Origin of the sequence: Streptomyces sp. NPDC002730, from assembly GCF_042888805.1 — a bacterium.
In the GTDB taxonomy this organism is placed as follows: domain Bacteria; phylum Actinomycetota; class Actinomycetes; order Streptomycetales; family Streptomycetaceae; genus Streptomyces.
On the sequence record NZ_JBIAQG010000003.1, the window covers coordinates 1 to 54418 of the forward strand.

Consider the following 54418-nt stretch of genomic DNA (forward strand, 5'->3'; position numbering starts at 1 on the left):
GTTGATAGGCCAGATGTGGAAGCCGGGCAACCGGTGAAGCTGACTGGTACTAATAGGCCGAGGGCTTGTCCTCAGTTGCTCGCGTCCACTGTGTTAGTTCTGAAGCAACGAACTGTCGAGTCCCCTGTGGGGATTCCGGGTCGTACATCTTCATAGAGTTTCGGTGGTCATAGCGTTAGGGAAACGCCCGGTTACATTCCGAACCCGGAAGCTAAGCCTTTCAGCGCCGATGGTACTGCAGGGGGGACCCTGTGGGAGAGTAGGACGCCGCCGAACAATCATTGTGGGAAAGCCCCGCACCGTCATGGTGCGGGGCTTTTCTGCGTTCAGGACCCATTGCTTGCTCAAGCGCCCGGGCCCGGTCAGTATCAGCAGATGGATCAGATCGACTATGTCATCCGTGCGGTGGGCGCCGAGGAGTGGGCGAAGGCCAGGGAGATCCGGCTCGCCGCTCTGCAGGACCCGGTCGCGCCCCTCGCCTTTCTGGAGACGTATGAGCAGGCCCTGGAGCGGCCCGACGGCTTCTGGCAGGACCGAACCTCCGCGGCGGCGGAGGGGGTCGTCGCGCGCCAGTTCATCGCTGAGCTGGCGGACGGGCGGTGGGTCGGCACACTCACCGTCCTCGTCGAGCGGCCGGCCGGAGAGGTGCGGTTCGGGGAGGCGGCAAAGACCGACCAGACGCATGTGGTCGGGGTGTTCGTACGGCCCGAGGTGCGTGGTGCGGGGCTTGCGGAGGCGCTGTTCGAGGCGGCTCTGGAGTGGTCATGGTCGCTGGTGGGGCCGCCTGTGGAGCGGGTGCGGCTGTATGTGGACGAGCGCAATGCGCATGCCGAGGCGTTCTACCGGCGCATCGGGTTTGTGGCAAGCGGGGACTCCGTACCCGTGCCGGGGGATTCCACGGCACGGGACGTGGAGCTCGAGGTCAAGCGTCAGCTCCCGTGGCCGGCTGCTCGGCTTACTGGGTGAGCGGCTCGGGCCAGCGGGCGCGCGCCTGTTCGGCGGAACGGAGCAGGACCAGGGTCGGCAGTCCCTGGTCCTGACCGGTTGCCAGCAGCTCCGGAAGGCTGGGAAGGGGAGCCACGGCCGCGACGTCGTCCAGGACGAGCGTCATTGGTGGGTCGAGCCGGCCGTCGGATGACCGTGCGGCCATGCGGCGGCCGTGCTCGACCACGTCTGAAGCGAGTGCGGTGAGCAGAGGCATTGCGCCGGGGTGGGTTCTGGGGTCCTCGATCGGTTCACCCACCACATAAAGGGTTCCCCCTTCGTTTATGAATGATTCCAAGGTGAGGGAATCGGTTCGGTTCGGGGTGCAAGCCTCACGGATGTGGATCGAGGAGAGCACGGAGAGAGCGCGCACCACCAACTGCTGGGCGATCTCCCGGCGTTCGGGATGCCCGGTGAGCGCGGACTCGAGCAGCCCGGCGAGTCCGGCGGTGGCCTTGGGGTGCGTACGGAGGATACGTACGGCGTCGTGGGCGCTGCCGCCCTGTGCCCAGCGGTGGAGCTGCTTGAACGGGCGTCCGTCCACCGCGGCGGCATGCAGCCAGCAGCGCAGGAGTGTCTCCGCGGTGTCGGCCATGGCGGCGTCGAGGAGGGCGCGGGGCCTTATGGGCGCGAGGAGGGCGACGGCGCGGGCGGCGGCGGTGTCGGCGTCCTCGCAGTGCGCGGTGGGTGACCAGTGGAGGCGGGCGGGGGTGTCGCAGAGATGCCCGGGGTCGTAGACAAGGACAGGGCCGAGCTTGGCCCGCGCGCCCTTGGTCTCGGCCCACACGGTGGGATCGGAGGTGACGACGAGCGCAGGCCCTTCGGCGTCGAGGACGGCCTGAACGGTGACGGGCCGGCGGGTGGCGGGGTCGCCGTAGAGGATACGGGGGGTGCGGGGTGCGGGCAGGGCGGTGTGCGGGTCCCATCCGCCCGCGCCTTGCCCCGCAAGGAGGTTGGCGCCTGCGGGCCGGGTGTGCGGGCTCGCGGCAGCGCCCCGGCCCGCCGATGGGTGGGCCGGGTGCGGGCTCGCCGCTGCGCCGTCGCCAGGGGCGGCGGCTGATGGGTGGCTGGGCTCGCCGGGCTGGTGCCCGGTTCCCGGGTACGCGTGCGCGTCTTGGCTTGCGTCTGCGGCGTACGGGCCTGTGGGAACGCCGGAGCCGTGGGCGCCGAGGCTGCCGGCCCATCCGCCCGCGCCTTGCTCCATAGGGGGGTCGGGGCTAGTGGCCGCGGCGTACGGGCCTGTGGGCGCTCCCGGCGAGGGGGTGCCGGGGACGGAGGCGGCGCGGGGGTCCCATCCGCCCGCTCCCTGGCCGGCATCCCGCGGCTGCCCGAGGCGGCCGTCAGCCGGCTTCGTGGGATCCGGACTTCCCGTGTGCGCGCCCGCGGTCGACGAGCCCGCGGTCGAGGAGCCCGCGGTCGAGGAGCCCGCCGGGTCCCAGTCCTCCGTCTTCGCGGCGGGGGCGGTCCGGGGCGAGGGAGCGTCGGAGACGCGGCCCGCGCGGCCCACGTGCCAGCGGGCGACCGTGCCGAGGACGAACACCGTCACTACCACCAGGACCATCAACTCGCCTATGGCCAGGCCCCAGAACAGCCCGTACCCCGACAGCTCCGCCGGCGGAGTGTCCGGCCATGCGGCCTGGACGTCGTGCGGCTTGGACGCCAGCGCGCGTATGGCCAGCGGTGTACCGGCGTAGGTGACACCCGTCGGCCACGAGCCGTGCGTGATCAGGCCCGCCAGCCCTGTGGCCGTCCAGACCAGCAGGCTCAGCCCGAGCAGAAAGCCGAGCAGGCCCACCAGCAGGCCGTCGGGAATGCCGCGCTCGTCCCGCTCGTGAGCGTGCTGGTAGTGACGGCGGTCGCGCATGTCATGCCACCGTTGACTCGGAGGACTCGTCCAGCTGATGCTGCTCGATCAGGGCCGCGCGCTGCTCCGCCTCCCACTCCGCGGCGGCCACGTCCTCGGGCAGCGCAGGCCCCGAGGATTCCGTCATCGCCCGGTCCGTGAAGACCAGTGGTCTCTCCGCCTCCGTCACCAGGTGTTTGACCACCTGGACATTGCCGTTGACGTCCCAGACCGCGATTCCGGGAGTGAGCGTGGGAATGATTTCCACCGCCCATCGCGGCAGGCCGAGCACACGGCCCGTAGCCCGTGCCTCGTCCGCCTTCTGTGCGTAGATCGTCCTCGTCGACGCCATCTTCAGGATCGCCGCCGCCTCCCGCGCCGCAGCCCCGTCGACCACGTCCGAGAGATGGTGGACGACGGCCACGAAGGACAGGCCCAGTCGGCGGCCGAACTTCAGCAGGCGCTGGAAGAGCTGGGCCACAAAGGGTGAGTTGATGATGTGCCACGCCTCCTCCACCAGGAAGATGCGTTTCTTTCGGTCCGGGCGGATCCAGGTGTGCTCCAGCCACACCCCCACGATCGCCATCAGGATCGGCATCGCGATCGAGTTCCGGTCGATGTGCGAGAGGTCGAAGACGATCAGCGGCGCGTCCAGATCGATCCCGACCGTCGTCGGCCCGTCGAACATGCCGCGCAGGTCACCGTCGACCAGACGGTCCAGGACGAGGGCGACATCCAGGCCCCATGCCCGTACGTCGTCCAGGGCGACGTTCATCGACTCGGCGGACTCCGCCTCCGGGTGCCGCAGCTGGTCCACGATGTCGGTCAGCACCGGCTGCCGGTCGACGATCGTCTCGTTGACGTACGCGTGCGCCACCTTCAGCGCGAAGCCAGACCGCTCGTCGAGTCCGTGCCCCATGGCGACCTCGATGATCGTACGGAGCAGAGCCAGCTGTCCCGTCGTCGTGATCGCGGGGTCGAGCGGATTGAGCCGTATGCCGCCGTCCAGCGCTGTCATCGGGTCCAGCCGGATGGGTGTGATGCCCAGTTCCTGGGCGACGAGGTTCCACTCGCCCACCCCGTCCTCACCCTGCGCGTCCAGCACCACCACTTGGCGGTCGCGGAACCGCAACTGCCGTAGTACGTACGTCTTCTCGAGCGCCGACTTGCCGTTGCCGGACTCGCCGAGCACCAGCCAGTGGGGGGCCGGGAGCTGCTGGCCGTACAGCTGGAAGGGGTCGTAGATATAGCCCTTGCCGCTGTACACCTCTCGGCCGATGATCACGCCCGAGTCGCCGAGGCCGGGCGCGGCGGTGGGGAGGTAGACGGCCTGCGCCTGCCCCGTCGACGTACGGACGGGCAGGCGGGTCGTCTCGACCTTCCCGAAGAGGAAGGCGGTGAAGGCATCCGTGAAGACGGACAGCGGATCTCGCATGGCGGACTGCCCTCTCGTTCAGCGTCGGATGCCGGTCGCGAACGGCAAGGTGTTCACAAAAGCCCGGTGGTGCTCACGATCGCACCACTCCAGCTTCAGATAGGACTTGCCGGCCGAGGCCCTGATCGTGCGCTTGTCCCGGGCCAGAGCTTCGGGCGAACGCGATGACACAGTGATGTACCCGACGAGGTTGACTCCCGCCGCACCGCTCGCCAGATCTTCACCCCGCTGGTCGAGCCGTCCGTGCGCGGCGATGTCGCGCGGGTCGACGGTCCGGTTCATCTTGGCGGCGCGGCTCGCGTCCGCCTCGTCGTTCGTCTTCTCGGTGAGCATCCGCTCGATGGCGACCTCGGTCGGCTCCAGGTCCATGCAGACCGCGACGGTACGGATCACATCGGGCGTGTGGACGAGCAGCGGCGCCAGGAAGTTGACGCCGACCGGCGTCATCGGCCACTCCTTCACCCAGGCGGTGGAGTGGCACCAGGGCGCGCGGGTGGACGACTCACGGGTCTTCGCCTGCAGATACGTCGGCTGCATGGCGTCCAGCTCGGCGGGCCAGGCGTTCCGTTTCGTCATCGCCTGGATGTGGTCGATGGGGTGGTCGGGGTCGTACATCGAGTGGACGAGGGAGGCAAGACGGCCCTGGCCGAGCGGCTGGCGGACCCGGATGTCGGCCTCGGCGAGGCGCGCACAGATGTCGGTGAGCTCGCGGGCCATGACGACGGCGAGGCCCGCGTCCTTGTCGAGCTTGCGGCCGGACTGCGGGCGGGCGGCACGGGCCATGGCGTGGGCCTCGGCGGCCAGTTCACGGGTGTAGTGCATGCAGGCGACGAGGTACGCGCGGTGCTGCTCGCTGGAGGTGGAGACCATCGACTGCAGCTGGTCGTACGAGTCGCGCAGCCACATCGGCGTCTGCTGGTCGCCGCGCTGGGCAACGTCCTTGGCGTGCGCGTCGGGGTCGGCGGGGAGCGTACGGGCGAGCATCTGAAGGCGCGTGACAAAGCCGTCGCCGTTGGCCACATGCTTCAGCAGCGTGCCGAAGCGATCGACGAGCGCCTCCTGGTCCTCGCTGTCGCGCAGTCCGACGCCGGGGCCCTCGATCTCGATGGCGGCGGTGACGGTACGGCGGTCGGCATGCAGCAGTACGGCGATCTCGTCCGGGCCGAAGGGCGCGGCGAGCCAGTTGATCCTGCCGATGCCCGGGGGCGGGCCGACCTCGATCTCACGGCCGTCGAGACGGATACCGGCCTCGGCGGCGGAGGAGCGGTAGAGGGTGCCGCTGCGCAGCGTGCGCTTGTAACTGCGGTTGATCTCGAACCACTTGTAGAAGGTGCGGTGCCTGAACGGGACGTACACGGCGGCGAGAGCGAGGAGCGGGAAGCCCATCAGGAGCACGATCCGCAGGGACAGGACGGGGACCAGCAGCCCGCTCATCATGCCGAGGAACGCGCCGGCGATGATCAGCGCGATCTCGCCGGTCTCGCGGTTCTTGCCGACGATCGCGTTCGGCCGGGCACGGCCGATGAGATACGTACGGCGGGGCGTGATCGCTTGGGACTGGGTCGTCAACGCCCTCCACCTCCTGTGCTCTTGCGGTTGCTGTGCGGGGTGCCGGTTCCGGGACTGCTGTTACGGGGCGGGGGCGCGGCGGATCCGCCGCCTGCGGTGCCCCCGCCGGAGGGGCGGCTGCTGTGCGCGGCGACGCCTCCGCTGATGGGGTTGGCGGGGCGTGGGGCGCTGCCGTTGTTGCTGTCGCCGCCGCCCTGGTTGCCGCGGCTGCTATGGGTCTTGATGCCCTGGGAAACAAGGTTGGCGGGCGAGCTGATGACGGCGGCCGCGGCGTTCTCGGCGCCGTTCTGCAGGCGGTTGTTGCGGGAGGCGACGATCTCGTCGCCGAAACCCGGGACGAAACGGTAGATCACCGCGGAGGCGAAGATGGCGAGCAGGATGATCGCGAGGCCGGAGACGACGGCGGAGAAGGAGTTGGGTCCGTTCTCGGCGGAGAGCGCGCCCGCGAGACCCAGGACGATCGCGATCACTGGCTTGACCATGATGATCGCGATCACGATTCCGGCCCAGCGGCGGACCCGTCCCCACATGTTCTTGTCGACGAGTCCGGAGTAGACGACGACGCCGAGGAGGGCGCCGACGTAGAGAAGGATCGCGCGGATGAACAGCTCGAGGAAGAGAACGCCGGCGGCGAGGATCGTGACGAGTGAGACGACGATCAGCATGATCGGCCCGCCGCCGATGTCGGTCCCCTTCTTCAGGGCGCCGGAGAAGTTCCCGAAGAACTGATCGGTCTGCCCGCTGGTGCCGCCTGCGATGACCTCGGTGACGCCGTCGGTCGCGGAGACGAGGGTGTAGAGGATCAGCGGGGTGAAGGCGGACGCGAGGACGGTGAGCCAGAGGAAGCCGACGGCTTCGGAGATGGCGGTGGTGAGGGGGACACCGCGAACGGCGCGCTTGGCCACGGCGAGGAGCCAGAGGACGAGGGTGAGGATGGTGGAAGCGGCGAAGACGATGGCGTACTGGGCGCGGAAGGCGGAGTTGGTGAAGTCGACGGTGGCGGTGGAGTTCACCGCCTTGGAGAGCTGGTCGATGGTCCAGACGGCGGCGTCGGCGCAGCCGCGGGCGAGGGAGGAGAGGGGGTCGAGGGCGTTGGCGGGGTCGAGGGGGGTGGTGCGGGGGGCGCCGCCGGGGGCGCCGTTGTCGCAGTAGTCACGTGCGGGGCCCGCGATGAGCCCGCACGGGTTGTCGCTCTTGCTCGGCGTGGGCGTGGGCGTGGGCGCTGCGGTGGCTCGGGCCGCGAACAGGAACGCCGCAGTGTGGATGGCCGTCACCATGGTCAGGATGGAGCGCGTCCGAGGGTGAGGGTTAACGGGCATACGTGAACCCTCCGAATTCCTTGACCGCGTCGGCGATTTCGTCGGAGCCGGACACGGGATTGTCACCGGTGACCGGTGTGGGGCCCGTCTTTTGACCGGTCTCCAGGATCTTCCAGTCGGACCCGTTCCACTTCAGCTTGACGCTTACCGTGAACCAGCCGCTCGTCACCGGCTTGGTGGACTTCTCGCCCGTCAGCCCGAACAGGCCCATGCACCAGACGTCGACGGCGGCGGTCTCGCCCGCGAAGTTCAGGACCTTGGTGCCGGCGGGCAGTGTGCGATTGACGAACGTCGACCCCGCTGGGGCGGTGCCATCGGCACTCAGGCCGATCTGCGCGAGGAACGCCGTGGAGTAGTCGGCGTCGAAACCCGACTGGAGCTTGTTGAGCGTGCTTGCGTCGGCGACGGCCTTCACGATGTCGTGACGGCGCGCCTGGTTGAACATGCCGTCGGAGCCGAGCGCAACGGCGTAGTTGGACGCCGCACTCTGCGCCCCCTGCTCATCCTTCGCGTACCCCGAAGGAATCGCCCCGTCCTTCTCCGTCACCGGTTTCACGCCCGTCGCCGCCGTCGGAGCCCCGGCCGCCCCCTTGCCCCCGCCCCCCGACGGGTCGTCCTCGCCCCCGGCGCCGCCCTGGTTCGCGAACGCGATAGCCGCGATCAGCAGCACCACCACGCCCACCACCGTGATGAGGGAGCGTGAGTTCCGCACGGGTCGGCGCGCGCCGCCGTAGACGTCGGTGTCGCCGTTGCCCGGCAGGCGCGTACGCGTCTGGCCCGAGCCGCCGAAGCCCTCCTCCGTACGGCTGCCCGACTCGCCGCCGTAGCCGCGCTCGTCACCGAGGCTCATCTCGCGTACTTCCCCTCGCTCCACTGGGGAGACCCCATACCTCAACCGTTTGCAGTTCCGCGTAGTACGACGCGTATTCCGGCACGTAGTACGACGGTAGTCGTGCTGCTTCCCTTGCGGGCGTGGTGTGGTGACTCGACATCAGGGAAACGCAACCTCAAAGGGTGGGCCGGGCAAGCCCGGAGAGGACCGGCGGGGGGTCAGACAGCCATCCCGTACACGATGGTGAACAAGGTCCCCAGCGACCCGATGATGAAGACGCCGGTCAGACCGGCGACGATCAGGCCCTTGCCCTGTTCGGCGCTGAAGGTGTCGCGGAGTGCCGTCGCTCCGATGCGCTGTTTCGCCGCGCCCCAGATCGCGATGCCGAGGCAGAGGAGGATGGCCACGGCCATCACGACCTCGATCATCACTCTGGCCTCGTTACCCAGGCTCCCGAAAGGCCCCCAGTTCGGGGCGATTCCGCCGATGATGGTGGTGATGTCGCCCTTTTCGGCTGCCAGGATCATGTAACTCACCGCCCCTGTTGGGTTGTTCAGTGCCCCTGCCGCTCGGCATGGGTCGTCGTTCTATCTTCGCTGATGAAACCGCCCCCGTAAGCCGACTTGGCGGGTCTCTTTACCCGATCTCCGCACGTATGACCGGTCCAGCCGTCCTGACCTGCGGCGGCATGGATCCGGAGAAGGTACGAGGAGCGTGTACGGTCACTCTGTGTATCACGGAGCGTGACTCCGGGCAATAACTGTCGTTGTGCCCCCATCTGGACCCTGCCGCCGTTCTCGCCCCGGCCGCGTTGCTCCCGTCCGACATCGGCCTGCCACTGGACAGAAGCACCGTCTGACCCAACACCAGCCGTTCCTAGTCGAGTTGGCTATCTTGGACCGTGTGACCGACAACGCGCACTTACTCGCAAGGATCGACACCACGCGCCCCCACACCGCCCGGATCTGGAACTACTGGACCGGCGGCAAGGACAACTACTCCGTCGACCGCGAAGCCGGTGACCAGATCCGCGCGCTCCACCCCGGAATCGGCGACTACGCCCTCGCGGACCGGCTGTTCCTGGGGCGGGCCGTGCATCACCTCGCCGCCGAGGTGGGGATCCGGCAGTTCCTCGACATCGGGACCGGGCTGCCCAGCGCCGACAACACCCACGAGGTGGCCCAGCGCGCCGAGCCCGAGGCGCGCGTCGTGTACGTGGACAACGATCCCCTGGTCCTCGCGCACGCCCGCGCCCTGCTCACCAGTACGCCCGAGGGCCGCACCGACTATCTCGACGCCGATCTGCGCGATGTCGACACGATCCTGGAGAACGCCGCCCGGACGCTCGACCTCACCCGGCCCGTCGCGCTGATGCTGCTCGGCGTCGTGATCTTCATTGAGGACGACGAGGAGTCGTACGGCATCGTCCGCCGCCTCATGGACGCGCTGCCCGCCGGCAGTCATCTTGTCCTCTCCCACACCATCACCAGCCCGGCGATGCCGGATGTGGACGCCGCCGTCGCGTTCTGGAACGAGCACGGCACGCCCCGGCTCACCCAGCGCACCCCGCAGCAGCTCACCCGGTACTTCGACGGTCTCGAGATGCTGGAGCCCGGCGTGGTGTCGTGTTCCCGCTGGCGGCCCGAGGTGCCTGCCGACGAGGTCGCCATGTTCGGCGGCGTGGGACGCAAACCCTAGGCTCGCGAGTGGAGACGGGCAGGAACGCGGCTTGGATGGGGGAGGGTTGAGGGCGTGCGAAAAGTCTGGATGGCCGGTGGAGTCGGGATCGGGCTGTGCCTGAGCTTCGTCGTGCTGCTCGTCGTCGGTACCTACTCCGCGGCCGCCGGGCTCATGGGCGGAAGCGGCGGGCGCGCGGTCGGCCTCGCCAAGGGTGCCGTGCCCGCGCTCTATCAGCCGCTCGTACAGAAGTGGGGCAATCTCTGCCCGGCCATCAACCCCGCTCTGCTCGCCGCCCAGCTCTACCAGGAGAGCGGCTGGAACCCCAAGGCGCAGAGCCCCGCCGCGGCCCAGGGCATCGCGCAGTTCATCCCCGGCACCTGGGCCGCGCACGGCATCGACGGCGACAAGGACGGCGACCGCGATGTCTGGGATCCGGCCGACGCGATTCCGTCCGCTGCCTCGTACGACTGCGAACTGGCCGGATATGTAAAGAAAGCGCCCGGCAACGCGACCGACAACATGCTCGCCGCGTACAACGCCGGCGCCTACGCCGTCATCAAGCACCAAGGCGTACCGCCGTACCGCGAGACACAGAACTATGTGAAGGTCATCCGCACCCTGGAGAAGAGCTTCGCCAGGCCCGTCGGGCGGGTCGAGCCGTCGCGGCAGGCGGCCGGGGCGATCTACTTCGCGCAGAAGAGGCTCGGTACTGAGTATTTGTGGGGCGGCAACGGCACGCCCGAGCAGGGCGGACGCTTCGACTGTTCCGGGCTGACCCAGGCCGCGTACCGGACCGTCGGGATCGAGCTGCCGCGCGTCGCGAACGACCAGTACAACGCCGGCGAGCATCCGTCGCGGGACGAGCTGCTCCCCGGCGATCTGGTCTTCTTCTCCGACGACCTCACCAACTCGCGGGCGATCCGGCACGTCGGGCTCTATGTCGGCGGCGGGTACATGATCGACGCTCCGTACACCGGCGCCGTGATCCGCTTCGACAAGATCGACACTCCGGACTACTTCGGTGCGACCAGGGTCACCAAGGACGGCGCGAAGGCGCTGCCGACCTCGTTGCCGGAAGCCTGACGAGCCGTCGGGCGTGGCCGGAACTCTCCGCTGAGCCACGTCTCTGAGCTGCAACGATGTGTCACTCTTCGATAACGTCATGGTGATCGTTCGATGGAGAGTGGAACGTATACAGGGAGCGGGGCGTTCCCTGGACTGGGACAGCGCACTGACCATGGAGCAGACACCGCACTGACCACGGGGGTTGGCAGATGCGGCGCACTTGGAGGTGCGTCGCGGCAGGCGACAAGGCAAGGGGCCGCAGCAGATGGCTGGACTCGCATCGGATGGGTCGAACCCCGATCTCAGCCTGCTCTACGACATCAACGGCCTGGCCAAGGACGCCCCGTCGTGGCTCGACCGCACCATGGAATTCATCGGCGAGTACGGAATCATGCTCGCGATGGTGCTGGTGGTGCTCTGGTGCTGGTGGAGCGTGCGCCGGCGCGGCACCACCGAGGACTCGGTCGCAGCGGTCGCCGGGCTGATCTGGGCGCCGCTCGCCGCCGGGATCGCGCTGCTGGTCAACATCCCCATCCGCGGATTCGTCGAACGACCGCGGCCGTTCCTGGACCATCAGGGCATTGAAGTCCTGGTGGCCGGAAAGACCGACTACTCCTTCGTGAGCGACCACGCGACGATGGCGATGGCCCTCGGCGCCGGACTCTTCGTCGCGCACCGCAGGTTCGGGCTCGCCGCGATCGGTCTCGCGCTGGCCGAGGGCTTCTGCCGCGTCTATATGGGCGTGCACTACCCGACCGACGTCGTCGGTGGATTCGCGCTCGGGACGGCGGTGACGCTGCTGCTCGCGCCGCTCGCGCTGGCGCTGCTGACACCGCTCGTGTCGGCGGTCGCCCGGTCGGGGCGGGTGGCATGGCTCGTACGGTCGAGGCGGGCGGCGGCAGGGTCGGCGGACCTGCCGGAGACGCTCGGCGTTCCGGAACCGAGGACCGAGGGGTCCGGCGCCGGGGACAAAGACCTGGCGGCCTGACGCCCGGCCCGGCGTCCGCCCGTACGTACTACAGCGCCTGCGGGAAGTTGAAGACCCTGTCCGGGTCGTACTGCTTCTTCAGCCGGGTGAGGCGGTCCGCGGCAGGCCCGTAGTACGCCCGGCGCCAGTCGGTCAGCGTGGGATCGATGTAGTTCTGGTACGCGGCTCCCGACGCATAACGGCGCATCGACGCATGGGCATTTTTGAGCCAGGCCTGCTGGGCGGTGCCCGAGGTGCCGGGCCGCCAGGAGCCGATGTACTGCGCGAGCATCCGGGACCGCCGGTGGACGAACGACGTCGCCAGCGGGTCCACGCGGTTGACCGCTCCGCCGAGCGCGGTGAGCGCGATGGAGCCGCCGCCCACGCCCTGGCCGGGCTTGATCCGGGTGAATGCCTCGGTCGCGGAGATCAATGCGCGCACTCCGGCCGGGGAGAGGTTGTGGTCGAAGAAGTCGGAGGCCGCTGCGTATGTCTCGCGCTGCAGCGCGCCCTGGGGCGTACGGCCCGGAGTGGTGCCCGGCAGATGGCACTGCGATTGGGTGATCGTCGTGCAGTTCGCGTAGCCGAGCATCGCCTCCCGATAGCTGCGGCGGCGCACCGAGACCGAGCGGGCGGGCGAACCGGCCTTGTCGGCGAGGCGGTCGAGCGCGTTCTTGAGGTCGCCCTCGCTGCCGAGGGAGAACGCGGCTATGGAGAGGGTCGGCGTGCTGCCGGGCCCGGCGGCGAGATGCGCGGACGACCATATCTCGTCCGGCTGGTCCGGGCCCCACTGCTGCCAGGCGCTGAGGACGGCCGCGGCCTTCGCCCAGGGCCAGGTGAGATAGGCGGTGACGGTCGGCGGCGTGGGATGTGTACGGAAGTGGAGCCGGGTCACGACGCCGAAGTTGCCGTTACCGGCGCCGCGCAGCGCCCAGAAGAGGTCCTTGTTCTCGGTGGCGCTCGCGGTCAGCTGCTTGCCGTCGGCTGTGACGATGGTCGCCGCGGTGAGGCTGTCGCAGGTCAGACCGTACGCGCGTGAGGTGACGCCGTGACCGCCGCCGAGGGTGAGACCGGACACGCCGACGGAGGGGCACGAGCCCGCGGGGATGGTGCGGTTGTTGCGGGCGAGACCGGCGTAGACGTCGATGAGCTTGGCGCCGGCGCCGATGGAGCCGTCCTGTCCGACGCGGTTCAGCGAGGACACATCGATGACGAGGCGGCCGTTGCCGGAGGACCAGCCCGCATAGGAATGGCCGCCGTTCCGGATGGAGACGGGGACGCGGTGGGCTCTGGCGTAGGCCAGGCACTCCTTGACGTCGTCCTCGCCTGCGACATAGGCGACGGCGGCGGGCTTCAGCGAGTCGAAGCGGGTGTTGTAGAGCTGCCGGGCGGACCGGTACGCGGCGTCACCGGGGCGTACGAGCTTCCCGTCGAGGCCGCGCGCGAGCGCGGTCCAGTCGGGCGCCGCGGCGGTGGTGATGGTGGTGGCGGACGCGGATCTGCCCGGTGAGCGGCCGGTGCCGGGCGTGCCGGTAGGAGCTGCGGTTGCGCCGCTGCCGTTCTTGCCTGTGCAGGCGGCAGCGGTGAGAACTACAGCGGTGGTGAGCAGTGCGCGCCGGTCCATGGGGCCTCCTGGGGAACGAGACGGTTCCTGGGGGCGGGGGGTTCCCGGGGGCGGGCGGCGGTTTTCCCTGTGCCGCAGGTCCAAAGGGCTGCGTCAGTGTTCCGCCGCAGGTGTCGATGTGTGCAACTCGGCATCCGTACGCGCCCGTTCGCGGGAACGTCGGGCAGGCCCGGCCCAGCCGCAGGTGCAGCTGGCGGAGGCGAATGAGCCGCGTTCGGTGGTGGTGGCTCGGTGTGGCGAGGTGTCGCCGGTGGGGTCTTGCTGAGGCACCACTCCACGGTACTGGGGCCGCGTCGAGGACGGACCCCCGCGTGACGAGGGGCCAGGGCAGTCGTTATGCGGGACGGGTGGGGTCTCGTACAAGCAGCGGTCCCGTGTTGGGGGTTGGCAGGCGATGGTGGTGCAGCAGCACAGGCACAGGGGCGGGGCGTTCGCCGTTGCGGCCGTCATACTGGGGGCGGTGGCGAGCAGCGGGTGTTCCGTCGGCGGCGGTGCCGCGGCCGACGACCGGCGGGGTGGCGGCAGAGTCGACGACGTACGGAAAGCCGCCGACGTACTGGCCGGGGCCGGCAGCTCCAAGGCCCGAACGTCCATGGAGATGGCGACCGGCGGGACCCGGGTGATCATCCGGGGCGAGGGCGGATACGACTTCGAGCGGCGGGCCGGTGAGCTGAGGGTCGTACTGCCCAAGGATCCCGCGGGCGCCGACGAGCACCGTCCGATCACCGAGCTGCTGACGCCCGGGGCGCTGTACATGAAGAACCGGGGCGCCGGCGTACCGGCCGACAAGTGGGTGCGGGTCGACACAACCACCCTCGAGGACGGCAATCTGGTCACCGGCGGCGCGACCGATCCGCTCGCCGCAGCCGAACTGCTGCGCGGCGCGCGGGACGTGACGTACGTCGGCGAGGAGGAGCTGGCCGGGACGAAGGTGCGTCACTATCGGGGCACCACGGACATCGCGCAGGCGGCGCGGGTGGCCGAACCCCATGCGCGGGCCTCGCTGGCCGCCGCGGCGAAAGGGTTCGCAAAGGACATCGTGCCGTTCGACGCGTACCTCGACGAACAAGGCCGGCTGCGCAAGGTGCGCCACCGGTTCAGTTTCACCAATCAGGGCCGCCCGGTCGCCGTCGCGTCGACCACCCTGCTGTACGACTTCGGGACGCCGGTGGCCGTGCGTCTCCCCGACCAACGGGACATTTACGCCGGGAAGATCAGGGCCTAAATGGTCCGGACGTGCCATGCGCGGTCCGTGTATCACTCCCTACGCTAGGAAGTCGACACCGGCAGGAAGAGGTGAATGCACGTGGCTCCGCCCAGTACTGCGACCGTCCAGGACCACGTGGCCCTCGCGGAGATCGAGCTGTGTGGTGAGTTGATCATCGCGGCGTCGGCCGCGGACGAGGAACGGCTCAGCCCGGACCGTATCGACGAGGTGCTGAAGGTGGTGGCCGAGCGGTCCGCGCTCTCAGGCCCGTCCCGGCAGGAGTGACCGGAAACACGGGGAGCGGCCGGGACGCGGTCGCCGCGCCCCGTGCACGTACTAGGTGCGCAGAAGGCGCGCGATCGCCTTCGTCGCCTCCTCGACCTTCGCGTCGATCTCTTCGCCGCCCTTCACCGCAGCGTCGGCGACGCAGTGCCGCAGATGCTCCTCCAGCAGCTGGAGCGCGAAGGACTGCAGAGCCTTGGTGGACGCGGAGACCTGGGTGAGTATGTCGATGCAGTAGACGTCCTCGTCGACCATCCGCTGCAGCCCGCGGATCTGGCCCTCGATCCGGCGCAGCCGCTTGAGGTGCTCGTCCTTCTGCTTGTGGTAGCCGTGCACACCGTGGTCATGGTCCGTGACCGGGGGGCCGGCCGCCTCGGTGGTCGTCATCGCGTCCTCCCGTTGTCCGTCTGTCCTTGTCGGCTGTGCTTGTCCAGAAAGGGACTACATACCCCTCGTGGGTATATGGTAACGAATCGCGCGAGATCGGGGGCGGGGGCCCGTGATGACCACTGTGCCCGATGGGCGACACTGAACAACGCCGGTTAGCCGTGGCCGGATGATGCGCCTAGCATCAGCCTGACCAAATCCAAAGCACCCCGAGGACCCCACGTGCGATTTCGTCTGACCCCCAGGGAGACGAGCTTCTATGACATGTTTGCCGCGTCCGCGGACAACATCGTCACGGGCTCGAAGCTCCTGATGGAACTGCTCGGTGCGGATGCCTCCGCCCGGGCCGAGATCGCGGAGCGGATGCGGGCAGCGGAGCACGCGGGGGACGACGCCACCCACGCGATCTTCCACCAGCTGAACTCCTCGTTCATCACGCCGTTCGACCGCGAGGACATCTACAAACTCGCTTCGTCGCTCGACGACATCATGGACTTCATGGAGGAGGCCGTCGACCTGGTCGTGCTCTACCAGGTCGAGGAGCTGCCCAAGGGTGTCGAGCAGCAGATCGAGGTATTGGCGCGGGCCGCGGAGCTGACCGCCGAGGCGATGCCGCATCTGCGGACCATGGACAACCTCACCGAGTACTGGATCGAGGTCAACCGCCTCGAGAACCAGGCCGACCAGATTCACCGCAAGCTCCTTGCGACGCTCTTCAACGGTAAGTACGACGCCATCGAGGTGCTCAAGCTCAAGCAGATCGTGGATGTGCTGGAAGAGGCCGCCGACGCCTTTGAGCATGTCGCGAACACCGTGGAGACCATCGCGGTCAAGGAGTCCTGAACCTCGTGGACACCTTTGCGCTGATCGTGACCATTGGTGTCGCGCTCGGATTCACGTACACCAATGGCTTTCACGACTCGGCGAACGCGATCGCGACCTCGGTCTCCACGCGGGCGCTGACGCCGCGCGCGGCGCTGGCGATGGCCGCGGTGATGAACCTTGCCGGTGCGTTTCTCGGCCAGGGCGTCGCCAAGACCGTCAGCGAGGGGCTCATCGAGACGCCCCAGGGTCCGCGCGGCATGGGCATTCTCTTCGCGGCGCTGCTCGGCGCGATCGTCTGGAACCTGGTCACCTGGTACTTCGGTCTGCCGTCGTCCTCTTCCCATGCGCTGTTCGGCGGCATGGTGGGCGCGGCGCTGGCCGGCGGGACCGAGGTCATCTGGAGCGGCGTGCTCGAGAAGATCGTCATCCCGATGCTTGTCTCGCCCTTCGTCGGTCTGGTCGTCGGCTATCTGGTGATGGTCGCGATCATGTGGATGTTCCGTAGGTCCAACCCGTCCAAGGCCAAGCGCGGTTTCCGGATAGCGCAGACGGTCTCGGCGGCCGGCATGGCGCTCGGTCATGGTCTGCAGGACGCGCAGAAGACGATGGGCATCGTGGTGATGGCGCTGGTCATCGCCGACGTGGAGGACCAGGGCGACGCGATCCCGGTCTGGGTGAAGATCGCCTGCGCGATGATGCTCTCGCTCGGTACCTACGCGGGCGGCTGGCGCATCATGCGGACGCTCGGCCGCAAGATCATCGAGCTGGACCCGCCGCAGGGCTTCGCGGCCGAGACGACCGGGGCGTCGATCATGTTCGGCTCGGCGTTCCTCTTCCAGGCGCCGATCTCCACCACGCATGTGATCACCTCGGCGATCATGGGCGTGGGTGCGACAAAGCGGATCAACGCGGTCCGCTGGGGTGTTGCCAAGAACATCGTTCTGGGCTGGTTCATCACGATGCCGGCGGCGGCGGCGGTCGCTGCGCTGAGCTACGGCGTGGTCTACCTGATCTTCGGCTGACCGTCGCGGCGGTTCCGCCGTACGCGCTGGAACGCAAGTGGGCCCGCCCCCTGGGAGAGGGGGCGGGCCCTTCGCCTTGCGGTGGCACCGCCATGCAGCACCGCGAGACGTGTTGGGGGGTTCGGCGCCTTGTCCGTGGCCGGTACGCCGGAGGAGTGCGGCGGTTCGCCGGTGGAAACCACCCACCGAGAGCAACCACCAACGCCCCCGGCCCACGATGACGACATGACCGGATGACTAACCGAAGCGGCCGGAGATGTAGTCCTCCGTGGCCTGCACCGACGGGTTGGCGAAGATCCGCTCGGTCTCGTCTATCTCGATGAGCTTGCCGGGCTGGCCGACCGCCGACAGGTTGAAGAACGCCGTACGGTCCGAGACCCGCGCCGCCTGCTGCATGTTGTGCGTCACGATGACGATCGTGAAGCGCTCCTTCAGCTCGCCGATCAGGTCCTCGATCGCGAGGGTCGAGATCGGGTCGAGCGCCGAGCACGGCTCGTCCATCAGCAGCACATCCGGCTCGACCGCGATCGCACGGGCGATGCACAGACGCTGCTGCTGGCCGCCGGAGAGGCCGGAGCCGGGCTTGTTCAGGCGGTCCTTGACCTCGTTCCAGAGGTTGGCGCCCTTCAGGGACTTCTCGACGACGTCCGCCAGCCGGTTCTTCTTGTACGAACCGTTCAGGCGCAGGCCCGCCGCGACATTGTCGAAGATCGACATCGTCGGAAAGGGGTTCGGCCGCTGGAAGACCATGCCGACCGTGCGGCGCACGGCGACCGGGTCGACGCTCGAGCCGTACAGGTTCTCGTCGTCCAGCAGCACCTTGCCCTCGACCCGGCCACCGGGAGTGACCTCGTGCATACGGTTCAGCGTGCGCAGGAAGGTGGACTTGCCGCAGCCGGACGGGCCGATGAAGGCCGTCACGGAGCGGGGCTCCACGGTCATCGAGATGTCCTCGATGGCCTTGTGGGAGCCGTAGTAGGCGGTGAGGCCGCTGACGTCGATGCGCTTGGCCATGTGAATCACTTCGCTTTCACGTGGTCGCGTCAGCGACCGGTCTTCGGGGCCTTCCAGCGGGCGATGCCCCGGGCCACCAGATTGAGGATCATGACGAAGGCGATCAGGACCAGGGCGGCGGCCCAGGCGCGGTCGTACGACGCCTCGCTGCCGACCCGGTACTGCTCCCAGACGTAGAAGGGGAGCGAGGACTGGGCGCCTTCGAACGGGTTCGTGTTGATCAGCTGGCTGCCGAAGACCAGCAGCATGATCGGGGCGGTCTCACCGGCGATACGTGCGATGGCGAGCATCACACCAGTGGTGATACCGCCGAGCGCGGTCGGGATAACCACCTTGAGGATCGTTCGGTACTTCGGTACGCCGAGTGCCAGCGAGGCTTCGCGCAGCTCGTTGGGTACGAGCTTGAGCATCTCCTCGGTGGAGCGGACCACGACCGGGATCATCAGGATCGCCAGTGCCAGCGCGCCCATCAGGCCGGAGGGCTGCAGCTCGAGGATGAGCATGATCGAGAGGATGAACAGACCCGCGACGATCGACGGGATACCCGTCATGACGTCGACGAAGAAGGTCACCGCCTTGGCCAGCGCGCCCCTGCCGTACTCGACCAGGTAGACCGCGGTCAGCAGACCGATCGGCACCGAGATCACGGTGGCGAGGCCGACCTGCTCCAGCGTGCCGATGATGGCGTGGTAGACGCCGCCGCCCGCCTCGAAGCCGGGGATGCCCGCCATGGAGTGGCTGAGGAAGTAGCCGTTGAGCACCTTCGTACCGCGGCTGATGGTCACCCAGATCAGCGAGAACAGCGGGATCACGGCGAGGATGAAGCACACCCACACGATGCTGGTGGCGAGTCGGTCCTTGGCCTGGCGCTTGTTCTCGACGGCCGTGGTCACGACGTACGAGATGCTCACGAAGAGCAGGGCCGAGATCAGGCCCCACTGAACGCGGCTCTCCCAGCCGGCCCCCATGCCGATGCCGACGCCGAGCGTGAGGGAGACGACCGCGAATCCCGCCGGTGCCCAGCGGGGGAGCGACCGGCCGCTGAGGCTTCCCCTGCGGGAGGGCGGGGTCGGCGTGGGCCTGTCCTTGATGGCTGCCTGGCTCATGCGTTGGCCCCCGAGTACTCCTTGCGGCGCGCGATGATCAGGCGGGCCGCGCCGTTGACCAGCAGTGTGAGGATGAAGAGGACCAGACCGGAGGCGATCAGGGCGTCGCGCCCGAGCTCATTGGCCTCGTCGAACTTCGCTGCGATGTTCTGGGCGAAGGTTCCGCCGCCCGGATTGAGCAGATGGAAAGAGATCAGGAAGCTTGGGGAGAGGACCGTGGCGACGGCCATCGTCTCGCCGAGCGCGCGGCCCAGGCCCAGCATCGAGGCGGAGATCACGCCCGAGCGGCCGAAGGGGAGCACCGAGAGCCGGATGACTTCCCAGCGGGTGGCGCCGAGGGCGAGGGCGGCCTCTTCGTTCATGCGCGGGACCTGCAGGAAGACCTCGCGGCTGACGCTGGTCACGATCGGCAGGATCATGATCGCCAGCAGCACGCCCACGGTGAACAGTGAGCGGGCGACGCCGACTTCGGTCTTCTCGAAGATGTAGGTCCAGCCGAAGAACTCGTCCAGCCAGAGGTTGAGGCCCTCCATGTACGGGACGAGGAAGAGGGCGCCCCAGATGCCGTAGATGATCGACGGCACGGCGGCCAGCAGATCCACGACGTAGGCGAGGGGGGCGGCGAGGCGGCGCGGCGCGTAGTGCGAGATGAACAGCGCGATGCCGACGGCGATCGGTACGGCGATCACCATCGCGATGATCGAGCTGACGACCGTGCCGAAGAGCAGGACCGCAATGCCGAAGACCGGCGGGTTGCCCGCCGGGTTCCAGTCGAAGGTGGTGAGGAAGTTGCCCTCGTCCTTCGAGATGGCAAGCGTCGCGCGGTAGGTGAGGAACGCGGCGATCGACGCCATGATCACCAGGAGCAGGATGCCCGAGCCGCGGGACAGGCCGAGAAAGACCTTGTCGCCGGCGCGGCCGGTGGACGTTCCGCGCCTCCTGTTGACCGGCGGAGCCGGCGTTGGGGGAGGGGAATCTATCGGTGTAGTAGCCATGATCTTTCCGGTCTGTGGCGGGGAGCTGTAGGACTCCCCTGGCGGCGGTGCACCGGATGGGTGGCCGGCGGGGGCTCAGGGCCCCCGCCGGCCTGTTGCGTTACTTCAGACCCGCGACGGTCTCGCGGACCTTGGTGTTGATCTCGGCCGGGATCGGGGCGTAGCCGGCGCCGGAGAGGAGCTTCTGGCCCTCGTCGCCGGCGGTGTAGGTCAGGAAGGACTTGACCGTGCCCAGGGTGTCGGCCTTGTTGCCGGTGTCGCAGACAACCTCGTAGGTCACCAGGACGATCGGGTAGGCGCCGTCGGCCTTGGTGCTGTAGTCGAGACCGAGGGCCAGGTCCTTGCCGGTGCCCTTGATCTTGGCGGCGGCGATCGCCTTGGAGGCGTTCTCGGAGCTGGCCTCGACCGGGGCGGCAGCACCCGTGTTGATCTTGACGGTCGGGATGGACTGCGAGGTCGCGTACGAGAGCTCGAAGTAACCGATCGAGCCCTCGGCCTGCTTGACCTGCGCGGCAACACCGGCGGAGCCGGAGGCGGCCTGGCCGCCCGGGGCCGGCCACTTCTTCTCGGCCTCGTAGGGCCAGTCGGCCTTGGCGGTGGCGCCGAGGTACTTGCCGAGGTTCGCCGTGGTGCCGGAGTCCTCGGAGCGGTGGAAGGGCTGGATCGCCTTGTCCGGGAGCTTGGCACCCTTGTTCAGGGCGGCGACCGCCGGGTCGTTCCAGTTCTTGATCTTGCCGTTGAAGATCTTGGCGATGGTCGAGGCGTCCAGGGTCAGGTTGTCGACGCCCGGCACGTTGTAGCCGATGGCGATCGGGCCGCCGACCATGGGCAGGTTGATGCCCTGGCCGCCGCCCTGGCAGATCTTCTTGGACTCGGCGACCTCTTCGGGCTTGAGCGCCGAGTCGGAGCCGGCGAAGCCGACGGTGCCCTGGTTGAAGGCGATGATGCCCTCACCGGACGAGGAGGACTTGTAGTTGATCTCCACGCCCTTGCAGCCGGCCATGTAGTTCTTGACCCACAGGTCCATGGCGTTCTTCTGCGCGCTGGAACCGGATGCCAGGAGCTTGCCCTTGGCGCCGTCGCACTTGATGTTCGACGCCGCGTTGGTCTGCTCGCCCGTGCCGCCGGTGCCGCCTGCGTTGTCGTCCGAGCCACACGCCGTGAGAACCAGGGCGCCGGTCACGGCGATGGCACCGAGCGCGGTGGCGCGAAGCCCGTTCTTGCGCTGAAGCTTCACTTCGGGTGTTTCCTTCCAGGAGCCGCCGGACGCTGACCGGGTGTCTTTGGCGTTCTGTGGCGGCGTGGTTCGGGGTGGGGGGCCGGCACTGTGCCGGTCACCGTGTAGGGCCGAAATTAGGCAGATCAGGTGAAGCGGCCAACGGGAGAGAGTGAACGGGAGGTGAACCGTGTCGGGCGGCCTGGTGCCTGTCGCCGTGTCGCCGCTCGGCGTGCCGGTTCTCATGCGGTTCACGCCGAGTGGAGGGCCGCGAGCAGCGCGTCCAGGAGCGTGCGGTCGCGCGGCTGGGTGAGGCGGTTGCGGGCCGCTGTCGGGGAGAGCCAGAGGATGCGGTCGACCTCCTCGTTCGGGGTGAAGGTTCCCGTGGTCGCCTCGGCGGCCCAGTAGCTGACCTGCTTGGGGCGTCCGTTCGCAATGTAGTGCGCGGTGGGAAGGCGGGCACCGGGGACGCACTGGTGGCCGGTCTCCTCGAGCACTTCGCGCAGCGCGCCGAAAAGGGCGTCCTCGCCGCGCTTCAGCTTGCCCTTCGGGTGCGACCAGTCGTCGTACTTGGGACGGTGTACGAGGCAGATCTCGATACCGTCGTCCCCGTACGGGGAGCGGCGCCAGAGCACACAGCCGGCGGCCGGCACGACGTCGTCCCCCGGGCGATTCACGACGCCGCCCTCACGGTGCCGTCACCGCCGCGGCCCTCTGCCACACCTGCTGGAAGGCGAAACGGGCGGCCTCGACCTCGTGCCGCTGATCGGCGTGCAGCACACCCAGGGCGTACGCGGTGGCCGGGGCGATCCGCGGCGTACGGGCTGCGGTGGCGGCCGCATCAGCGGCTTCCGCGGCGTCGCGGTGGCGGTCGAGGACCAGCCCCGCATGGCACAGCACCGGGTCCGTCTTCGGGTGCAGCACCTCCTGTGCGTACCGGTGCAGTCGCAGCAGCAGCCGCACCTGGTGCCAGGGCGCGTCCTGTGTCTCTCCGGCCGATGCGGCGGCGAGGCCGTGCACCAGGGCCTCCGCGTTGTACGGATGTGCCGCGCGGGCCAGCGGCAGCGCGGCCACCGCCTCCAGGAACCGGCGCTCGGCGAGCTCCGCGGGCAGCGTCAGGGCCTCGACGGCCGGGGCGCCGGCCGGCGGGCCGAGCGGCAGCTCGGAGGCGAGTACCGCGACGGCGTCGGCGACCGCGTGGAAGCGGGAGGAGCCGAGCGCCTGGAGCGCGGCGGAATGGGCGCGGGTCCGGGCGAGGGTGAGCTGCCGCTCCAGCAGGGCCCCGGCCCGTGCGGCACCGACCGTGAGCGTGCCGGTACTGCGGGGCGTCCCGGCGCCGGGCTCGAAAGCGCCGGGCTCGGAAGCGCCGGGCTCGGAAGCGCCGGCCTCGGAAGTGGCGGCCTCGAGCGGGCCGAGCTGCCCCCTCGCGGGCGGCACCGGTACCGCACCCGAGAGCCGGGACAGCGCCTCCAGCAGCCGGCCGAGCCGTGAGGTGCAGGCGTGCTCCTGGGCCAGAGTGGCGGAGAGCCAGGCCAGCTCGGTGCGCAGACCGTCCGCCCAGGCGGGGTCGAGCAGCGGTCGGAAGGTGTGCAGTGTTCCGCTGATCCGCCGGGACGCCTGGCGCAGCGCGCGGGCGGCCGCCGCCACGCCCGCCGTGTCCGCGCCGCTCTCGCTGTGCAGCCGCAGACTGCGCAGGAAGTCGCCCGCCTGCGCATGGAGATACCGGGCAAGGGCCTCGCCCGCCGTGACCGCGGCCGGGAGACCGGCCGGGAGACCGGCCGGGAGACCGGCCGGGACGGCGGCAGCGTCCTGCCGGGAGATATCAGGGCTGTGCACGCCGGCGCCTCCGGGCGTCTATGAGCATCTCCTGTATGTGCCGCAGCGGCTGGCCTTCCGAGTCCGTGGAGTGCCGGATCCACGCGCCGTCCGGGCCGAGATGCCAGGAGGACGTGCTGTCGGACATGCCGTTCTCCAGCAGCCGGGTGAGGGCCGCGCGGTGGGCCGGGTCGGTGACCCGTACCAGTGCCTCGATACGGCGGTCGAGGTTGCGGTGCATCATGTCGGCGCTGCCGAACCACACCTCGGGCTCGCCGCCGTTGCCGAAGGCGAAGATCCGGGAGTGCTCCAGGAAGCGGCCGAGGATCGAGCGCACCCGGATGTTCTCCGAGAGGCCGGGGACTCCGGGGCGCAGCGCGCAGATGCCGCGGACCCAGATGTCCACCCGCACACCCGCCATCGCCGCCCGGTAGCAGGCGTCGATGATCGCCTCGTCCACCATCGAGTTGACCTTGATGCGTACGTAGGCGGGCCGTCCGGCGCGGTGGTGCGCGGCTTCCTTGTTTATTCGCGCGATCAGGCCGTCGCGCAGGGACTTGGGCGCGACCAGCAGACGCCGGTACGTCTCGCGGCGCGAGTATCCCGAGAGCCGGTTGAACAGGTCCGAGAGGTCCGCCCCGACCTGCGGGTCCGCGGTCAGCAGCCCCAGGTCCTCGTACAGGCGGGCCGTCTTCGGGTGGTAGTTGCCGGTGCCGACGTGCGAGTAGCGGCGCAGTGTGTCGCCCTCCTGGCGGACCACCAGCGACAGCTTGCAGTGGGTCTTCAGGCCGACAAGACCGTAGACGACATGGCAGCCGGACTCCTCCAGCTTGCGCGCCCACTTGATGTTGGCCTGCTCGTCGAAGCGGGCCTTGATCTCCACCAGTACCAGGACCTGCTTGCCCGATTCGGCGGCGTCGATCAGCGCGTCGACAATCGGGGAGTCGCCGGAGGTGCGGTACAGCGTCTGCTTGATGGCGAGTACGTCCGGGTCGGCCGCGGCCTGCTCCAGGAAGGCCTGGACGGACGTCGAGAACGAGTCGTACGGGTGGTGCAGCAGTACGTCACGCTCGCGCAGCGCCATGAATATGTCCGGCGCGGAGGCCGACTCGACCTCGGCGAGATCCCGGTGGGTGCCCGCGATGAACTTCGGGTACTTCAGCTCGGGGCGGTCCAGCTTCGCGATACCGAAGAGGCCCGTCAGGTCCAGCGGACCGGGCAGCGGGTAGACCTCGGCGTCGGACACCTTCAGCTCGCGGACCAGCAGATCGAGCACGTACGGATCGATGGACTCCTCGACCTCGAGCCGCACCGGCGGCCCGAAGCGGCGCCGCATGAGCTCCTTCTCCAGTGCCTGCAGAAGGTTCTCCGCGTCGTCCTCCTCCACCTCCAGGTCCTCGTTCCTGGTCACCCGGAACATATGGTGCGCGAGCACCTCCATGCCGGGGAAGAGCTCCTCCAGATGCGCGGCGATGACGTCCTCGAGAGGGACGTACCGCTGCGGGGAGGCCTCCAGGAAGCGGGACAGCAGCGGCGGGACCTTCACCCGCGCGAAGTGGCGGTGGCCGCTGACCGGGTTGCGCACGACGACCGCGAGGTTCAGCGAGAGGCCGGAGATGTACGGGAAGGGGTGCGCCGGGTCCACGGCCAGCGGGGTCAGGACCGGGAAGATCTGCTGCCGGAAGAGCGTGAAGAGGCGGGCCTGCTCCTTCTCGGTGAGGTCGGGCCAGCGGATGAGGTGGATGGACTCCTCGGCGAGCGCCGGGGCGACGTCCTGCTGGTAGCAGGCGGCGTGCCGGGCCATGAGCTCGCGGGAGCGGTTCCAGATCAGGTCCAGGACCTCGCGGGGCTGCAGACCGGACGCGGAGCGGGTGGCGACGCCGGTCGCGATACGGCGCTTCAGGCCGGCCACCCGGACCATGAAGAACTCGTCCAGGTTGGACGCGAAGATCGCGAGGAAGTTCGCTCGTTCGAGCAGCGGGGTGGCGGGATCCTCGGCGAGCTCCAGGACGCGCTCGTTGAACGCGAGCCAGCTTCGTTCGCGGTCGAGGAACCGTCCCTGGGGCAATTCGGCGCCGTCGCCCTCGTGATCCTCCTCGTACGCGTCGAGGTCGGCATCGATGTCGGGCTCGAGATCGGAGACCGTGGCCGCGACGGTGTGCGGCCGGTGCGCGGCGATGGAACCGACGGACGGCTGGGGGTGCTGGACCGGTACCTCGGCGGGCTGGTGGCTCATGAACCCATTGTTCCGCGCGGAGAGGGAAACGGGCGCGTCGGAAGAGGCCGGGGTGAGGGGGATCTTGCCGTTGGGGGAGGCGGGCACAGCGGGCTGCATTGAGAGAGGGTCGCAAGGGTGTCTGAATGCCCGGTAACGACGACATGACATGCAGGCGCGGTCGTGATGAGCGGAGGCCTGCCGGGGGCTTCACGCAGCCCCCGGCCGAGGGCCCCAGGCGCGGACTGCTCCCGGTAGCGCTCGGCGGCCACCATCAGGAACCCGGTGACCACGAGGGCGAGCCCGGCGGCGGGCAGGGCGCGACGGAGCAGCAGGCCGGACAGCGCGCCGATGGCAAGGCCGCAGAGCGCGTACGCGACGTCGACGGGCCCCAGGGCGCGGAAGACGTCGTCGTAGTACCACTCGTCGCTGAACGTGAACCCCGAGATGCCGACGCTTCGCGCCCACCGGTACAGCAGCGACAGCATGGCGAAGCCCGCGGCGACCAGCAGGGCCGGGAGGGTCAGCTTGGCGGCGAGCCGGCGGGCCGGCGTGACGGACTGGGTCCAGGACAGGGCGGCCGTGCGGCGCTCCAGCTCGCGGCCGGTAAGGACACCGCCGGGGTAGCCGGCGACGGCGAGCGGCAGCCACGCGATCACAGTGGCGGCGAGGCTCATGTTGCCGCTGTACTCGAACGCCGGGGACGAGGTGAAGTCCTCGACGCACGGGGGCAGTCCCGAGTCGGGGGAGCCGCAGGTGCCGCCGGCCGCGCGGCCTCGAGCCCGACCGCGTGGACCCGGGCCAGGGCTGCCACCGATGCGGCGAGGAACGCGGCGGTGACGAGCAGCGCGCTGCGGTGCAGCCGGAGAACCGACCAGGTCAGCCCCTTGGGGGCGAGTGAGCTCGTGCCGCCGCCACCTCCGCGCTCGGCGTGAGGTCAACTGCTCCCGGCCCCTGGCCTTTTCGGTCGCTCAGGACTCCGCCGGCGGGTTCCCGGTCAGGATTCGGTCCGGTACATGAGATCCACCTCGTGGGTGACAAAGCCGAGGCGCTCGTACACCGTCAGCGCGGCCGTGTTGTCCGCGTCGACGTAGAGCATCGCGGTCGGCAGCCCCTCGGCGGCGAGATGGCGCAGCCCGATCGTGGTGAGGGCCTTGCCGAGGCCGCCGCCCTGCGCCTCGGGCCGGATGCCGACGACGTACACCTCACCGAGGTGCTCCGCGGCGTGCACCTTCGTCCAGTGGAAGCCGATGAGTTCCCCCTCGCGCTCGGCGAGGAAGAAGCCCTTGGGGTCGAACCACGGCTCGGCCTTGCGGTCGTCGAGGTCCCGCTGTGTCAGGGACCCCTGCTCGGGGTGGTGGGCAAAGGCGGCGGCGTTCACGGCGAGCCAGGCGGCGTCGTCCTGTCCGGGCACGAAGGTGCGTACGGTGACGCCGGGCGGGAACACCGGCTCGGAGATGTCCAGCGGGCTCAACGGCCGCCGCAGCTGGCGCAGTTCACGGAAGAGGGTCAGCCCGAGCACCTGGGCCAGATGCCGCGCGGCGGACCTCCCGCCGTGCGCCCACACCCGCAGCCGCTTACCGGACGCCGCCAGCAACGCGCTCCCGAGCGCCCGCCCGTGACCGCGCCCACGGTGCGAGGGATGCACGACCAGCTCGGCGGCCGGGGCCTCGACGGGGTCGGTGTCCTCCAGCTGCGCGTACCCGACGAGCTCGTCGGCGACGGTGAGAAGGAGATGCCGAACGCCCTCCCGCTTCCCGCCGCGCAGCTGCAGCCGCCCCTGCTCGGAGACGGCCTGCATCCCGTCGGACCGGGCGGCGTCACCGAGCATGCCGAGTACGGCCTGGGCCTGCTCGGGCGTGAGCTCCTCGAGGGTCTGAATCTGCCGGCCGGGCTCGAGTGCGGCTGTTGCGTCTGTCATGGGTCGAGGGTACGGCGGGGGTGGGGGTGCGGGATCTGCGCGGCTCGGCATTTGCCCCGCAGGTGGGTGGAAGTTGTTCAACAGATTGTTGGACGGTGGGGTCGGGCCAGATGCATGCCGTCTGCCGCACGCAGTGGAGGTGGGCGCGGCTGAAGCCCGCGGGTCCGGGGACTCCGTGACGATCATCTCGGTGTTCACCTTGAGCGGGCCCCACATCTGCGCGTCCCGCACCTGCGCGTCCCGCACCCGCGCGCCCCACTGCGCGTCCCGCACCCGCGCGCCCCACTGCGCGTCCCGCACCCGCGCGCCCCACTGCGCGTCCCGCACCCGCGCGCCCCGCGCGACCGGCTTCAGCTTGCCGGTCAACTCCAAGAAGTCCGAGGACAGTTCGGACGCCTTCTGATGTTCCTGCTCGTATATGTCCGCAGTGCGGGTGATACGCGAAGAACTGCCCGTTGACGAACGAAGGCAACCAGGTTGTAACCCGCTAGCCCCTGTCGTGCTACGCGCGTTGACTCTAGGCTGCCGCTCGCAGCCCTCACACCACGCTGAACTGACAAGGGGACAGATGTCAGCGACACAACAGAAGAACCGCGCGACCCGGCGGACCCGGCGGATACTCGCCACCGCCGCCGGACTGGCCACCGTCGGCGCGCTCGTCGCCGCGATGCCGGCCAATGCCACCACCAGCAGCAGCGACCGCCACGGCGACCGTCACCACAAGCCCGCGCGCACTGTCGATGTACAGCTGCTCTCCTTCAATGACCTGCACGGGAACCTGGAGCCGCCCGCCGGCTCGGCCGGGACGGTCAGTGAGAAGCAGGCCGACGGCACCGTCAAGGCGATCCCGGCCGGTGGTGCCGAGTATCTGGCGACCTCGCTGCGCGGTGCGCGCAAGGGTCACCCGTACTCCATCACCGCCGCCGGCGGCGACTTGGTCGGTGCCAGCCCGCTGCTCTCCGGGCTCTTCCATGACGAGCCGACCATCGAGGCGCTCAACAAGATCGACCTCGATGTGACGGCCGTGGGCAACCACGAGTTCGACGAGGGCGCGGTCGAGCTCGCCCGGCTCCAGAAGGGTGGCTGCCACCCGGTCGAGGGCTGCTACGAGAAGGGGAAGAAGTTCAAGGGCGCGGACTTCCCCTACCTCGCGGCCAACGTCACCAAGGAGACGACCGGCAAGCCGATTCTCAAGCCGTACACGGTCTGGAAGAAGAACGGCGTCAAGATCGGCTTCATCGGTGTGACCCTCGAGGGCACGCCGGACGTCGTCAACGCCAACGGCATCAAGGGCCTCAAGTTCAACGACGAGGTCGAGACGATCAACAAGTACGCCAAGGAGCTCGACCGCCAGGGCGTGAAGTCGATCGTCGCGCTGATCCACGAGGGCGGCTCGCCGGCCTCCTCCTCGTACAACTACGACTGCGACTCGCCGGGCGCGGGCGACGGCATTTCCGGCCCGATCGTCGATATCGCCAAGAACATCACGCCCAAGGTGGACGCGCTGGTCACCGGCCACACCCACCAGGCGTACGTGTGCACGGTCCCGGACCCGTCCGGCAAGCCGCGCATGGTCACTTCGGCGGCCTCGTACGGCAAGCTCTACACGGACACCACGCTCACGTACGACCGTCGAACCAAGGACATCGTCCGTACGTCGGTGAAGTCGGCGAACCACATCGTCAGCCGTGACCAGGCCAAGGCCGAGGACATGACGGCGCTCATCGCGCGCTGGAACAAGCTGGCCGCGCCGGTCGCGAACCGCCCGCAGGGCTGGATCTCCGCCGACATCAACGGCCGTGGCTCGACGGCGCCCGAGAAGCCGCTCGGCGACCTGATCGCGGACGCGCAGCTCGAGGGGCTGGCCCCCGCGGACAAGGGCGGGGCGCAGCTCGCGCTGATGAACCCGGGCGGGATCAGGTCCGACCTGGTCTTCAAGGCCTCGGGCAGTGAGGGCGACGGGGTGGTGACGTACGGCGAGTCGTTCACCGTGCAGCCGTTCACCAACATGATGAACGTCGTCGACCTGACCGGCGCCCAGTTGATCACCACGCTCCAGCAGCAGGTCAGCGGCCCGAACGAGGCCTCTCCGAAGATCCTTCAGGTCTCGAAGGGCTTCACCTACACCCTGGATCTGAAGAAGACGGGTGCGGCCCGGATCGATGTGGCCTCGGTGAAGCTGAACGGCGTCGCGATCGACCCGGCGAAGACCTACCGGGTCGCGATGAACGAGTTCCTGGCGGGCGGCGGTGACGGCTTCCCGGTGCTGAAGGAGCACAAGAACAAGCTGGTCGGCGCCTCCGACCTGGATCTCTTCAACGCCTACCTGGTGGCGAACTCGACGGCGGCCAAGCCGATCACGCCGCCGGCCGCCGACCGGATCACGGTCGTGCAGTAGCGGTACCGGCACGTTGACGGTGGGGCGGTGGGCCAAGTGCCTGCCGCCCCACCGGCGTTGTGGGACGTGGCGGACTTCTGAGGCTGGATTCGGCCACTCCCGACCGACGGGTACTCGACCCTGTTCATTCTTGACGTGACCCCGCCATAATGCCGGACCATGGACCGACGGAGCTTTCTCGCGGGTGCGGCAGCCGTCTCCGCGACCGCCCTCATCGGCGCACCGGCATTCGCCGCGCCGCGGCGCACTCTGTCCGCGCAGGACTGGATGGCGGGCGCCGGCGACTCGACCGCCCTGGCGCGGCTGACGATCCCCGGCACCCATGACTCGGGCGCGCGCTTCGGCGGCCTCTGGACGGAGTGCCAGAACACCACCATCGCCGACCAGTTGAACAGCGGCATCCGCTTCCTGGACGTACGGTGCCGGGTCACCGGCGACTCCTTCGCCATCCACCACGGGGCGTTCTACCAGAACCTGATGTTCGGCGATGTGCTCATCGCCTGCCGGGACTTCCTCGCCGCCCACCCCTCCGAGACGGTCCTGATGCGCGTCAAGCAGGAGTACTCGCAGGAGAGCGACGCCGCCTTCCGCCGCGTCTTCGACCTCTATCTGGACGGCAAGGGCTGGCGCTCGCTGTTCCGCATCGGCGACGGCCTGCCGACGCTGGGCCAGGCACGCGGCAAGGTCGTGCTGCTCGGCGACAACGGCGGACTGCCCGGTGTCCGCTACGGCGACGGGAACCTCTTCGACATCCAGGACGACTGGAACGCCGCCCCGAACGCCAAGTACCCCAAGATCGAGACGCACTTCCGCAAGGCGGCGCAGCAGCCCGGCAAGCTGTACATCAACTTTGTCAGCACCTCCGCGTATCTGCCGCCGCGCTGGAACTCCGACAACCTCAACCCGAGGGTCCACTCCTTCATCGACGGCTCCGAGGCGAGTGGGTGGAAGGGACTCGGCATCGTGCCGCTCGACTACCCCAACACCCGATCGGGCCTGGTCGATTCACTCATCCGGCACAACTGACCGGCTACGCGGCAGGCGGCGGAGTCGCCGCCCCCGGCAACCGGATCACCGCGCGCGTTCCGCCGCCCGCCGCCGGAACGAGCGCGACCTCGCCGCCCGACTGCTGGACCGTACGGGCCACGATCGACAGCCCGAGCCCCGATCCCGGCAGCGCACGCGCGGACGGCGAGCGCCAGAACCGCTCGAAGACATACGGGAGTTCATCGGCGGGGATACCGGGACCGTGGTCCCGTACCGTCAGCTCGCCTCCGCTGAGAGCCACCTCGATCGTCCCGCCCGGTGGCGAGAACTTCACCGCGTTGTCCAGGACATTGACCACCGCCCGCTGCAGCGCGGCCGGCTCCGCCCGTACGTACCAGGGCGCCAGCTCTGCCGTGAAGGTCAGCTCGGGGCCGCGCAGCCGGGCCCGCACCAGCGCGGCCTCGGCGATCTCGTGCATAGCGACGACCTTCAGCGGCTCGGGGTGGACGGCGTCCGGCCGGGACAGCTCCTGCAGGTCACCGATGAGTACGGCCAGTTCGGTCATCTGCGCCGTGACCGAGGCCATCAGCGCCGTACGGTCCGCGGGCGGGAGCGCCCGGCCCGTCTCCTCGCTGCGCGCCAGCAGCTCGATATTCGTTCGCAGCGAGGTCAGCGGCGTACGCAGCTCGTGCCCGGCGTCCGCGATCAGCTGCGCCTGCCGGTCCCGCGAGGAGGCGAGCGCGGCGGTCATGGAGTTGAAGGACCGGGACAGCCGGGCGATCTCGTCCTCGCCCTCGACCGGGATACGCACGGTCAGATCCTCGGTACGGGCGACATGCTCCACAGTCTCGGTGAGCTGGTCGACGGGCTTGAGACCGGTCCGCGCGACCCAGAGACCGGCGGCGCCCGCGCCGAGCACGCCGATGCCCGCGAGGGCGGTGAGCAGCAGCGCGAGCCGGTTCAGCGACGCTTCGATCTCCGCCAGCGGACGCGAGACCGACACGGCGACCGTGCCCCACTGCGGGCCGAGAGGAACCAGAGTGGTGCGGACGCGTACCGCGGCACCACTGTCGGTGACGCCGTCGTGCAGTGTGTCGGTCCTGGTGCCCGCCGCGACGGCGACGTCCGGCGCCTGGACCTTCACCGGCTGCGAGTCCGGCGCGACACAGCGGTCCCCGCGCGCCCCGACGATCTGGATGTACGCGAACCCCGAGGCGTGAGCGTCGACGGTCTCGTTCCGCGGGGTGCGACAGGCGATCAGGGCCTGCTGCACCGTGCCTTCCGGAGCGCCGGTGTTCCGCAGAGAGGTGTCGAGTTCGGCGCGCAGCTGGGAGCTGGTCAGCAGCCAGCAGGCGACGGACACCGCCGCGACCGCCACCGCGACGGCCAGCGCCACCAGCAGCGCCAGCCGGGACCGCAGAGGCAGCGTACGGAACCTTCTGATCACTCCGCGCCGCCCGACCGCAGCGCGTAGCCCACGCCACGCACCGTGTGGACCAGCCGCGGCTCGCCGGCCGCCTCCGTCTTGCGACGCAGATACATCACATACACATCCAGCGAATTCGAACTGGGCTCGAAGTCGAAGCCCCACACGGCCTTGAGGATCTGCTCCCGGGTGAGCACCTGACGCGGGTGCGCGAGGAACATCTCCAGGAGCGTGAACTCCGTACGCGTCAGCTCCACCCGGCGTGTGCCGCGCATGACCTCGCGGGTCGCCAGGTCCATCCGCAGATCGGCGAAGGCCAGCACGTCGTCGTCGGTGGCGGCGCTCCCGGCCGTCGCGTACGAACTGCGCCGCAGCAGCGCCCGCACCCGGGCGAACAGCTCGTCCAGCTCGAACGGCTTGACCAGATAGTCGTCGGCCCCCGCGTCCAGCCCCGTCACCCGGTCGCCGACCGTGTCCCGCGCGGTCAGCATCAGGATCGGCGTCGTCGATCCGGCGGCGCGCAGCCGGCGGGCCGCGGTCAGGCCGTCCATCCGGGGCATCTGGATGTCGAGCACGATCAGATCGGGCGCGTACGCCTCCGCCCGCGCGAGGGCGTCGACACCGTCGACGGCGACCTCGGTCCCGTACCCCTCGAAGGCGAGAGAGCGCTGGAGCGCCTCACGGACGGCGGGTTCGTCGTCGACGATGAGGATGCGGTCGCCTTCACGGGAGGTCGTCATGGCATCAGCCTCGCATGGGCTCAGCTGCTGCCGCCGGAGCGCAGGTCGTCCAGGTCGGCCTTGACCGTGTCGACGGGGATGGCGAAGCCGAGGCCGACGCTGCCCGCGGTGGAGCCGGAGCCCGAACTGGGCGAGTACATCGCGGAGTTGATGCCGATTATCTCGCCGTTCATGTTGATCAGGGCGCCGCCGGAGTTGCCGGGGTTGAGGGAGGCGTCCGTCTGGAGGGCCTTGTACGTCGTCTTCGACGAGCCCGTGTCGCCGTTGAACTGCTGCCCGCCGAACTCGAAGGGCCAGCCGCCGCCCTGCTGCTGTTGCTGCTGACCTTGGTCCTGCTGCTTCGCGACGGTGACATCACGGTTGAGCGCGGAGACGATTCCGCTGGTCACGGTGCCGGTCAGGCCCTCGGGCGAGCCGATGGCGACGACCTCGTCGCCGACCTTGACCTTGCTGGAGTCGCCGAGCGCCGCCGCCTTCAGGCCGCTGGCGCCCGCCAGCTTGATCAGGGCCAGATCCTTGTCCGGGTCGGTGCCGACCACCTTGGCGGTGTACGTCCTGCCGCTGCTGAGCCGCACCTTGACGGAGTCGGCCCCGGAGACGACATGGTTGTTGGTGATGATCTCGCCGTCGCCGGTGATGATCACGCCGGAACCGGTGGACTGCCCGGCGGAGGAGGTCGCGCTGATCTCGACGATGCTCGGCGACACGGCCTGCGCGACGCCGGCGACGGTGCCGGTGCTGCTCTGCGACACATTGGTGCCGGTCACACCGGTGCCGCTGCCGCCGGTGCCGTTGTCGGTGAGCCGCTGGACCAGGACGGACGCGCCGCCGCCGATGGCCGCGGCGACGATGGCAACGGCGGCGATGAGCGCGACGGGCCGCTTGGCCCTGGCCCGGTGCGCGGGCCCCCCGACGGGACCGGCCTGCACGCCCCCGCCCGGCGGCTGATACCCGGCGCCGCCGTCTCCGGGCCATACGGTGACCGGCGGGGTGGGCTCATGGGTCGGCGGCGGGGGGTATCCGCCGGTGGTGTACGGCTGCTGCTGGCCCTCGTCGCCGCTGCGGCGGTAGTAGTCCGTCATGGCAATGACTGTCGGGCGCGTAGATGAGAGCGGGCTGAGGAGGCGCTAAGAAGCCTGACAGAACCTGTCGCCCGGTCATGTGGCCGGGGTGGGCCGGGGACGTTGGTGGCAGTCGCCCGGTCATGTGGCCGGGGTGGGCCGGGGGCGTTTGTGATTGCTCTTCGGTGGGTGGTTTCCTCTGTCGCCCGGTCATGTGGTGAGCGTGGGCCGGGGGCGTTGGTGGTTGCTGTCCGGTGGGTGGTTTCCTCCGGCGAACCGCTGAACCCCCGCGGCGAGCGGTCTTGTCCCGTTCGGGTGGGGAGGGGCCGTGCAGGGTCGCCCCCGCCAGTTGCTCGGTCATGTGGTCGGGGTGGGCCGGGGGCGTTGTCGGTTGCTGTCGGTGGGTGGTTTCCACCGGCGAACCGCTGAACCCTCGCGGCGGACCGCACTCGTGCCGTTCGGGTGGGGAGGGGCCGTGCAGGGGCGGCCCCGCAGGGGATTGGCGGCAAAACCGGGGTCACGAGACAAGACCCTGTACGCCGCCGACCCCGAGGAGTCGAGCCCGGAGGGGCACCGGAGCCCGCACCGGCCAAGACCCCGCACCCCGCCGGAGGCAACCCGCACCCCCGGGCCACAAAGCCCGCCGCCCGCCGGAGGCAACCCGCACGCCCGGGCCCGGGCCACAAGATCCCGCCGCCCGCCGGAGGCTACCCGCAGCCGCAGGATCGGCGGATCACCAAGCCCGACGGGAACTGCTTCACCCGTTCCCGGCGAGAACCCGCCACCCGCAACCCGTCGTCCAGCACCAGATCCACCGCCGCCCGCGCCATCGCCGGGCGGTCCGAGGAGATCGTCGTCAGCGGCGGGTCCGTCAGCGCCGCCTCCTTGACGTCGTCGAAGCCCGCCACCGCCAGCTCGCCCGGCACATCTATCCGCAGCTCCCGCGCCGCCCGCAGCACACCGAACGCCTGGTCGTCCGTCGAGCAGAAGATCGCCGGCGGCCTCTCCGGGCCCGCCAGCAGCTTCAACGCCACCTGATACGCGTCGTAGCGGTTGTACGGCGCCTGGAACAGCCGTCCCTCCACCGAGCGGCCCGACTCCAGCATGGCCCGGCGCCAGCCCTCGACGTGGTCCGCCACCGGGTCGCCGACCGCCGGGGTCGACTCGACGCCGCCGAGGCAGGCGACGTACGGGTGCCCGTGCTCCAGCAGATGCCGCGTCGCCAGCTGCGCGCCGCCGATGTCGTCCGTGACGACGGCCACGTCGTCGATGGCCTCCGGGCGCTCGTGCAGCAGCACCACCCGTGCGTCCCACGCCTCGATCTCCGCGGCCGCCCGCTCGCTCGGGCCCTGGCTGACCAGGATCAGCCCGGAGACCCGCATCCCGAGGAAGGCCCGCAGATAGTGGACCTCGCGCTCGTCGCGGTAGTCGGAGTTGCCGACGAGGACCATTTTTCCGCGGTCCGCCGCGGCCTGTTCGACCGCGTGCGCCATCTCCGCGAAGAACGGCTGCCGCGCGTCCGGCACGATCATGCCTATCAGGTCGGTCCGCCGCGAGGCCATCGCCTGGGCAACCCGGTCGGGCCGGTACCCCAGCTCTTTGATCGCTGCGAGTACCCGCTCGCGCGTGGCCGGGGCGACCGGCCGGGGTCCGTTGTTGATGACGTAGCTGACGACCGCGGTCGAAGTCCCCGCCAGTCGCGCCACATCGTCCCGCGTCACCTTGGCCACGCGCGGCAGTCTACGCGGGGTGACCTACCTCTGGGCAGGGCGTACGCCTGCTTCCTGCGGCTCGGCCGTGTCCTCCGTACGAGCGACGGAGTCCGCCGCCCGTGCCGCGGCCTCCGCCGCGGTCTGCGCCGCCGCCTTCGCCTTCGCCTCCTCGGCCGCGCGTTCGACCTTCTCCGGCGTGACAAAGCGGTAGCCGACGTTGCGTACGGTCCCGATCAGCGACTCGTGCTCCGGGCCGAGCTTCGCGCGCAGCCGCCGTACATGGACGTCGACCGTCCGCGTACCGCCGAAGTAGTCGTAGCCCCAGACCTCCTGGAGCAGCTGGGCCCGGGTGAAGACCCGCCCAGGGTGCTGCGCGAGGTACTTGAGCAGCTCGAACTCCTTGAAGGTCAGGTCCAGGACCCGGCCCTTCAGCTTCGCGCTGTACGTTGCCTCGTCGACCGACAGATCACCGTTGCGGATCTCCATCGGGCTGTCGTCCGAGGTGATCTGCTGGCGGCCCATCGCGAGCCGCAGCCGGGCCTCGACCTCGGCCGGACCCGCCGTGTCCAGCAGTACGTCGTCGATGCCCCAGTCCGCGGTGACGGCCGCGAGACCGCCCTCCGTCACGACGAGGATCAGCGGGCAGCCGGGTCCGGTGGACCGCAGCAGCTGGCACAGCGACCGCACCTGCGGCAGGTCGCGGCGGCCGTCGATCAGGATGACGTCGGCACCGGGGGTGTCGACGAGGGCGGGGCCTTCGGCGGGGGCGACCCGCACGTTGTGCAGCAGCAGTCCGAGGGCGGGGAGCACCTCCGTCGACGGCTGGAGGGCATTGGTCAGAAGCAGAAGTGAGCTCATCGCGCCCCACCTGCCCGGATCGTCCTACGGTCGTGCACGGTTCGCTGGCCCATAACGTCGGTTCCTCCTCGGTCCCTGCGAGGACGTTGCGGCACTGCTTCGAACGTGGCGGCCCCCGCGCCCTGGGGCCCGCCGTTCACCTGCCTGTAACAACGGACAGGAAACACAAAAGGATCCGGGGGCTTCGTTGCCCGGATCCTCTTCCCAGCAGAATAGCCCACATGAGCTCCGTGGCAGAGGGTCCTTTCTGCAGATCAATTGTTTCCTCGCTCACGCCGGCACCCCTCAGGACGATGCTCCGCACGGACGACGGGGTACGTATCGAGGCGGTGTACGAGCCGTGTACGGCCGGTTCCGTCGCCACCGCGATTGTCGTCGCACACGGCTTCACGGGGTCCGTGGACCGGCCCGCCGTGCGGCGCGCTGCACAGGTGTTCGCGCAGCGTGCGGCCGTGGTCACCTTCTCTTTCCGCGGGCACGGCGGCTCGGGCGGCCGCTCCACGGTCGGCGACCGTGAGGTGCTGGATCTCGCGGCGGCGGTCGAGTGGGCACGTTCCTTGGGTCATACGCGTGTGGTGACCGTCGGTTTCTCGATGGGCGGCTCGGTGGTGCTCCGGCACGCCGCGATGCACGGGGGGCGCAAAGAAGCGCATACCGACGCGGTCGCCGCCGTCAGCGCCCCCGCCCGCTGGTACTACCGCGGTACGGCCCCGATGCGGCGGCTGCACTGGGTGGTCAGCAGGCCGCTCGGCCGTGTCGTCGGCCGTTTCGGCCTCGGCACCCGTATCCATCCCGAGGAGTGGAATCCCGTACCGCTCTCCCCGACCGAGTCCGTGCCGCTGATCGCCCCGACGCCGCTGCTGATCGTGCACGGCGACCGCGACCCGTACTTCCCGCTGGACCATCCGCGCATGCTCGCCGCCGCAGCCGGCGAGGGGCAGGCCGAGCTGTGGCTGGAGCCGGGCATGGGCCACGCCGAGAACGCCGCGGACGAGGCGCTGCTCGGCCGCCTCGCGGACTGGCTGGCCGGCGAGTAGCCCATCATGGAAGCCGACGAAAGGAGTGCCGACATGGCAGCGGGAACCATCCGCTACTGGGCCGCGGCCAAGGCGGCGGCCGGCATCGCGGAGGAGCCGTACGCCGCGGGAACGCTCGCGGAGGCGCTGACCGCGGTGCGCGAACGGCACCCCGGTGAGCTGACGCGGGTACTGCAACGCTGTTCGTTCCTCGTCGACGGTGCCCCCGTCGGGACCCGCGGCCATGAGACCGTACGGCTTGCCGAGGGCGGCACGGTCGAGGTGCTCCCGCCGTTCGCAGGAGGGTGAACCGCACAACATGAGCAGCGATCAGCAGTATCCGTACGAACAGCAGCAGCCGTACCAGGAGCCGTATCAGCAGCCCTACCAGCAGCCGTACCAGGAGTCCTACCAGCAGCCGTTCCACGACCCCGGCGCGGCACAGACGTGGGAGGCCGAGACCTGGGACACGCAGTACCAGCCGACCGTGCGGCCCGCGCAGTCCGCCGCCGCGGCCGACGCCGTGTATCTGCCGCCGCAGGGCGCGTACCCGCTGCCGCCCGAGGCACCGGTCCCGGCGCCGGCGCCCGCCGCGTACGAGCCGCCGGCCGCAACCGTCGGCCTGGCTGCGACCGGCACCGCCGCGACCGGCAGTGCCGGGTACAGCGCCCCCACCACCGTCGGGAACGCCCGGATCACCGACGCCCAGCGCGCCCGCGCCGAGGGCCGTTCGCCGATCATCGCGCCGGGCATGCAGCCCGCCGGGCTGACCGCCGTCCTCGGACTGCTGCTCGCCGGCGGCGCGGCCATCGGCTCGTACGCTCTGCTCGTACCTCTCGTGCTGCTGCAGGCCGTCACCGCGGCCGGATGGTTCCGGCTCAACGGCATGTGGCCCGCCCGGCAGGGCATCGCGCTCGCCTTCGCGGGCGGCCTCGCCGCCGACGCCGTACTGCTCGGCGTCGGCCGGGAGAACGCGCCCGCCGCGATCATCGGCACGCTCGGTGTCTGGGTGCTGCTCACCCTCGTGCTGCAGCTGCGCAGCCACGCGGACGCCGACGAGCGGATGTACGGACTGATGGCGACCGTCGCGTCGGCCGCGCTGACGATCCTCGCGGCCGGGCATCTCGCGGCCGCGGACGACGCCGTGGTGGTGGGCGGGATCGCGGTCGCCGCGGCCGTCCTGGTCCGCGCGCTGCCGCTGCCCGGCCTCGCCTCCGTTGTTCTGTCGCTGCTGGCCGCGGCCGGTGCGGGCATCGCGGCCGGCGGTCTGACCGACATCGGCTCCGAGGGTGCGCTGCTGGGTCTCGCCGCGAGTGTCTGCGCGCTGATCGGCCTGCGGGTGGCGAGCTACGACTACCCTTCCCGCTTCGTCCATATGACGGCGGGCGTGGCCCTGCCGCTGACCGCCGCTGCCCCTGCGGTCTATCTGATCGGCCGCGCGCTCGTGTGACCCCCCGGATGCCCCCCGGAACCAATGACGGGCGTCACTCGTCGATCATTGGACAGAGGTCGTCGTCCGGATTCGTTTAGGCTCGCGGGCGTCACGGGGGGCCGGACAGACCAAGGTGGGGGACACCGAGCAATGCGCGCACTGCGAATACTGCTGATCATCGCCGTGATCCTCGGCGGCATCTTCGTCGCCGCGGACCGGATCGCGGTGAACCTGGCCGAGTCGGAGGCGGCCGACAAGATCAAGAGCAACCAGGGGCTGAGCTCGACGCCGGAGATCTCCATCAAGGGCTTCCCCTTCCTCACCCAGGTCATGGGCAAGGAACTCGACGAGGTCGATGTCAGCCTCGCCGGCATCACCGCCACCGCGGGCGGCCACTCGGTCAATGTCACCGAGGTCAAGGCCGAGCTGCGCAACGTGAAGATCGACAGCAGCTTCTCCTCCGCCGTCGCGGACCGGGCCGACGGTTCCGCCCGGATCTCCTACGCCGATCTGACGAAGGCCGCGCCCAAGGGCGCCACCGTCGGCTACGCGGGCGCCGACCGGGCAGCCAAGGGCCAGGTCAAGGTCACGGGACCGCTCACCGACCTGCTCGACGGCGCGGGCATCCAGGTGCCGGGCGCCTTCAAGGGCCTGCTCGCGGGCCGCACGGTCAGCACGTACAGCACGGTCGTGCTCAAGGGCGGCGACACGGTCCAGCTGCGGGCCGAGTCGCTGCCGAAGCTGCCGGTGCCGGGCTTCGACGAGAAGCTGCGCAAGGCCATCGACTACGACCTGAAGATTGCCGGGATGCCGTCGAGCATCAAGCTGGACAAGGTCCGGGCGGCGGACGGCGGACTGCAGTTCTCGGGCACGGGTAGGAACGTGTCGCTGGCGGGCTGAGAATGAGCCCGTCCGGGGCTTGCTGAAACGCAGCCCGTCCGGCGCTTGAGGACAGAAGCGGGAAGGGGCGGGGAGGGGCAGGATCCGCCGTCCGCTCGTCACTCCGGCCGCATGGTGAGACGGCAGTGTCCGCTGAGTAGAAGGAAGTAGCGCACACACGGCTGCGCTGCCGGGCGGAGACCGGCCTCGGGGTCATCCCGTCCCGCATAGTGGATGATCGCGTCTCAGCATCCGACACCCCGGTGACATCGCGGCTGAATCGTCCCTACGATCGGACCCATGAAGCGACAGGCGGATCTCACGAAGCGGCGGGCAGTAGACCTGTGCCGCGTCGCCGCCATGCTCTGTCGCACTTTCTGAGCGGGAGCCCGGCTCCCGTATCCCCCGGGCCCTTTGACCGTTGTCAGGGCCACCCCGTGCACGTACGCCGTTCGTTCCGCGTACCCGCGCACCCCTCTTCGCACCACCCGCCGCACACTGCCCCGGAGGAGAAAGAGCATGAGCCGCAGCGACGTCCTGGTAGACGCCGACTGGGTCGAGGCCCACATCGAGGACCCGAAGGTCGTCATCGTCGAGGTCGACGAGGACACCTCCGCGTACGACAAGAACCACATCAAGAACGCCGTACGGATCGACTGGAAGAGCGACCTCCAGGACCCGGTCCGCCGCGACTTCGTCGACCAGGAGGGCTTCGAGAGGCTCCTGTCGGCGAAGGGCATCGCCAACGACGACACCGTCGTCCTCTACGGCGGCAACAACAACTGGTTCGCCTCGTACGCCTACTGGTACTTCAAGCTCTACGGCCACGACAGCGTCAAGCTCCTCGACGGCGGCCGCAAGAAGTGGGAGCTCGACTCCCGCGACCTGGTCGACGGCTCCGAGGTCCCGAACCGCCCGGCCACCGAGTACAAGGCCAAGCCCCAGGACACCTCGATCCGCGCCTTCCGCGACGAGGTCATCGCCTCGATCGGCAAGCTGAACCTGGTCGACGTCCGTTCGCCCGACGAGTTCTCGGGCAAGCTCCTCGCCCCGGCCCACCTCCCGCAGGAGCAGTCGCAGAAGGCGGGCCACATCCCGACCTCCCGCAACATTCCGTGGTCGAAGAACGCCAACGACGACGGCACCTTCAAGTCCGACGACGAGCTCAAGGCGCTCTACGAGGACGAGGACGTCGACCTCGCGAAGGACACCATCGCCCTGTGCCGCATCGGTGAGCGTTCCTCGCTCACCTGGTTCGTGCTGCACGAGCTGCTCGAGCAGCCCAACGTCAAGAACTACGACGGCTCCTGGACCGAGTACGGCTCCTTGGTCGGCGTGCCGATCGAGCTCGGCTCCGGCAAGTAAACCCCTCCTCCCGACCCCCGAAGGACGACCCTATGTGTGGAGCAAAGGCCGGCGGCCCCGACGCTTCGACGATCAAGCCCGGTGAGACGACCATCCAGGGCAGCGTGACGCGTGACGGCGAGCCCGTCACCGGATACGTCCGCCTGCTGGATTCGACGGGCGAATTCACCGCCGAGGTCCCGACCTCGGCGACCGGACAGTTCCGCTTCTACGCGGCCGAGGGCACGTGGACGGTGCGCGCGCTCGTCCCGGGTGGCACGGCGGACCGTACGGTCGTCGCGCAGACCGGTGGCCTCGCCGAGGTCGCGATCGCGGTCTGATTCATCACGTACTGGCCGAAGGGCCGCACCCCAGGGGGTTGGACGCTTCCTGATCGGGGTGCGGCCCTTCGGTCGTCCGCGTCGCCGGTCGTACGCTGGAGGTATGTACGCGCGACGCCGGCGTGGTTACTTCCTGCTGATGGGCGGATGCGTCTTCCTCTTCGTGTCCGCGTGGGCCGTCGTGCGTCTCTGGTCGATCCCCGTCGCCGTCGGCATGTGCTTCGTCGCCATGGTCATCCCGCCGCTCGCCGCGATGTTCGCCAACGCGCGCGGCCCCGAGGACCGCTGGTGGGACGACCCGTCAGGGGACCCGAAGTCCGACGAGTGGTGGGACGAGCTGGACGGCAAGAAGCGCCGGTCGCAGTAAGCCGTGCCGCTGATGGACGAGTTCGCCGGGGCGTGTTTCAGAAGTAGCGCCGTCCGCCCGCAGGGCGGGCGGGACTTCTAAAACACGCTTTAGTAGACGAGTGCCTGGACCCCGTCCGGCATGATCTCGCTGACGAAGACCTGCGCGCCCGCGATCCGTACGCCGTCGAGCACATCCTTCTCCGCGATGTCCCGACGGACCGCGCACTGCGTGCAGAGCGTGATCTGCCCGGACGCCTGGATCGACTCGATCAGATCCGGCAGCGGCGCCGCATGCGGGAGTTCGAACTCGGCCGCGCGCCCCGGCAGCGCGAACCACGCGGACTCACCGGTCAGCCAGAGCGAGACCTCCACACCGCTGGCCGCGGCGACGGCCGCCACCGTGAAGGCCTGCGAGCAGCGCTCGGGTGCATCGGCCCCGGCGGTCACCTTGATCACGAGCTTCTTCGCCATGTACCGAACTGTAATGCGCGGGCACACAACGCCGTCCGTCCACACCTCGCAGAGATGCCCGTAGTCCCACCCATTAGGCTGGGACCCGGCCCTTACCGCCCACACCGCACATCCGAGGAGCACCCCGTGCTTGAGGCATTCTTCGAAGCCCTGCTGGTCCTGGTCTGCGTCGGCGTCGCCGCCTTCGCCGGGCTGACCGTGAAGAAGCTGTACCAGGGTCAGCGCTAGTCAGCGCCCCTCGCGCTCGTCACCCCCGTATCTCTACAGATCGCCAGAGCTGCTCATGATCGAGATTCCGTCCGACCTGAACCCGGGCCTCGTCCCCCTCGCCTTCCTCCTCGGTACCTGGGAGGGCGCGGGCGTCTCCGACTTCCCCGGCGCCGAGAAGTGCAACTTCGGCCAGGAAGTCACCTTCAGCCACGACGGCCGGGACTTCCTCGAGTACATCTCGCACACCTGGGTGCTCGACGCCGAAGGCAAGAAGGTCCGCCCGCTGGAGTCCGAGACCGGCTACTGGCGCATCGACCCCGACCGCAAGGTCGAGGTCGTCATGGCACGTGACCAGGGCATCGTCGAGATCTGGTACGGCGAGCTCGCCGACCAGAAGCCGCAGATCGACCTGGTGACGGACGCGGTCGCGCGCACCGGGGCCTCGGGTCCGTACACCGGTGGCAAGCGGCTCTACGGTTATGTGAAGGGTGACCTGATGTGGGTGGGCGAGAAGGCCACTCCGGAGGTCCCGCTGCGCCCGTACATGTCGGCGCATCTGAAGAAGGTCGTCTCCCCGGAGCAGGTCGAGGAGTGGGCCAAGGACCTCGGCGACCTCCCGGACGACGGCATCGCTTTCTTCAAGTAGCCCGCCGGCGCTCGCCACGCCCCGCCGAAGGATCAAGGCCGACAACTGCTCCCCGCGGTTGAAGCGCCTGCCTACACTGGGTGCGTGGTGAGCACCGACTGGAAGAGCGATCTGCGGCAGCGCGGCTACCGGCTGACTCCGCAGCGCCAGCTTGTCCTCGAGGCCGTCGACACGCTCGAGCACGCGACGCCCGACGACATCCTCTCCGAGGTGCGCAAGACCGCCTCCGGCGTGAACATCTCCACCGTCTACCGGACCCTGGAGCTCCTCGAGGAGCTCGGCCTGGTCTCCCACGCCCACCTCGGCCACGGCGCCCCGACGTACCACCTCGCCGACCGGCACCACCACATCCACCTGGTCTGCCGCGACTGTACGAATGTGATCGAGGCGGATGTCTCCGTCGCCGCCGAGTTCACCTCCAAGCTCCGCGAGACCTTCGGTTTCGAGACGGACATGAAGCACTTCGCGATCTTCGGCCGCTGCAAGAAGTGCACCGCTGAGGCCTCGACCACCGAGTCGTAGGCTTAGCGCATGAAGAGCCCCCTGCTGTCCCTGCCCGGTGCGGTCGCCGCCGAAGGCCATGACGAAGGCGTCGCCGCGCACTACGGCGATCTGTTCCGCGAGCAGCGCGCCCTCGCGGACGGCGCCGGCCTTGTCGATCTCTCGCACCGCGGCGTCGTCACCGTCACCGGCGACGACCGCCTGAGCTGGCTGCATCTGCTGCTCACCCAGCATGTGAGCGAGCTCCCGGCCGGCCAGGCGACCGAGGCGCTGATCCTCTCGGCGCACGGCCATATCGAGCATGCCCTGTATCTCGTCGACGACGGCGAGACGGTCTGGGCGCATGTCGAACCGGGCACGCAGCAGGAACTCATCGGGTACCTGGAGTCGATGAAGTTCTTCTACCGGGTCGAAGTCGCCGACCGGACCGAGGAGTTCGCGGTCGTCCACCTGCCCGCGGGTTCCATCGCCGAGGTGCCCGAGGGTGTTGTCGTACGGGAGACTCCGCACGGCCGCGATCTGTTCCTGCCGCGTGCCGACCTCGAAACGTACGCGGCCGCGAACGGCCCGGTCGCCGGGATCCTGGCGTACGAGGCACTGCGCGTCGAGACCCACCGCCCCCGCCTCGGCTTCGAGACCGACCACCGCACCATCCCGCACGAGCTGGGCTGGATCGGCAGCGCGGTCCACCTGCAGAAGGGCTGCTACCGCGGCCAGGAGACCGTCGCGCGCGTCCACAACCTGGGGAAGCCGCCGCGCCGGCTGGTCTTCCTGCACCTCGACGGCAGTGAGGTGCACCTGCCGGGCCATGGCACTCCGGTGCGGCTCGCCGCGGACGGTGAGGAGGGCCGCCAGCTGGGCTTCATCACCACGTCAGCCCGCCATCACGAGCTTGGCCCGATCGCACTGGCACTGGTCAAGCGCAATGTGCCGATGGACGCGGAGCTGCTGGCGGGCGACACGGCGGCCGCGCAGGAGCTCGTGGTCGAGCCGTAGCTCCTCAGATTTCGATCAGTACGGTGAACGGGCCGTGATTGGTGAGCGAGACGCGCATGTCCGCCCCGAACCGGCCCGTCTCCACCCGTGCCCCCAGCGCCCGCAGCTGCGCCACCACTTCGTCGACCAGTGGTTCGGCCACATCGCCGGGCGCAGCGGCGTTCCAGGTGGGGCGGCGGCCCTTGCGGGCGTCCCCGTAGAGAGTGAACTGCGAAATCACCAGCAAGGGCGCGTTCACGTCCGAGCAGGACTTCTCGCCCTCCAGAATGCGGACCGACCAGAGCTTGCGGGCCAGCTGCGCCGCCTTCTCCTTGGTGTCCTCGTGGGTCACTCCCACCAGCACACACAGCCCTTCGCCGACGATTTCGCCGACCGTCTCGCCCGCCACCACGACGCTCGCGCCGTCGACCCTCTGCACCACTGCACGCATACAGACCAACCTATCTGGGGCTGAACGGGTGCAGAGCACCTGCGTCGGGACCTTCGGGAGTGGCACCATGCACGGAGGCGGTGCAGCCGCACCGGTCGAGGGGACGGACATACGCACATGAGCACATCTGGCGCCGGACAGCCGCCCGGTCCCGTATCGCTTCCCACATCGCTGCCTACAGCGATTCCCGCGTCGCCTTCCGTGCCGCGTTCCGCACCGTCTTCCGTGCCACCTTCCGTGCCGACCCGTACCGGCCGCTCACGTGCCGCGCGACCGCCCCAGCAGCGTTCCGGGGACGTCCTGCCTGAGCCCCCGCAGCACGATCTCGCGGCATTGCGCCTGCCTGAGCTGCGCAATCTCCGCCGCGACTCGCATCGCGACGAGGCGGACCTCAGCTATGTGCGGCGGCTGCTGCAGGGCCGCATCGACATCCTGCGGGCCGAGCTGGCGCGGCGTACGGCCCCACAGGCGCCGGTCGTCCCGGAGACAACCGTCGTGGACCGTCTGTCGAAGATTCTGGCCGACGCCCCTTCGCGGCACCGCTCGTCGGCCCGGCATGTGACGCTCTCCACGCCGCACAGCGAGGAGTACCGGCAGCTGGCCTCGGACATGCTCTCCGAGGTCGAGCTCTCCGACCTCGACGCCCGTACCGACGAGGAGCTGCATGCGGCGATGGGCCGGCTGATCCGCTACGAACAGCAGGTTTCGCGCAGCCGCCAGCTGTTGCAGCGCACGGCGGACGATTGCAGTGCCGAGATCGCCCGCAGGTACCGTGAAGGCGAAGCACAAGTAGACGACCTGCTCACCTGAAGCGATCCTTCCGGGAGCGGGCACACGCCCCGGGAAGGCCCACGATGAGCACCTCCACCACTGCCATACCCCCGGTCCTCGCCGAAGTCGTACGATCCGGCTTTGTCGAGGGCCGTCACCGGGGGTCGCTCGTCGTCCTGGCGGCGGACGGCAGTGTGCAACTCGCGCTCGGAGACCCGGCAGTGCCGGTCTTCCCGCGCTCCAGCAACAAGCCGATGCAGGCCGCGGCGGTACTCCGCGCCGGGCTCGGTCTCTCCGGGGAGCGGCTGGCGCTGGCCGCCGCGAGCCACTCCGGTGAGGGCTTCCACCTCGATCTCGTACGGAAGATGCTCGCCGAGCACACGCTGTCGGCCGATGACCTGCAGACGCCGCCGGACCTGCCGCTGGACCCGGCCGAGGTCGAGACGTATCTCGCGACGGGCCAGGTCCGTGACAAGGTCACGATGAACTGCTCCGGCAAGCACGCTGCGATGCTGGCGGCCTGCGCGCTGAACGGCTGGGACCGGACGAACTACCTGGACCCCGGGCATCCGCTGCAGCAGCTGGTCCACGACGTGGTCGAGGACGCGTCCGGCGAGCGGGTCACGGCGGTCGGCACGGACGGCTGCGGCGCTCCGCTGATGGCGGTCAGCCTGACCGGACTGGCCCGCGCCTTCCGCCACTTCGTACTCGCCGAGCCGGGTTCGGCCGAGCGCCGGGTCGCGGACGCGATGCGCGCCCACCCCGAGTACGTCGCCGGCACGCGCCGCCCCGACACCTGGCTGATGCGCGAGGTGCCGGGCACGCTGTCGAAGATGGGCGCGGAGGCGGTCCAGGCGGTGGCGCTGGCGGACGGCCGCGCGCTGGCCTTCAAGGTGGACGACGGCTCGACCCGCGCGCTGGGCCCGGTGCTGGCCCGTGCCCTCGAACTGCTGGGTGTGGATGCTCCGGTGGTGGCGCGGATCGGGCACGCGCCGCTGCTGGGCGGCGGCGTGGAGGTCGGCGAGATCCGGGCGGCGTTCTGAGCCGCACGGGGCTGAGCCGCGCGGCGTTCTGAGCCGCACGCATTCGGAGCCGTACGGGGCTGAGCCGCACGGGACTGCCGGAAACCCGGATGCGGGCGGATCGGCGTTCGGCCTAGCGTGAGACACATGAGTGTCGAAACCCGCACCGTCACCGAGTCCGAATTCGCCGACTGGCTGCGGGCGTTGTCCACCGGGTTCCTGAGGCCGCCGGTGATCTCCGAGGAGGAGCTCGCCGACCGCCTGGCGCACACCGACCTGTCGCGGGTCCGCGGCGCCTTCGACAACGGCCGCTGTGTCGCGACGTACCGCTCCTTCACCCAGCAGCTCACCGCGGTGGGCGGCGCCGCGCTCCCGGCGAGCGCGGTCTCCAATGTCACCGTCTCGCCCACGCACCGCCGCCGGGGTCTGCTCAGCCGGATGATGACCGCGGACCTGGCGGAGGCCAAGGAGCGCGGCGACGTCGTATCCACGCTGATTGCCGCGGAGTACCCGATCTACGGTCGGTACGGCTTCGGCCCGGCCGCCTGGATCACCGAGTGGGCGGTCGACGTCCCGCGCACGGGCCTGGACCCGCGCTGGTCGGGCCCTGGCGACGGCGGCCGGATCGACCTGGTCGACGGGACGGACGTACGCAAGCTCGGCCCGGAGCTGCACGCACGGCTCGCGGCCGGGCAGCCGGGCGCGGTGAACCGCGACGAGCGCTGGTGGCAGATCAACACGGGCCGGACGGAGCTGTCGGCCCACCCCTGGACGGAGCCGTTCTACGCGGTCTACCGCGCGGCGACCGGTGAGGTCGAGGGCCTGCTCGTCTACAAGGCGGACGACACGTGGGGCGATGCCAAGCAGCCGCTGAACACGGCGACGGTGCGCGACATGATCGCGCTGACGCCGGCGGCGGAGCGCGCCCTGTGGCACTACGTGTGCTCGGTGGACTGGATCACCACGGTCAAGTCGGGCTACCGCGCCCCGGACGATCTGCTCCCCCTGCTGCTCCCGGACCCCCGCGCTGCGAGGATCCTGACGCAGGCCGACTTCTTGTGGGTGCGGATCCTGGATGTCGTACGGGCCCTGGAGGCGCGTACGTACGGGACTTCCGCGACCCTGGTTCTGGACATCCGCGACGCGGCGGGCCTGGCGGCCGGCTGCTTCCGCCTGGACGTGTCGCCGGAGGGGGCGGTGTGTGGTCCGTCGACCCGATCGCCCGATCTGACGCTGGATGTACGGGAGTTGGGTGCGCTGTACCTGGGCGACGAGTCGGCGGTACGACTGGCGGCGCTGGGCCTGGTGGAGGAGGGGACGCCGGGGGCGGCGGGGGTGGCGGACGGGCTGTTCCGGACATCGAGGCGGCCTTGGTGCCCGGACATCTTCTGATGCCTGCGCTGTGATGTCCGGGCGGGCGCTGTGGTGTCCGGGCGGGCGGCTGAGGCGCGGAGGTCCGTCAGGTGCCGGCCGCCACGACCGGCACCGTCAGCAGGGCGCCGCCGACGCCGGCGCAGGTGGCGTTCTCGGCCTTCACCCCGATGGTCAGCAGGGTGAGTCCGAGCGCTGCGACGTATCCGAACCGCCATTGCACGAACTGTTCGACTACTAAGGTCATCCAAGGCATGGGTCCCCCTCCTTCGGAATGGCGGGGAGCGCCTGTGCCCGCACGCCGTTGTACCCGCTCGGGCGCCCCGTCAGAGTCGGTCAAGCAGTCAAGTTGCAAGCAAATCAGTCTGGTTGACCTGTCTGTTGTCTTCCCGTTCGTCAGGCACCGGCAAACTTGTATGACTATTGGATCGGGTGGTTGACCGGAAATTGGCCGGTCGGCCTGAAGTGGCTCGAACATGTCTTATTCGGCAGGCCAATTACGCGTACCCATAGGGCAGTTGTACGGTGGGACGGTGGCAACTCGCGAACTGGCAGGCGAAGAGGGCAGAAAGTACGAGATCGTCGCCGCCCGGCTGAGGGAAGGCATCAGCGGCGGTGTGTACGGAGCGGGCAAGCTGCTGCCTACGCAACGGGAGTTGAGGGACACCTTCCAGGTGTCCCGGGCGACGGTGACCAAGGCTCTGAAACTGCTCATCGACGAGGGTCTGATCGAGTCACGTCAGGGTAGTGGCGCCCGGGTGCTGCCCGCCGGAGGCCGCGCTTCCACGGCCCAGCAGGTCTTCGCGCGGCCCGCCCTGGAGACGCTCCAGCCCCATCTTCAAGCAGCCTTCGATGCCGATGACATCACCATGGACGTCTTCTCCCTCACCTCGGAGACGATGAACCGGCAACTCGGGGCACAGATCACCCGCATCCACGACGGCAGCATCCGGCCGCGGAGCATCTCTCTGCGCCTGATGCTTCCCGACCCCGGCATCAAGCTCGCCTTCCCCGTGTCCTTGCACGACCCGGACGACGAGCGGCCGCGCCAGCGGCACCGCGACACCCTGATCCAGTGTTCCAAGTCGTTGCGCAGTGAATTGCGTACCCTCAAGCGACAGCGGCTCGTTCCCGAGGTGTCGGTCCAGATCAGGACCGTGCGCCTCACGCCGACCAGCAAGATGTATCTCCTGAACAGGGATCTGCTGCTCGAGGGTTACTACACCCTGGAGGGCACGGATCCCGACCCGGTCGAGGGAGAGGAGCAGGAGGGCACAACCCTCAACTCGCTCGGGCTCGGCGCCACGCTCTTTCCGTACTCCAAGCCTGACCAGGCACTGAAGGTGGAGACAGCGCAAACGTTCTTCGACTCCTATTGGGAGCTACTGGCCCAAGATGCGGACTTTGGCGACTGATCGTGTTGCTCACCTCCCCTACCCAGCTACGAGATCTGCTCTCCCGTGCCTCCCTCGTCCTGTGGGACTTCGACGGACCCGTCTGTGATCTCTTTGCGCACCCGCGCACGGCCTCGAGCATCGCCGCGACGCTGCGCGACATCGTCCGCCCCGACGCCGGCCTGAGCGCCAGGATCGAGGGGATGACCGATCCCCTCCAAGTGATGCTGCAGGTGCACGCCGTCCGTACGGGCGACCCCGTCGGCCTGGTCGGGACGGTGCGCAAGTGCCTTGAAGAGGCGGAGACCGAAGCCGCCGAGACGGCGGTGCCCACCGCCGCGGCCGAGCCGCTCATGGCGCAGCTGCGCGGCGAGGGCAAGCTGCTTGCCATCGCATCGAACAACTGCGAGGCGGCGATCCGGGCGTATCTCCACCGCCGTGGGCTCGAGAAGTACTTCAACGACCGGATCGTCGGCCGGCCCGATGACCTGAGCCTGATGAAGCCCGCTCCGCACAGCCTGCGGCAACTCCTCGACAGCACCGGTACGGCCGCCGCGGACAGTGTGATGATCGGCGACTCGCCCGCCGACGCCAAGGCGGCAGCGGCGGCCGGTGTGCCGTTCATCGGATACCACCCACGCCAGGAGAAACTGCGGCGGCTCGAGGCGGCCGGAGCCACCTGCTTTGCCGCGGATCTGAGCGTCATGCAGGCGGCTGTCGTCGGGTAGGGATGACAGTCGGGTAGGGATGACGGACGAGCCCCGGCCATATGGCGTGTGCACAGTGTCAACCTTCCTTCTCCGCAAGGGGTTTGGTGCTGTCACTACTCTTTGGGTATGAACGTGACCGGCGGCCCGGAACGGTCCGTCAGTGGTGTCTTCGGCCTCGAGAGCGCAGGAGCCGCATGTCCGATGTAGCCCGCAGCGCGTCCGGACGTGTCGTCGACAGCTGGGAGTCGCTGTACCGAGCGGCCGGTGAGGGGGCGCCCCTCACCGGCTACTACCACCGCAACTACTGTGTGGAACTGCCGCACGCGCTCGCCGCGTCGGTCGCGCTGCCTGCCGGTACGCCGGTGAAGGTACGGGCGCCGATCACCGAAGCCGTCCAGTTCAATCTGCGGATCTGGCCCGAGGGGGAGCTGCTCGGCGCCATCGCGGGCCGGGTGGACGGAAGCCCCCGCGTGCTGGCCGACCGGCCCGGTTTCACCGTGCACTCCTTCGCAGAGGGCGATCCGCTGTCGGACCTCGTGGGACGTGAGGGGCCGGTGGCACTCCCGTACATCGACTCCCTCGGGGAGCTCTTCCGGCAGACGGCAGCGGTCCCCTCCCGGCTGCTGCCGCCCTGTCCCGAGGGCTGGCCGGCCGACGGAGACTGCGCAGGTTTTCTCCGTACGCTGGTCGACTTCACCGAGAGTGAGGTGAAGGGGCGGCACGGCAAGGATTTCCGGACGCTGTTCGCCGGCCTGAAGGTGCCCGACGACGCCTTCGCACGGCTGATGGAACGCGCAGAGGAGCTGGGGGAGCGGCCGTTCGTACTCCTTCACACCGACGTCCACCGGGGCAACCTCATCGCCGGCGCGGACGGCCGGCTCTCCCTGATCGACTGGGAACTCGCCCTCTTCGGTGACCCCGTCTACGAGATTGCCTCGCATCTCTCGCGGATGCGGTACGCGAAACGGGCCGAGCGGCGGGCTGCGCTGAGGGCCTGGCGCACGGCTGTCGCCCACAGCCGTCCGGCAGCGCTTGCCGGGCACCGCCGCGCACTGCGGATCTATCTCGACTTCGAACGGCTGCAGTCGGTCTACATCGATGTGATCCGGCTGGCCCTGGCCTTCGCCCGCCATCCCGACCGGGCCGCTCTGGAGCGGACCGCGACGGGGATCGAGGCGGTGCTGCGCGCGGGGCGCCGACCGCTCGGGCTGCGGCGGGTGCCGAGCTCCGGGCGGACAGCCCTGGCGCTTGTCGCCTGGCAGCGCGCCAAGGCAGCGGCGGAGAAGGCGGACGGGGCCGACGAGGTGGACGTGGACGAGGTACGGCGGGTGGCGTGAGGGGGGCGAGGGCCGCTTCTCACGTCGTCAGCAGCACCTTCCCCCGCAGCGTCCGGGCCTCGATCGCCGCGTGGGCATCCGCCGCACGCGTCAGCGGGAACGTGCCGCCGATCACCGGGCGCAGCCGGCCCGTGGCCGCATCCTCCAGGGCCTTCGCCGCCAGGCGCGCGTACTCCTCGTCCGAGAGCTGTACGTCCCCGATGCCGAGCAGCTTGATCCCACGGCGCTCCGCCTCCGCCGCATCCACCGGGGCGAAGCCGCCCGTCGGCGCCCCGTGCGCCGAGAAGCGCCCGCCGTCCGCCGTCAGCGCGAAGGCGGCCAGGCCGGGAGCACCGCCGACCCCGTCGAGTACCACGTCCGCGCCGGCCGGGCCCAGCGCCGCGCGGGTCTGGGCGACCCAGTCGTCCCGGGTCGCGTCCACGACCACATCCGCGCCCAACTCCCGTACCAGGGACGTCTTCCGCTCACCCCGGGCCACCCCGACCACCTCCGCCCCGGCGGCCTTCGCGAGCTGCACCAGCAGCGTGCCCATGCCGCCCGACGCGCCCAGGATCAGCACCCGCTCGCCCGTGCCCAGGCCGGTGGACTCCAAAAGCGCGCCGGCCGTGACGCCGTCGTGGACCAGGGCGGCGGCCTCCTGCAGTCCGAGGCCGTCGGGGACGGGGACCAGCTTGGCCGCGGAGGCCACGGCCTGCTCGGCGTAGCCGCCGGTGAAGCCGAGCGCGGTGATGACACGGCGGCCGGTCCACGCCTTGTCCACGCCCTCGCCGACCGCGCGCACCGTACCGGCGATGCCGCCGCCCGGCACGTACGGCGGCTGGACCGCGAAGTGCTCGCCGAAGGCGCCGGACCGCACCTGCGTCTCCACAAAGATCGTGTCCACCGCGGAGACCGCCACGACCACCTCGCCGGGACCCGCCACCGGATCCGGGACCTCCGTCGTGACCAGAACCTCGGGGCCGCCGAATTCCTTCACCTGTGCCACGCGCATGCCGTCCACTCCTCAACTCGATAGCTTGTCGGCAGTCTGGAACCTCAACTGCGATTGAGGTCAACTCCGACTGCGTACGCTTTGGAGTCATGAGCGGTGAGATGGGCCTGCGGGAGCGCAAGAAGCGGCAGACGTACCGGGCGATCTCGGATGCCGCGATCGCGCTCTTCCTGGAGAAGGGCTTCGACCGGGTCTCGGTCGCGGAGATCGCGGCCGCCGCGGATGTCTCCAAGCCGACCCTCTTCCGGTACTTCCCCACCAAGGAGGACCTGGCGCTGCACCGGTTCGCCGACCACGAGGACGAGGCGGCCCGCGTGGTGGCGGCCCGGCCCGCCGGCGTCTCCCCGCTGGACGCCCTGCACCGGCATTTCCTCGACGGGCTGGAGCGCTGCGACCCGATCACCGGGCTCAGTGGCGAGGAGGGTGTACTCGCCTACCACCGGCTGCTGTACGGGACGCCGAGCCTGGTGGCGCGGCTGTACGCGTACCAGGGCAGGTCGGAGGAGGCGCTGGCCGAAGCCCTCGGTGCCGCCGGTCTCCCGGCCGGGGCAGGCCGTCTCGGCGCGCGCCTCGCCGCCGGTCAGATCGTCGCCGTGCAGCGGATCCTCGCCGAGGAGACCTGGCGGCGGATCGAGGCGGGGGAGAGCGCCGAACAGGTCCGACCCGACGCGGTCGCCGCGGCCGGACTGGCCTTCGACCAGCTGCGCAGCGGGCTGGAGTGAATCACGGTTAAAAATGTAACTCGGTTACGTTATTCTGTTTGGAATGACGGCACCCGATGACGCACTCGCCAGGGAACTGGCTCAGGAACGCATCTTCCACGAGGCCTGCCGCGTCGCCATGACCGGCATGGTCGACGGCGCCGCACAGCGGGTCGTCACCGGCGAGAACGCCTTCGCCTCCGGTGCCGACGCCGAGGTCCTCGGTTACCAACTGCGCAGCTGGGCAAAGGAGTTGGCCGAGGAACCGGACAGCCCGCTGTTCTTCGGCCGCCTCGACCTCCAGGACGGGCAGCGCTACCACATCGGCCGCCGCCGCATCAGCGAACACCCCTCCGCCCCGCCCCTGGTCGTCGACTGGCGCGCCCCCGTATCGCGCACCTTCTACCAGGCCGGCGCCCGCGACCCGCAGGGCGTCGCCGTACGCCGCCGCTTCGGCTGGGCGCCCTGGAGCAAGGGCGACTCCGCCGATCTGACCAGCTTCGAGGACGAGCACCTGACGGCGGGCGAGTCGGCCGAGAGCGCGATCCTGGCCGGCGAGATCGAGCGGCCGCGCGTCGGCCCGATGCGCGACATCGCCGCCACCATCCAGCCCGAGCAGGACGATCTCGTACGGTCCGGGCTGGCCGATTCCGTCTGCGTCCAGGGCGCCCCGGGCACCGGGAAGACCGCCGTCGGCCTGCACCGTGCCGCGTATCTCCTCTACACCTACCCGCAGCGCATCCAGCGCCGCGGACTGCTGATCCTCGGCCCCAACCGCACCTTCCTCTCCTACATCTCCGAGGTGCTGCCCTCACTCGGCGAGATGGGCATCCGCCAGTCGACGGTCGACGACGAGATCGCCCGCCACGAGGTGCGGGCCCAGGACGGCGAGGCCGCCGCGGTGGTCAAGCACGACGCCCGGATGGCCGCCGTTCTGCATCGCGCGCTGTACGCTAGGGTGGCGCCGCCGGCCGAGCCGGTCGCCGTCCCCGACGGTTCGTA

56 protein-coding genes and 1 rRNA gene (1 of these 57 cut by a window edge) are annotated in these 54418 nt (G+C 69.7%); 31 read left to right on the top strand and 26 right to left on the bottom strand.

Annotated elements, in window-relative coordinates; translation table 11 throughout:
• The first annotated feature begins 159 nt into the window (after positions 1-159).
• A 5S ribosomal RNA gene (gene rrf, locus ACFYXH_RS08190) occupies positions 160-276 on the top strand.
• Between the two features lie 108 nt (positions 277-384).
• Positions 385-966 (top strand): GNAT family N-acetyltransferase, encoded by a 582-nt coding sequence (locus ACFYXH_RS08195; RefSeq protein WP_389561814.1) that lies wholly within the window; start codon positions 385-387, stop codon positions 964-966.
• On the opposite strand, the gene ACFYXH_RS08200 is transcribed toward ACFYXH_RS08195, so the two are convergent.
• From ACFYXH_RS08200 to ACFYXH_RS08225, 6 genes are all read right to left on the bottom strand, one after another.
• The gene (locus ACFYXH_RS08200) at positions 956-2848 is read right to left on the bottom strand and encodes a type VI secretion protein (RefSeq protein ID WP_389561310.1); all 1893 of its coding nucleotides are present in this window, start codon (positions 2846-2848) and stop codon (positions 956-958) included. The genes ACFYXH_RS08195 and ACFYXH_RS08200 overlap by 11 nt on opposite strands.
• A 1-nt stretch (position 2849) precedes the next feature.
• A complete protein-coding gene (locus ACFYXH_RS08205; RefSeq protein WP_389561311.1) occupies positions 2850-4262 on the bottom strand; it encodes an ATP-binding protein in 1413 nt (470 codons plus the stop codon).
• A gap of 18 nt (positions 4263-4280) precedes the next feature.
• Positions 4281-5831 carry an SCO6880 family protein gene (locus tag ACFYXH_RS08210; protein ID WP_389561312.1) on the bottom strand — a complete coding sequence of 517 codons (1551 nt, stop codon included), beginning with the start codon at positions 5829-5831 and terminating at the stop codon, positions 4281-4283.
• Entirely contained in the window at positions 5828-7108 is a 1281-nt protein-coding gene (locus tag ACFYXH_RS08215; RefSeq protein WP_389561313.1) for a hypothetical protein, read from the bottom strand. Before ACFYXH_RS08215 ends, ACFYXH_RS08210 begins: the two co-directional genes overlap by 4 nt.
• A 31-nt stretch (positions 7109-7139) precedes the next feature.
• On the bottom strand, positions 7140-8000 hold the full coding sequence (locus ACFYXH_RS08220; RefSeq protein ID WP_389561314.1) for a hypothetical protein: 861 nt from the start codon (positions 7998-8000) through the stop codon (positions 7140-7142).
• 200 nt (positions 8001-8200) lie between these two features.
• Positions 8201-8509, bottom strand: coding sequence for a hypothetical protein (locus tag ACFYXH_RS08225; RefSeq protein WP_142217964.1), 309 nt, complete (start codon positions 8507-8509; stop codon positions 8201-8203).
• A gap of 367 nt (positions 8510-8876) precedes the next feature.
• Between ACFYXH_RS08225 and ACFYXH_RS08230 the strand changes: the two genes are divergently transcribed.
• From ACFYXH_RS08230 to ACFYXH_RS08240, 3 genes are all read left to right on the top strand, one after another.
• On the top strand, positions 8877-9680 hold the full coding sequence (locus ACFYXH_RS08230) for an SAM-dependent methyltransferase (RefSeq protein ID WP_389561315.1): 804 nt from the start codon (positions 8877-8879) through the stop codon (positions 9678-9680).
• Positions 9681-9749: 69 nt separating this feature from the next.
• Positions 9750-10745: an NlpC/P60 family protein gene (locus ACFYXH_RS08235; RefSeq protein WP_389561815.1), complete on the top strand. Its 996-nt coding sequence runs from the start codon at positions 9750-9752 to the stop codon at positions 10743-10745.
• Positions 10746-10992: 247 nt separating this feature from the next.
• Positions 10993-11715 (top strand): phosphatase PAP2 family protein, encoded by a 723-nt coding sequence (locus tag ACFYXH_RS08240; protein WP_389561316.1) that lies wholly within the window; start codon positions 10993-10995, stop codon positions 11713-11715.
• A 28-nt stretch (positions 11716-11743) separates the two neighbouring features.
• On the opposite strand, the gene ACFYXH_RS08245 is transcribed toward ACFYXH_RS08240, so the two are convergent.
• The gene (locus tag ACFYXH_RS08245) at positions 11744-13318 is read right to left on the bottom strand and encodes an FAD-binding oxidoreductase (protein WP_389561317.1); all 1575 of its coding nucleotides are present in this window, start codon (positions 13316-13318) and stop codon (positions 11744-11746) included.
• A 394-nt stretch (positions 13319-13712) separates the two neighbouring features.
• On the opposite strand from ACFYXH_RS08245, the gene ACFYXH_RS08250 reads away from it, so the two are divergent.
• Together ACFYXH_RS08250 and ACFYXH_RS08255 are read left to right on the top strand one after the other, a co-directional pair.
• Positions 13713-14543: a hypothetical protein gene (locus ACFYXH_RS08250; RefSeq protein ID WP_389561318.1), complete on the top strand. Its 831-nt coding sequence runs from the start codon at positions 13713-13715 to the stop codon at positions 14541-14543.
• 75 nt (positions 14544-14618) lie between these two features.
• Positions 14619-14810: a hypothetical protein gene (locus tag ACFYXH_RS08255; RefSeq protein ID WP_327324530.1), complete on the top strand. Its 192-nt coding sequence runs from the start codon at positions 14619-14621 to the stop codon at positions 14808-14810.
• A 51-nt stretch (positions 14811-14861) separates the two neighbouring features.
• Here the strand turns inward: ACFYXH_RS08255 and ACFYXH_RS08260 are convergent, their stop codons facing one another.
• On the bottom strand, positions 14862-15194 hold the full coding sequence (locus ACFYXH_RS08260) for a metal-sensitive transcriptional regulator (RefSeq protein WP_251017580.1): 333 nt from the start codon (positions 15192-15194) through the stop codon (positions 14862-14864).
• A gap of 222 nt (positions 15195-15416) precedes the next feature.
• Here ACFYXH_RS08260 and ACFYXH_RS08265 point away from each other — a divergent pair, with 222 nt between their 5' ends.
• Positions 15417-16037 carry a DUF47 family protein gene (locus ACFYXH_RS08265; RefSeq protein WP_327324529.1) on the top strand — a complete coding sequence of 207 codons (621 nt, stop codon included), beginning with the start codon at positions 15417-15419 and terminating at the stop codon, positions 16035-16037.
• 5 nt (positions 16038-16042) lie between these two features.
• Entirely contained in the window at positions 16043-17041 is a 999-nt protein-coding gene (locus ACFYXH_RS08270; protein WP_389561319.1) for an anion permease, read from the top strand.
• A 237-nt stretch (positions 17042-17278) separates the two neighbouring features.
• Here the strand turns inward: ACFYXH_RS08270 and pstB are convergent, their stop codons facing one another.
• The 9 genes from pstB to mshD form a co-directional block, all read right to left on the bottom strand.
• Complete coding sequence (pstB, locus tag ACFYXH_RS08275) at positions 17279-18055, bottom strand: phosphate ABC transporter ATP-binding protein PstB (protein WP_389561320.1); 777 nt, start codon at positions 18053-18055, stop codon at positions 17279-17281.
• A 29-nt stretch (positions 18056-18084) separates the two neighbouring features.
• Positions 18085-19161, bottom strand: coding sequence for a phosphate ABC transporter permease PstA (gene pstA, locus ACFYXH_RS08280; RefSeq protein WP_389561321.1), 1077 nt, complete (start codon positions 19159-19161; stop codon positions 18085-18087).
• Positions 19158-20156 carry a phosphate ABC transporter permease subunit PstC gene (pstC, locus tag ACFYXH_RS08285; RefSeq protein WP_389561322.1) on the bottom strand — a complete coding sequence of 333 codons (999 nt, stop codon included), beginning with the start codon at positions 20154-20156 and terminating at the stop codon, positions 19158-19160. Before pstC ends, pstA begins: the two co-directional genes overlap by 4 nt.
• Before the next feature lie 100 nt (positions 20157-20256).
• Positions 20257-21393, bottom strand: coding sequence for a phosphate ABC transporter substrate-binding protein PstS (pstS, locus tag ACFYXH_RS08290; RefSeq protein ID WP_389561323.1), 1137 nt, complete (start codon positions 21391-21393; stop codon positions 20257-20259).
• 230 nt (positions 21394-21623) lie between these two features.
• Positions 21624-22049: an NUDIX hydrolase gene (locus ACFYXH_RS08295; protein WP_389561324.1), complete on the bottom strand. Its 426-nt coding sequence runs from the start codon at positions 22047-22049 to the stop codon at positions 21624-21626.
• A 10-nt stretch (positions 22050-22059) separates the two neighbouring features.
• The gene (locus ACFYXH_RS08300) at positions 22060-23208 is read right to left on the bottom strand and encodes a CHAD domain-containing protein (RefSeq protein ID WP_389561325.1); all 1149 of its coding nucleotides are present in this window, start codon (positions 23206-23208) and stop codon (positions 22060-22062) included.
• A complete protein-coding gene (locus ACFYXH_RS08305) occupies positions 23195-25423 on the bottom strand; it encodes an RNA degradosome polyphosphate kinase (RefSeq protein WP_389561326.1) in 2229 nt (742 codons plus the stop codon). The genes ACFYXH_RS08300 and ACFYXH_RS08305 overlap by 14 nt, the downstream gene beginning before the upstream one ends.
• A complete protein-coding gene (locus ACFYXH_RS08310) occupies positions 25420-26079 on the bottom strand; it encodes a hypothetical protein (RefSeq protein ID WP_389561327.1) in 660 nt (219 codons plus the stop codon). The genes ACFYXH_RS08305 and ACFYXH_RS08310 overlap by 4 nt, the downstream gene beginning before the upstream one ends.
• Positions 26080-26399: 320 nt before the next feature.
• Positions 26400-27323, bottom strand: a complete 924-nt coding sequence (gene mshD / locus ACFYXH_RS08315) for a mycothiol synthase (protein ID WP_389561328.1) — start codon at positions 27321-27323, stop codon at positions 26400-26402.
• 175 nt (positions 27324-27498) lie between these two features.
• Here mshD and ACFYXH_RS08320 point away from each other — a divergent pair, with 175 nt between their 5' ends.
• From ACFYXH_RS08320 to ACFYXH_RS08330, 3 genes are all read left to right on the top strand, one after another.
• Positions 27499-27726: a hypothetical protein gene (locus ACFYXH_RS08320; RefSeq protein WP_389561329.1), complete on the top strand. Its 228-nt coding sequence runs from the start codon at positions 27499-27501 to the stop codon at positions 27724-27726.
• A gap of 165 nt (positions 27727-27891) precedes the next feature.
• Entirely contained in the window at positions 27892-29721 is a 1830-nt protein-coding gene (locus ACFYXH_RS08325; protein ID WP_389561330.1) for a bifunctional metallophosphatase/5'-nucleotidase, read from the top strand.
• A gap of 159 nt (positions 29722-29880) precedes the next feature.
• Positions 29881-30747, top strand: a complete 867-nt coding sequence (locus ACFYXH_RS08330; protein ID WP_389561331.1) for a phosphatidylinositol-specific phospholipase C — start codon at positions 29881-29883, stop codon at positions 30745-30747.
• 4 nt (positions 30748-30751) lie between these two features.
• Here ACFYXH_RS08330 and ACFYXH_RS08335 read toward each other — a convergent pair whose 3' ends face one another.
• From ACFYXH_RS08335 to ACFYXH_RS08355, 5 genes are all read right to left on the bottom strand, one after another.
• Complete coding sequence (locus ACFYXH_RS08335) at positions 30752-32155, bottom strand: sensor histidine kinase (protein WP_389561332.1); 1404 nt, start codon at positions 32153-32155, stop codon at positions 30752-30754.
• A complete protein-coding gene (locus tag ACFYXH_RS08340; RefSeq protein ID WP_385311297.1) occupies positions 32152-32874 on the bottom strand; it encodes a response regulator transcription factor in 723 nt (240 codons plus the stop codon). The genes ACFYXH_RS08335 and ACFYXH_RS08340 overlap by 4 nt, the downstream gene beginning before the upstream one ends.
• Positions 32875-32894: 20 nt before the next feature.
• On the bottom strand, positions 32895-33956 hold the full coding sequence (locus ACFYXH_RS08345; protein WP_389561333.1) for a S1C family serine protease: 1062 nt from the start codon (positions 33954-33956) through the stop codon (positions 32895-32897).
• A gap of 686 nt (positions 33957-34642) precedes the next feature.
• On the bottom strand, positions 34643-35665 hold the full coding sequence (locus tag ACFYXH_RS08350) for a LacI family DNA-binding transcriptional regulator (RefSeq protein WP_327324514.1): 1023 nt from the start codon (positions 35663-35665) through the stop codon (positions 34643-34645).
• 24 nt (positions 35666-35689) lie between these two features.
• Positions 35690-36505 (bottom strand): response regulator transcription factor, encoded by an 816-nt coding sequence (locus ACFYXH_RS08355; RefSeq protein WP_389561334.1) that lies wholly within the window; start codon positions 36503-36505, stop codon positions 35690-35692.
• Between the two features lie 221 nt (positions 36506-36726).
• Here ACFYXH_RS08355 and ACFYXH_RS08360 point away from each other — a divergent pair, with 221 nt between their 5' ends.
• The 8 genes from ACFYXH_RS08360 to ACFYXH_RS08395 all read left to right on the top strand — a co-directional run bounded on the left by ACFYXH_RS08360 (position 36727) and on the right by ACFYXH_RS08395 (position 41884).
• Positions 36727-37542: an alpha/beta hydrolase family protein gene (locus ACFYXH_RS08360; protein WP_389561335.1), complete on the top strand. Its 816-nt coding sequence runs from the start codon at positions 36727-36729 to the stop codon at positions 37540-37542.
• A 33-nt stretch (positions 37543-37575) separates the two neighbouring features.
• Complete coding sequence (locus ACFYXH_RS08365; protein WP_327324511.1) at positions 37576-37830, top strand: MoaD/ThiS family protein; 255 nt, start codon at positions 37576-37578, stop codon at positions 37828-37830.
• Positions 37766-38971, top strand: coding sequence for a hypothetical protein (locus ACFYXH_RS08370; protein WP_389561336.1), 1206 nt, complete (start codon positions 37766-37768; stop codon positions 38969-38971). Before ACFYXH_RS08365 ends, ACFYXH_RS08370 begins: the two co-directional genes overlap by 65 nt.
• A gap of 132 nt (positions 38972-39103) precedes the next feature.
• Positions 39104-39853 carry a DUF2993 domain-containing protein gene (locus ACFYXH_RS08375; RefSeq protein WP_389561337.1) on the top strand — a complete coding sequence of 250 codons (750 nt, stop codon included), beginning with the start codon at positions 39104-39106 and terminating at the stop codon, positions 39851-39853.
• 279 nt (positions 39854-40132) lie between these two features.
• Positions 40133-40213: a putative leader peptide gene (locus ACFYXH_RS08380; protein WP_350310325.1), complete on the top strand. Its 81-nt coding sequence runs from the start codon at positions 40133-40135 to the stop codon at positions 40211-40213.
• 138 nt (positions 40214-40351) lie between these two features.
• Positions 40352-41197, top strand: coding sequence for a sulfurtransferase (locus ACFYXH_RS08385; protein WP_389561338.1), 846 nt, complete (start codon positions 40352-40354; stop codon positions 41195-41197).
• Between the two features lie 32 nt (positions 41198-41229).
• Complete coding sequence (locus ACFYXH_RS08390) at positions 41230-41517, top strand: DUF1416 domain-containing protein (RefSeq protein WP_018101653.1); 288 nt, start codon at positions 41230-41232, stop codon at positions 41515-41517.
• A gap of 103 nt (positions 41518-41620) precedes the next feature.
• Positions 41621-41884: a DUF3099 domain-containing protein gene (locus ACFYXH_RS08395; RefSeq protein ID WP_351446919.1), complete on the top strand. Its 264-nt coding sequence runs from the start codon at positions 41621-41623 to the stop codon at positions 41882-41884.
• Between the two features lie 89 nt (positions 41885-41973).
• Here ACFYXH_RS08395 and ACFYXH_RS08400 read toward each other — a convergent pair whose 3' ends face one another.
• Positions 41974-42336, bottom strand: coding sequence for a DsrE family protein (locus tag ACFYXH_RS08400; protein ID WP_389561339.1), 363 nt, complete (start codon positions 42334-42336; stop codon positions 41974-41976).
• Positions 42337-42619: 283 nt separating this feature from the next.
• Between ACFYXH_RS08400 and ACFYXH_RS08405 the strand changes: the two genes are divergently transcribed.
• From ACFYXH_RS08405 to ACFYXH_RS08415, 3 genes are all read left to right on the top strand, one after another.
• The gene (locus ACFYXH_RS08405; protein WP_389561340.1) at positions 42620-43192 is read left to right on the top strand and encodes an FABP family protein; all 573 of its coding nucleotides are present in this window, start codon (positions 42620-42622) and stop codon (positions 43190-43192) included.
• 84 nt (positions 43193-43276) lie between these two features.
• On the top strand, positions 43277-43714 hold the full coding sequence (locus tag ACFYXH_RS08410; RefSeq protein ID WP_389561341.1) for a Fur family transcriptional regulator: 438 nt from the start codon (positions 43277-43279) through the stop codon (positions 43712-43714).
• 9 nt (positions 43715-43723) lie between these two features.
• Positions 43724-44689 carry a YgfZ/GcvT domain-containing protein gene (locus ACFYXH_RS08415; protein WP_389561342.1) on the top strand — a complete coding sequence of 322 codons (966 nt, stop codon included), beginning with the start codon at positions 43724-43726 and terminating at the stop codon, positions 44687-44689.
• Positions 44690-44693: 4 nt separating this feature from the next.
• On the opposite strand, the gene dtd is transcribed toward ACFYXH_RS08415, so the two are convergent.
• Positions 44694-45119 (bottom strand): D-aminoacyl-tRNA deacylase, encoded by a 426-nt coding sequence (dtd, locus tag ACFYXH_RS08420; RefSeq protein ID WP_327324499.1) that lies wholly within the window; start codon positions 45117-45119, stop codon positions 44694-44696.
• A 117-nt stretch (positions 45120-45236) separates the two neighbouring features.
• Here dtd and ACFYXH_RS08425 point away from each other — a divergent pair, with 117 nt between their 5' ends.
• The 3 genes from ACFYXH_RS08425 (at position 45237) to ACFYXH_RS08435 (ending at position 48304) form a co-directional block, all read left to right on the top strand.
• Complete coding sequence (locus tag ACFYXH_RS08425) at positions 45237-45929, top strand: hypothetical protein (protein WP_389561343.1); 693 nt, start codon at positions 45237-45239, stop codon at positions 45927-45929.
• 44 nt (positions 45930-45973) lie between these two features.
• On the top strand, positions 45974-46933 hold the full coding sequence (locus ACFYXH_RS08430) for an asparaginase (RefSeq protein ID WP_389561344.1): 960 nt from the start codon (positions 45974-45976) through the stop codon (positions 46931-46933).
• A 126-nt stretch (positions 46934-47059) separates the two neighbouring features.
• Positions 47060-48304, top strand: coding sequence for a GNAT family N-acetyltransferase (locus ACFYXH_RS08435; RefSeq protein WP_389561345.1), 1245 nt, complete (start codon positions 47060-47062; stop codon positions 48302-48304).
• A gap of 67 nt (positions 48305-48371) precedes the next feature.
• On the opposite strand, the gene ACFYXH_RS08440 is transcribed toward ACFYXH_RS08435, so the two are convergent.
• Positions 48372-48530 carry a hypothetical protein gene (locus tag ACFYXH_RS08440; protein ID WP_389561346.1) on the bottom strand — a complete coding sequence of 53 codons (159 nt, stop codon included), beginning with the start codon at positions 48528-48530 and terminating at the stop codon, positions 48372-48374.
• A 286-nt stretch (positions 48531-48816) separates the two neighbouring features.
• Between ACFYXH_RS08440 and ACFYXH_RS08445 the strand changes: the two genes are divergently transcribed.
• From ACFYXH_RS08445 to ACFYXH_RS08455, 3 genes are all read left to right on the top strand, one after another.
• Complete coding sequence (locus tag ACFYXH_RS08445) at positions 48817-49698, top strand: GntR family transcriptional regulator (RefSeq protein ID WP_389561347.1); 882 nt, start codon at positions 48817-48819, stop codon at positions 49696-49698.
• Between the two features lie 2 nt (positions 49699-49700).
• A complete protein-coding gene (locus ACFYXH_RS08450) occupies positions 49701-50405 on the top strand; it encodes an HAD family hydrolase (protein WP_389561348.1) in 705 nt (234 codons plus the stop codon).
• A 176-nt stretch (positions 50406-50581) separates the two neighbouring features.
• Positions 50582-51724, top strand: a complete 1143-nt coding sequence (locus ACFYXH_RS08455; RefSeq protein ID WP_389561349.1) for a phosphotransferase family protein — start codon at positions 50582-50584, stop codon at positions 51722-51724.
• 19 nt (positions 51725-51743) lie between these two features.
• Here ACFYXH_RS08455 and ACFYXH_RS08460 read toward each other — a convergent pair whose 3' ends face one another.
• A complete protein-coding gene (locus ACFYXH_RS08460) occupies positions 51744-52715 on the bottom strand; it encodes a zinc-binding dehydrogenase (protein WP_389561350.1) in 972 nt (323 codons plus the stop codon).
• Between the two features lie 89 nt (positions 52716-52804).
• Between ACFYXH_RS08460 and ACFYXH_RS08465 the strand changes: the two genes are divergently transcribed.
• Both ACFYXH_RS08465 and ACFYXH_RS08470 read left to right on the top strand, forming a co-directional pair.
• A complete protein-coding gene (locus tag ACFYXH_RS08465; protein WP_389561351.1) occupies positions 52805-53437 on the top strand; it encodes a TetR/AcrR family transcriptional regulator in 633 nt (210 codons plus the stop codon).
• 43 nt (positions 53438-53480) lie between these two features.
• Positions 53481-54418: the beginning of a HelD family protein gene (locus ACFYXH_RS08470; RefSeq protein WP_389561352.1), read on the top strand. 1081 nt of this gene lie beyond the right edge of the window; the window shows 938 of its 2019 coding nt (coding positions 1-938); the start codon lies at positions 53481-53483; its stop codon lies beyond the right edge, outside the window.

Excerpts from the sequence above, each read along its gene's own strand:
- ACFYXH_RS08200 (WP_389561310.1), bottom strand. The coding sequence starts at position 2,848 with ATGCGCGACCGCCGTCACTACCAGCACGCTCACGAGCGGGACGAGCGC.
- ACFYXH_RS08205 (WP_389561311.1), bottom strand. The coding sequence starts at position 4,262 with ATGCGAGATCCGCTGTCCGTCTTCACGGATGCCTTCACCGCCTTCCTC.
- ACFYXH_RS08215 (WP_389561313.1), bottom strand. The coding sequence starts at position 7,108 with ATGGTGACGGCCATCCACACTGCGGCGTTCCTGTTCGCGGCCCGAGCC.
- ACFYXH_RS08220 (WP_389561314.1), bottom strand. The coding sequence starts at position 8,000 with ATGAGCCTCGGTGACGAGCGCGGCTACGGCGGCGAGTCGGGCAGCCGT.
- ACFYXH_RS08225 (WP_142217964.1), bottom strand. The coding sequence starts at position 8,509 with ATGATCCTGGCAGCCGAAAAGGGCGACATCACCACCATCATCGGCGGA.
- ACFYXH_RS08235 (WP_389561815.1), top strand. The coding sequence starts at position 9,750 with ATGGCCGGTGGAGTCGGGATCGGGCTGTGCCTGAGCTTCGTCGTGCTG.
- ACFYXH_RS08240 (WP_389561316.1), top strand. The coding sequence starts at position 10,993 with ATGGCTGGACTCGCATCGGATGGGTCGAACCCCGATCTCAGCCTGCTC.
- ACFYXH_RS08245 (WP_389561317.1), bottom strand. The coding sequence starts at position 13,318 with ATGGACCGGCGCGCACTGCTCACCACCGCTGTAGTTCTCACCGCTGCC.
- ACFYXH_RS08250 (WP_389561318.1), top strand. The coding sequence starts at position 13,713 with ATGGTGGTGCAGCAGCACAGGCACAGGGGCGGGGCGTTCGCCGTTGCG.
- ACFYXH_RS08255 (WP_327324530.1), top strand. The coding sequence starts at position 14,619 with ATGCACGTGGCTCCGCCCAGTACTGCGACCGTCCAGGACCACGTGGCC.
- ACFYXH_RS08260 (WP_251017580.1), bottom strand. The coding sequence starts at position 15,194 with ATGACGACCACCGAGGCGGCCGGCCCCCCGGTCACGGACCATGACCAC.
- pstB (WP_389561320.1), bottom strand. The coding sequence starts at position 18,055 with ATGGCCAAGCGCATCGACGTCAGCGGCCTCACCGCCTACTACGGCTCC.
- pstA (WP_389561321.1), bottom strand. The coding sequence starts at position 19,161 with ATGAGCCAGGCAGCCATCAAGGACAGGCCCACGCCGACCCCGCCCTCC.
- pstC (WP_389561322.1), bottom strand. The coding sequence starts at position 20,156 with ATGGCTACTACACCGATAGATTCCCCTCCCCCAACGCCGGCTCCGCCG.
- ACFYXH_RS08305 (WP_389561326.1), bottom strand. The coding sequence starts at position 25,423 with ATGAGCCACCAGCCCGCCGAGGTACCGGTCCAGCACCCCCAGCCGTCC.
- ACFYXH_RS08310 (WP_389561327.1), bottom strand. The coding sequence starts at position 26,079 with ATGAGCCTCGCCGCCACTGTGATCGCGTGGCTGCCGCTCGCCGTCGCC.
- mshD (WP_389561328.1), bottom strand. The coding sequence starts at position 27,323 with ATGACAGACGCAACAGCCGCACTCGAGCCCGGCCGGCAGATTCAGACC.
- ACFYXH_RS08325 (WP_389561330.1), top strand. The coding sequence starts at position 27,892 with ATGTCAGCGACACAACAGAAGAACCGCGCGACCCGGCGGACCCGGCGG.
- ACFYXH_RS08330 (WP_389561331.1), top strand. The coding sequence starts at position 29,881 with ATGGACCGACGGAGCTTTCTCGCGGGTGCGGCAGCCGTCTCCGCGACC.
- ACFYXH_RS08340 (WP_385311297.1), bottom strand. The coding sequence starts at position 32,874 with ATGACGACCTCCCGTGAAGGCGACCGCATCCTCATCGTCGACGACGAA.
- ACFYXH_RS08345 (WP_389561333.1), bottom strand. The coding sequence starts at position 33,956 with ATGACGGACTACTACCGCCGCAGCGGCGACGAGGGCCAGCAGCAGCCG.
- ACFYXH_RS08355 (WP_389561334.1), bottom strand. The coding sequence starts at position 36,505 with ATGAGCTCACTTCTGCTTCTGACCAATGCCCTCCAGCCGTCGACGGAG.
- ACFYXH_RS08360 (WP_389561335.1), top strand. The coding sequence starts at position 36,727 with ATGAGCTCCGTGGCAGAGGGTCCTTTCTGCAGATCAATTGTTTCCTCG.
- ACFYXH_RS08365 (WP_327324511.1), top strand. The coding sequence starts at position 37,576 with ATGGCAGCGGGAACCATCCGCTACTGGGCCGCGGCCAAGGCGGCGGCC.
- ACFYXH_RS08370 (WP_389561336.1), top strand. The coding sequence starts at position 37,766 with ATGAGACCGTACGGCTTGCCGAGGGCGGCACGGTCGAGGTGCTCCCGC.
- ACFYXH_RS08375 (WP_389561337.1), top strand. The coding sequence starts at position 39,104 with ATGCGCGCACTGCGAATACTGCTGATCATCGCCGTGATCCTCGGCGGC.
- ACFYXH_RS08380 (WP_350310325.1), top strand. The coding sequence starts at position 40,133 with ATGAAGCGACAGGCGGATCTCACGAAGCGGCGGGCAGTAGACCTGTGC.
- ACFYXH_RS08385 (WP_389561338.1), top strand. The coding sequence starts at position 40,352 with ATGAGCCGCAGCGACGTCCTGGTAGACGCCGACTGGGTCGAGGCCCAC.
- ACFYXH_RS08390 (WP_018101653.1), top strand. The coding sequence starts at position 41,230 with ATGTGTGGAGCAAAGGCCGGCGGCCCCGACGCTTCGACGATCAAGCCC.
- ACFYXH_RS08395 (WP_351446919.1), top strand. The coding sequence starts at position 41,621 with ATGTACGCGCGACGCCGGCGTGGTTACTTCCTGCTGATGGGCGGATGC.
- ACFYXH_RS08400 (WP_389561339.1), bottom strand. The coding sequence starts at position 42,336 with ATGGCGAAGAAGCTCGTGATCAAGGTGACCGCCGGGGCCGATGCACCC.
- ACFYXH_RS08405 (WP_389561340.1), top strand. The coding sequence starts at position 42,620 with ATGATCGAGATTCCGTCCGACCTGAACCCGGGCCTCGTCCCCCTCGCC.
- ACFYXH_RS08415 (WP_389561342.1), top strand. The coding sequence starts at position 43,724 with ATGAAGAGCCCCCTGCTGTCCCTGCCCGGTGCGGTCGCCGCCGAAGGC.
- dtd (WP_327324499.1), bottom strand. The coding sequence starts at position 45,119 with ATGCGTGCAGTGGTGCAGAGGGTCGACGGCGCGAGCGTCGTGGTGGCG.
- ACFYXH_RS08425 (WP_389561343.1), top strand. The coding sequence starts at position 45,237 with ATGAGCACATCTGGCGCCGGACAGCCGCCCGGTCCCGTATCGCTTCCC.
- ACFYXH_RS08430 (WP_389561344.1), top strand. The coding sequence starts at position 45,974 with ATGAGCACCTCCACCACTGCCATACCCCCGGTCCTCGCCGAAGTCGTA.
- ACFYXH_RS08435 (WP_389561345.1), top strand. The coding sequence starts at position 47,060 with ATGAGTGTCGAAACCCGCACCGTCACCGAGTCCGAATTCGCCGACTGG.
- ACFYXH_RS08440 (WP_389561346.1), bottom strand. The coding sequence starts at position 48,530 with ATGACCTTAGTAGTCGAACAGTTCGTGCAATGGCGGTTCGGATACGTC.
- ACFYXH_RS08455 (WP_389561349.1), top strand. The coding sequence starts at position 50,582 with ATGTCCGATGTAGCCCGCAGCGCGTCCGGACGTGTCGTCGACAGCTGG.
- ACFYXH_RS08460 (WP_389561350.1), bottom strand. The coding sequence starts at position 52,715 with ATGCGCGTGGCACAGGTGAAGGAATTCGGCGGCCCCGAGGTTCTGGTC.
- ACFYXH_RS08465 (WP_389561351.1), top strand. The coding sequence starts at position 52,805 with ATGAGCGGTGAGATGGGCCTGCGGGAGCGCAAGAAGCGGCAGACGTAC.